This window comes from Mucilaginibacter terrigena, assembly GCF_004168255.1.
GTDB classification, from domain to species: Bacteria; Bacteroidota; Bacteroidia; order Sphingobacteriales; family Sphingobacteriaceae; genus Mucilaginibacter; species Mucilaginibacter terrigena.
Genome location: NZ_SEWG01000004.1, coordinates 402567 through 460237, shown reverse-complemented (window position 1 = coordinate 460237; position 57671 = coordinate 402567). Strand labels below are relative to the sequence as shown.

General features: G+C 44.9%; 51 protein-coding genes and 6 tRNA genes (2 of these 57 cut by a window edge). 46 read left to right on the top strand and 11 right to left on the bottom strand.

All coding sequences use genetic code 11. The annotated features are described in order from the left end of the window. The 12 genes from EWM62_RS12225 to EWM62_RS12170 all read left to right on the top strand — a co-directional run. Positions 1-729: the final stretch of a RagB/SusD family nutrient uptake outer membrane protein gene (locus EWM62_RS12225; protein ID WP_129876943.1), read on the top strand. Its footprint begins 789 nt before the window's first position; only the last 729 of its 1518 coding nucleotides appear in the window; its start codon lies beyond the left edge, outside the window; it ends in the stop codon at positions 727-729. A 31-nt stretch (positions 730-760) separates the two neighbouring features. Then, entirely contained in the window at positions 761-1627 is an 867-nt protein-coding gene (locus EWM62_RS12220) for a PKD domain-containing protein (protein ID WP_129876942.1), read from the top strand. A gap of 58 nt (positions 1628-1685) precedes the next feature. After that, positions 1686-2810, top strand: a complete 1125-nt coding sequence (locus tag EWM62_RS12215) for an acyltransferase family protein (protein WP_129876941.1) — start codon at positions 1686-1688, stop codon at positions 2808-2810. Positions 2811-2838: 28 nt separating this feature from the next. Further along, positions 2839-4389, top strand: a complete 1551-nt coding sequence (locus EWM62_RS12210; protein WP_129876940.1) for a DUF4832 domain-containing protein — start codon at positions 2839-2841, stop codon at positions 4387-4389. Between the two features lie 14 nt (positions 4390-4403). Continuing rightward, positions 4404-6014: a glycoside hydrolase family 31 protein gene (locus EWM62_RS12205; protein WP_129876939.1), complete on the top strand. Its 1611-nt coding sequence runs from the start codon at positions 4404-4406 to the stop codon at positions 6012-6014. 281 nt (positions 6015-6295) lie between these two features. Then, positions 6296-7426 (top strand): phosphotransferase enzyme family protein, encoded by a 1131-nt coding sequence (locus EWM62_RS12200; RefSeq protein ID WP_129876938.1) that lies wholly within the window; start codon positions 6296-6298, stop codon positions 7424-7426. Beyond that, positions 7419-8075, top strand: a complete 657-nt coding sequence (locus EWM62_RS12195) for a carbohydrate-binding family 9-like protein (protein WP_162499833.1) — start codon at positions 7419-7421, stop codon at positions 8073-8075. Before EWM62_RS12200 ends, EWM62_RS12195 begins: the two co-directional genes overlap by 8 nt. 24 nt (positions 8076-8099) lie before the next feature. After that, positions 8100-9398, top strand: coding sequence for a sugar MFS transporter (locus tag EWM62_RS12190; RefSeq protein WP_129876936.1), 1299 nt, complete (start codon positions 8100-8102; stop codon positions 9396-9398). 27 nt (positions 9399-9425) lie between these two features. Beyond that, positions 9426-10775, top strand: a complete 1350-nt coding sequence (locus EWM62_RS12185; protein WP_129876935.1) for a Gfo/Idh/MocA family protein — start codon at positions 9426-9428, stop codon at positions 10773-10775. Positions 10776-10880: 105 nt separating this feature from the next. Then, positions 10881-12800, top strand: a complete 1920-nt coding sequence (gene nagB, locus EWM62_RS12180) for a glucosamine-6-phosphate deaminase (protein WP_129876934.1) — start codon at positions 10881-10883, stop codon at positions 12798-12800. 127 nt (positions 12801-12927) lie between these two features. Then, the gene (locus EWM62_RS12175; RefSeq protein WP_203235037.1) at positions 12928-14424 is read left to right on the top strand and encodes a flavin monoamine oxidase family protein; all 1497 of its coding nucleotides are present in this window, start codon (positions 12928-12930) and stop codon (positions 14422-14424) included. Between the two features lie 7 nt (positions 14425-14431). Then, a complete protein-coding gene (locus tag EWM62_RS12170; protein ID WP_129876932.1) occupies positions 14432-15139 on the top strand; it encodes a c-type cytochrome in 708 nt (235 codons plus the stop codon). An 88-nt stretch (positions 15140-15227) separates the two neighbouring features. Here EWM62_RS12170 and EWM62_RS12165 read toward each other — a convergent pair whose 3' ends face one another. Further along, on the bottom strand, positions 15228-15695 hold the full coding sequence (locus tag EWM62_RS12165) for a hypothetical protein (RefSeq protein ID WP_129876931.1): 468 nt from the start codon (positions 15693-15695) through the stop codon (positions 15228-15230). 76 nt (positions 15696-15771) lie between these two features. On the opposite strand from EWM62_RS12165, the gene EWM62_RS12160 reads away from it, so the two are divergent. After that, entirely contained in the window at positions 15772-16530 is a 759-nt protein-coding gene (locus tag EWM62_RS12160) for a DUF72 domain-containing protein (protein WP_129876930.1), read from the top strand. 204 nt (positions 16531-16734) lie between these two features. Here the strand turns inward: EWM62_RS12160 and EWM62_RS12155 are convergent, their stop codons facing one another. Both EWM62_RS12155 and EWM62_RS12150 read right to left on the bottom strand, forming a co-directional pair. Beyond that, positions 16735-17475: an SDR family oxidoreductase gene (locus EWM62_RS12155; RefSeq protein ID WP_129876929.1), complete on the bottom strand. Its 741-nt coding sequence runs from the start codon at positions 17473-17475 to the stop codon at positions 16735-16737. A 68-nt stretch (positions 17476-17543) separates the two neighbouring features. Then, on the bottom strand, positions 17544-18134 hold the full coding sequence (locus EWM62_RS12150) for a TetR/AcrR family transcriptional regulator (protein WP_129876928.1): 591 nt from the start codon (positions 18132-18134) through the stop codon (positions 17544-17546). Positions 18135-18274: 140 nt separating this feature from the next. Here EWM62_RS12150 and EWM62_RS12145 point away from each other — a divergent pair, with 140 nt between their 5' ends. Both EWM62_RS12145 and EWM62_RS12140 read left to right on the top strand, forming a co-directional pair. Beyond that, positions 18275-18964 carry a hypothetical protein gene (locus EWM62_RS12145; protein WP_129876927.1) on the top strand — a complete coding sequence of 230 codons (690 nt, stop codon included), beginning with the start codon at positions 18275-18277 and terminating at the stop codon, positions 18962-18964. A gap of 144 nt (positions 18965-19108) precedes the next feature. Beyond that, on the top strand, positions 19109-19312 hold the full coding sequence (locus EWM62_RS12140) for a DNA-directed RNA polymerase subunit alpha C-terminal domain-containing protein (protein WP_203235036.1): 204 nt from the start codon (positions 19109-19111) through the stop codon (positions 19310-19312). A gap of 158 nt (positions 19313-19470) precedes the next feature. Here the strand turns inward: EWM62_RS12140 and EWM62_RS12135 are convergent, their stop codons facing one another. The 4 genes from EWM62_RS12135 to EWM62_RS12120 all read right to left on the bottom strand — a co-directional run bounded on the left by EWM62_RS12135 (position 19471) and on the right by EWM62_RS12120 (position 23272). Continuing rightward, positions 19471-20931, bottom strand: coding sequence for a glycoside hydrolase family 30 protein (locus tag EWM62_RS12135; RefSeq protein ID WP_129876925.1), 1461 nt, complete (start codon positions 20929-20931; stop codon positions 19471-19473). Between the two features lie 64 nt (positions 20932-20995). Next, positions 20996-21856, bottom strand: coding sequence for a ThuA domain-containing protein (locus EWM62_RS12130; RefSeq protein WP_129876924.1), 861 nt, complete (start codon positions 21854-21856; stop codon positions 20996-20998). A gap of 260 nt (positions 21857-22116) precedes the next feature. Then, a complete protein-coding gene (locus EWM62_RS12125; RefSeq protein ID WP_129876923.1) occupies positions 22117-22500 on the bottom strand; it encodes a DUF3037 domain-containing protein in 384 nt (127 codons plus the stop codon). Beyond that, the gene (locus tag EWM62_RS12120) at positions 22478-23272 is read right to left on the bottom strand and encodes a HipA family kinase (RefSeq protein WP_129876922.1); all 795 of its coding nucleotides are present in this window, start codon (positions 23270-23272) and stop codon (positions 22478-22480) included. The genes EWM62_RS12125 and EWM62_RS12120 overlap by 23 nt, the downstream gene beginning before the upstream one ends. 287 nt (positions 23273-23559) lie before the next feature. On the opposite strand from EWM62_RS12120, the gene EWM62_RS12115 reads away from it, so the two are divergent. Continuing rightward, positions 23560-25989 (top strand): AsmA family protein, encoded by a 2430-nt coding sequence (locus tag EWM62_RS12115; protein WP_129876921.1) that lies wholly within the window; start codon positions 23560-23562, stop codon positions 25987-25989. 51 nt (positions 25990-26040) lie between these two features. On the opposite strand, the gene EWM62_RS12110 is transcribed toward EWM62_RS12115, so the two are convergent. The 3 genes from EWM62_RS12110 to EWM62_RS12100 form a co-directional block, all read right to left on the bottom strand. Continuing rightward, positions 26041-26574 carry a hypothetical protein gene (locus EWM62_RS12110; RefSeq protein WP_129876920.1) on the bottom strand — a complete coding sequence of 178 codons (534 nt, stop codon included), beginning with the start codon at positions 26572-26574 and terminating at the stop codon, positions 26041-26043. 12 nt (positions 26575-26586) lie between these two features. Next, on the bottom strand, positions 26587-27750 hold the full coding sequence (gene yidD / locus EWM62_RS12105) for a membrane protein insertion efficiency factor YidD (RefSeq protein WP_129876919.1): 1164 nt from the start codon (positions 27748-27750) through the stop codon (positions 26587-26589). A gap of 182 nt (positions 27751-27932) precedes the next feature. Further along, positions 27933-28382 (bottom strand): hypothetical protein, encoded by a 450-nt coding sequence (locus tag EWM62_RS12100; RefSeq protein ID WP_129876918.1) that lies wholly within the window; start codon positions 28380-28382, stop codon positions 27933-27935. A 108-nt stretch (positions 28383-28490) separates the two neighbouring features. Between EWM62_RS12100 and EWM62_RS12095 the strand changes: the two genes are divergently transcribed. The 4 genes from EWM62_RS12095 to EWM62_RS12080 all read left to right on the top strand — a co-directional run bounded on the left by EWM62_RS12095 (position 28491) and on the right by EWM62_RS12080 (position 33216). Further along, positions 28491-29483 (top strand): hypothetical protein, encoded by a 993-nt coding sequence (locus EWM62_RS12095; protein WP_129876917.1) that lies wholly within the window; start codon positions 28491-28493, stop codon positions 29481-29483. A 208-nt stretch (positions 29484-29691) separates the two neighbouring features. Next, positions 29692-31443: a family 43 glycosylhydrolase gene (locus EWM62_RS12090; protein WP_129876916.1), complete on the top strand. Its 1752-nt coding sequence runs from the start codon at positions 29692-29694 to the stop codon at positions 31441-31443. Between the two features lie 266 nt (positions 31444-31709). Next, the gene (locus EWM62_RS12085; RefSeq protein ID WP_129876915.1) at positions 31710-32213 is read left to right on the top strand and encodes a hypothetical protein; all 504 of its coding nucleotides are present in this window, start codon (positions 31710-31712) and stop codon (positions 32211-32213) included. Between the two features lie 46 nt (positions 32214-32259). Beyond that, positions 32260-33216: an acetyl-CoA carboxylase carboxyltransferase subunit alpha gene (locus tag EWM62_RS12080; RefSeq protein ID WP_129876914.1), complete on the top strand. Its 957-nt coding sequence runs from the start codon at positions 32260-32262 to the stop codon at positions 33214-33216. Between the two features lie 211 nt (positions 33217-33427). Here the strand turns inward: EWM62_RS12080 and EWM62_RS12075 are convergent, their stop codons facing one another. Beyond that, positions 33428-36565 (bottom strand): glycosyltransferase family 117 protein, encoded by a 3138-nt coding sequence (locus tag EWM62_RS12075; RefSeq protein WP_129876913.1) that lies wholly within the window; start codon positions 36563-36565, stop codon positions 33428-33430. A gap of 211 nt (positions 36566-36776) precedes the next feature. Here EWM62_RS12075 and EWM62_RS12070 point away from each other — a divergent pair. From EWM62_RS12070 to rpoC, 26 genes are all read left to right on the top strand, one after another. Next, positions 36777-36847 (top strand) — tRNA-Gln (locus tag EWM62_RS12070). A gap of 149 nt (positions 36848-36996) precedes the next feature. Next, positions 36997-37941 (top strand): ribose-phosphate pyrophosphokinase, encoded by a 945-nt coding sequence (locus EWM62_RS12065; protein WP_129876912.1) that lies wholly within the window; start codon positions 36997-36999, stop codon positions 37939-37941. A 134-nt stretch (positions 37942-38075) separates the two neighbouring features. Further along, positions 38076-38660 (top strand): 50S ribosomal protein L25/general stress protein Ctc, encoded by a 585-nt coding sequence (locus EWM62_RS12060; protein WP_129876911.1) that lies wholly within the window; start codon positions 38076-38078, stop codon positions 38658-38660. Positions 38661-38844: 184 nt separating this feature from the next. Beyond that, entirely contained in the window at positions 38845-39405 is a 561-nt protein-coding gene (pth, locus tag EWM62_RS12055; RefSeq protein WP_129876910.1) for an aminoacyl-tRNA hydrolase, read from the top strand. A 77-nt stretch (positions 39406-39482) separates the two neighbouring features. Then, positions 39483-39680, top strand: a complete 198-nt coding sequence (locus EWM62_RS12050) for a DUF2683 family protein (protein ID WP_129876909.1) — start codon at positions 39483-39485, stop codon at positions 39678-39680. Beyond that, entirely contained in the window at positions 39656-39937 is a 282-nt protein-coding gene (locus EWM62_RS12045) for a Txe/YoeB family addiction module toxin (RefSeq protein WP_129876908.1), read from the top strand. The genes EWM62_RS12050 and EWM62_RS12045 overlap by 25 nt, the downstream gene beginning before the upstream one ends. 46 nt (positions 39938-39983) lie before the next feature. Beyond that, positions 39984-40328 carry a Spx/MgsR family RNA polymerase-binding regulatory protein gene (locus EWM62_RS12040; RefSeq protein ID WP_129876907.1) on the top strand — a complete coding sequence of 115 codons (345 nt, stop codon included), beginning with the start codon at positions 39984-39986 and terminating at the stop codon, positions 40326-40328. Positions 40329-40471: 143 nt separating this feature from the next. After that, a complete protein-coding gene (locus EWM62_RS12035) occupies positions 40472-42427 on the top strand; it encodes a M1 family metallopeptidase (RefSeq protein WP_129876906.1) in 1956 nt (651 codons plus the stop codon). A gap of 109 nt (positions 42428-42536) precedes the next feature. Continuing rightward, positions 42537-43220: a hypothetical protein gene (locus tag EWM62_RS12030; protein ID WP_129876905.1), complete on the top strand. Its 684-nt coding sequence runs from the start codon at positions 42537-42539 to the stop codon at positions 43218-43220. A gap of 105 nt (positions 43221-43325) precedes the next feature. Further along, positions 43326-43520: a 30S ribosomal protein S21 gene (rpsU, locus tag EWM62_RS12025; RefSeq protein WP_094570052.1), complete on the top strand. Its 195-nt coding sequence runs from the start codon at positions 43326-43328 to the stop codon at positions 43518-43520. An 88-nt stretch (positions 43521-43608) separates the two neighbouring features. Continuing rightward, entirely contained in the window at positions 43609-44523 is a 915-nt protein-coding gene (locus EWM62_RS12020) for a tyrosine-type recombinase/integrase (protein ID WP_129876904.1), read from the top strand. A 12-nt stretch (positions 44524-44535) separates the two neighbouring features. After that, on the top strand, positions 44536-44883 hold the full coding sequence (gene hpf, locus EWM62_RS12015) for a ribosome hibernation-promoting factor, HPF/YfiA family (protein ID WP_129876903.1): 348 nt from the start codon (positions 44536-44538) through the stop codon (positions 44881-44883). Between the two features lie 242 nt (positions 44884-45125). Continuing rightward, positions 45126-45198 (top strand) — tRNA-Thr (locus EWM62_RS12010). A 65-nt stretch (positions 45199-45263) separates the two neighbouring features. Further along, positions 45264-45344, top strand: a tRNA-Tyr gene (locus EWM62_RS12005). Positions 45345-45432: 88 nt separating this feature from the next. After that, a tRNA-Gly gene (locus EWM62_RS12000) sits at positions 45433-45505 on the top strand. 117 nt (positions 45506-45622) lie between these two features. After that, a tRNA-Thr gene (locus EWM62_RS11995) sits at positions 45623-45694 on the top strand. Positions 45695-45753: 59 nt separating this feature from the next. After that, entirely contained in the window at positions 45754-46941 is a 1188-nt protein-coding gene (tuf, locus tag EWM62_RS11990) for an elongation factor Tu (RefSeq protein ID WP_129876902.1), read from the top strand. Positions 46942-47065: 124 nt separating this feature from the next. Further along, positions 47066-47136: transfer RNA gene (locus EWM62_RS11985), tRNA-Trp, on the top strand. Between the two features lie 17 nt (positions 47137-47153). Further along, positions 47154-47348 carry a preprotein translocase subunit SecE gene (gene secE, locus EWM62_RS11980; RefSeq protein ID WP_129876901.1) on the top strand — a complete coding sequence of 65 codons (195 nt, stop codon included), beginning with the start codon at positions 47154-47156 and terminating at the stop codon, positions 47346-47348. Positions 47349-47361: 13 nt separating this feature from the next. Beyond that, positions 47362-47904: a transcription termination/antitermination protein NusG gene (gene nusG, locus EWM62_RS11975; protein ID WP_129876900.1), complete on the top strand. Its 543-nt coding sequence runs from the start codon at positions 47362-47364 to the stop codon at positions 47902-47904. A gap of 173 nt (positions 47905-48077) precedes the next feature. After that, positions 48078-48521, top strand: a complete 444-nt coding sequence (gene rplK, locus EWM62_RS11970) for a 50S ribosomal protein L11 (protein ID WP_129876899.1) — start codon at positions 48078-48080, stop codon at positions 48519-48521. Between the two features lie 23 nt (positions 48522-48544). Continuing rightward, positions 48545-49243 carry a 50S ribosomal protein L1 gene (gene rplA, locus EWM62_RS11965; RefSeq protein WP_129876898.1) on the top strand — a complete coding sequence of 233 codons (699 nt, stop codon included), beginning with the start codon at positions 48545-48547 and terminating at the stop codon, positions 49241-49243. A 2-nt stretch (positions 49244-49245) separates the two neighbouring features. Next, positions 49246-49764 (top strand): 50S ribosomal protein L10, encoded by a 519-nt coding sequence (gene rplJ, locus EWM62_RS11960; RefSeq protein ID WP_129876897.1) that lies wholly within the window; start codon positions 49246-49248, stop codon positions 49762-49764. 58 nt (positions 49765-49822) lie between these two features. Then, positions 49823-50206: a 50S ribosomal protein L7/L12 gene (rplL, locus tag EWM62_RS11955; protein WP_067061371.1), complete on the top strand. Its 384-nt coding sequence runs from the start codon at positions 49823-49825 to the stop codon at positions 50204-50206. Between the two features lie 203 nt (positions 50207-50409). Then, positions 50410-54213: a DNA-directed RNA polymerase subunit beta gene (gene rpoB, locus EWM62_RS11950; protein WP_129876896.1), complete on the top strand. Its 3804-nt coding sequence runs from the start codon at positions 50410-50412 to the stop codon at positions 54211-54213. 102 nt (positions 54214-54315) lie between these two features. After that, positions 54316-57671, top strand: the 5' portion of a protein-coding gene (rpoC, locus tag EWM62_RS11945) for a DNA-directed RNA polymerase subunit beta' (protein WP_129876895.1). The gene runs 931 nt beyond the window's last position; 3356 of the gene's 4287 nt are visible here — the first part of the coding sequence; the start codon lies at positions 54316-54318; the stop codon falls past the right edge of the window.

Sequence of the window (57671 nt, the reverse complement as noted above, 5' to 3'; positions counted from 1 at the left end):
ACCTTATTTGCCAATGCAACCACCAGCAGCGAAACTATCTTCTGCGTGGCATTTACCCCGGTTGACGATTACGGAAAATTTGGTTCTATCGCATCAATGATCTACTCAGACGGTAACTCGGGCTGGGGCGAGGAATATGCTTCATCATCATTACGTTCGGCCATGTCGGCCCATCCCGAGGATGTTCGCTGGTCGTACATTGTGCCTTTATCAGATGGCTCGGGTGGTGTACAGAAGAAAAATGGCATCGAAGTGTACTATATCAGTAAATTCTCGTTCCAGGGTGGTTTGCCAAATTTAAGCTCGCCAATTATGTTCAGGATAGCGGAAATGTACCTGATACGTGCCGAGGCCGAGGCTAAAACAGGAAAAACCGCAGATGCGCTTGACGATGTGGATATGATCCGCAAAAACCGCGGCTTGGAAGGTTCACTGTACAATAAAGTTGTACCGGGCGGCAAAACCGCATTAGATGTAGTGCTGGATGAAAAACGTATAGAAATGGCATTTGAAGGCCACCGTACTTACGATGTGTTCCGTAACAAACGCACATTAAACAAAGCTTACTGGGGCTACCATCTGGCCGGTTTAAAAGAGACTGATGTCGATCTGTCTAAAACACCTGCCGGTTACCCTAACCTTACGGTGCCTTACACTAACCCGCGCACTATCTATTATTTACCGATAGACGAGGTGTTAAGCAACCCGCTGGCAACCCAAAACCCATAATTAATTATCACACAGTAACATACAAATTGATATGAAAAATTTAAAAGCTTACATGTTCGTGCTAACAATAGTTGTAGCAAGTACGGTATTCAGTTCATGTAAAAAAGATAAATACACACCCCAAACCGATCTGCAGTACGATGTAGAGGTTGATGGCCCTACCGCAACCTTTAAGGTAAAAACAGAAGGTGTAACCGGCTATAAATGGGATTTTGGCGATGGCGAAACATCAACCGAGGCCAGCCCTACGCATACTTACCCCGGCAAAGGCAAATACGTACCAACCTTAACTGCATCGGTAAACGGCCAAAATGTTGAAGCATCAACCGTTTTACGTATAGCCAAAACATCACCGGTAAAGATCAACGATAACTCGCTGGACGATTGGGCAACCGTTACCAAAGATGTGATTCCGCTGGGTGCCAGCAAAGGCGTTTTCAATAACGTGAAGATGGATTACGATGGTAACTATGTTTACCTGTACGGCGAAATGGCCCGCAAAAAATCAGATGCCGATATTTTCGATATTTACCTTGATTCGGATAACGACGCGGGCACCGGCCTGTTAACAGGTACCTTCCCCGATGGCGGTTACGATATACTGCTGGAAGGCCAGCTGCTAACCGCGGGCGTAGATATTTTTTACCACAACAGCGCCGATCAAAATGCATTCTCGTTTGCCCCGCAATCAATAGCCGAGGCCTACACCGTAGGTACCGTAAAAGACGAAGGTGGCGTAGTTAAATTTGAAGTGCGTTTTGCACGCGGCAAGCTAAAGGGCTTAACAGGTTCGGGTTTGCGCATAGCTATACAGGCCATCAAAAACGATTGGTCGGTAGTGCTGGGCAACGCGCCGGATGAAGGGACCTCGAGTTTCTTCTTAGACATGAGCGAATAAGGTTTAGTTGGTTTATATCTGTTTGTTGACGCTGTAATTAAATATATATCGGGCACTTATGGTAAAGGTTACAACTGCTGATCAATTGGCTAACGGGCGCTTAGTATCGTTAGATGTTATGCGCGGCATGATCATGATACTGCTTTGCGGCGAAAGCTGCATGCTTTACGAAGCAATAAGGCATATCGATCCTACGCAGCCCATGGGCGGGTTGATCAACCAGTTCTTTCACCATCCATGGCACGGGCTGCATTTCTGGGATTTAGTTCAGCCCGCGTTTATGTTCATGGCAGGTGCCGCGATGTATATTTCTTACAGCCGCAAACTGGATAAAGGCATAAGCTGGAACAATAACCTGCGCCACGTATTGATACGCAGCCTTAAGCTTTTTATTTGCGGTGTGGCCCTGCATTGCTTTTACGCGGGTAAACCCGTTTGGGAACTTTGGAACGTGCTAACGCAGTTATCGTTTACCACCATAGTGGCTTATTTGATAATCAACCGGTCGTACACCTGGCAAATTGTATTTACCATAGGCCTGCTGGTGCTTACCGAGGTTTTATATCGCACCATACTGATGCCCGGCTTCGACCAGCCGTTTGTTGAAGGAAAAAACTTTGGAGCATATGTTGATACCCTGTTGATGGGAAAAATAAACAGCGACGGCTGGGTAACCATCAACTGCATACCAACCGCGGCACATACCATTTGGGGCGTACTGGCGGGTAAGCTGTTAATATCAAACAAAACCATCAGCTATAAAATAAAAGCCTTAATTGCAGCCGGTATCGTAGCCCTTGTAATTGGTTTTGGGCTCGATCTTTCAGGCATAACACCCATTATCAAACGAATCAGCACCAGCGCGTTCGCGTTTGCATCGGTTGGGTGGGTATTATTGATACTGGCTGCAGTTTACTGGCTTGTTGATGTAAAGCGTAACAACAAATACGCCTGGGTCTTCACCGTAGTGGGCATGAACGCCATATTCATCTACCTGTTTTTCGAAACCGTAGGCATGCAGTGGGTAAACGGCAAAGTGGCCATTTTTACCGGCGATATGCTGCACCTGTTCTTAAACGTTCCGCTCAGTGTAGCGGCAGTGGTATCGGCCATAGCAACTTTGGTTGCCGAGTGGGGCCTTTGTTACTGGCTGTATAAACGGGGCATCTTTTTTAAATTATAAACTAACCTATACTAAAAGCCATTACATCATGATAAAAAAATTTACAGGCTATGCCCTGGGCATGTCCTTAGCAACCATACTGCTTGCTTTCTCGTGTAACAATAAAAGCGACAACCTGGTTAAAGTAGAAAAGGTAAATGTTACCTACACCGAGAGCGCCGAAGATTTCCCTAATCCCGAGCGTGGTTTTTACCGCTACTCCGAAGTGCATTCAAGCAACTACCAGGTATTGACCGAGGCCGAACTGAAAAGCTACCGCTCGCCGCAAACTGTGGAGGGCGCCAACTACCAGGTAGCAAGCACATTAGTTTTTAGATATTATGTGCTGGATGATGTAGTGAACACCGCTATTTCGGCAAGCTTTTTAACCAACCTTAAAAAGGATTTCGATGCGGCCCGTGCGGCAGGCGTTAAGCTTATCCCACGCTTTGTTTACACCGCTACTGCAAAACCGGGCGCTTGCCCCGAAGGGTTTATTTGCCCGCTGTATGGCGATGCACCAAAAGCCATTATCCTTAACCACATCGCGCAGCTAAAACCTGTACTGCACGATAATGCCGATATCATTGCCTGCGTGCAGCTGGGCTTTATAGGCGTATGGGGCGAGCAATACTACAGCGACTTTTTTGGCGATGCCTCCAATAATGGCAACCAGAACAACCGCCTAACCGATAACAACTGGAAAGACAGGATAGAGGTGATAAAAGCCATGCTTGATGCCGTACCTGCCGACAGGATGATACAGCTGCGTTACCCGCAGTTAAAGCAACGCTACATTTATGGTGTTAACTCGCCGCTTACCTCGGCCCCTTTAACCGAAAGCGGCGCCTTTACCGAAACCGATATTGCCCGCTTAGGCTATCATAACGATTGCTTTATGGCCAGTACCAATGATTTTGGCACTTACGAGGATTATGGTAACAGCTCAAGCCCCCGCACATCTGATGGTGCGGTACTGAACACCTTGAAGGATTACTTTAAAGCCGATAGCAAATTTGTAGTGGTTGGCGGCGAAACCTGCTCTGACGATTTTAGCCCAACCAACGATTGCGAACCAGCCGGAAAGATCCAGGCGGAGTTTGCAGCCCTGCACTACAGCTTCATTAACGCGCATTACAATAATGATGTAAATAACGATTGGCAGGATGGTGGCTGCATGGATAACATTAAACGCAACCTGGGTTACCGTTTTGTACTGCAAAGCGCCGTACTGCCTGATAACGTGGTTAAAGGTACCGACCTTAATATTGTACTGAATATTAAAAACGCGGGATATGCGTCGCCATATAACAAACGCCCGGCAAAATTGCTGCTGCGCAATACCAAAACAAACGAGGTAAAATCATTTGACCTGGCTACCGATGTACGCAAATGGTACAGCGGCGATAACAAGGTTACAGAGTCTATCAAGATCCCGTCTGACTTCCCGGCCGGCGATTACGAGATGTTGTTAAACTTGCCGGATGCTTACGCGAGCATTGCTACCAAGCCCGAGTTTAGCATCCGTTTGGCCAACAACGATGTTTGGGAAGCGGCAACAGGTTACAACAAATTAAACCACACTATTAAAGTTAACTAAGCAATAAGCGGCAGATGACCAGAGTCTTTAAAATAGGTATGTTTTTGTTAGCGATGTTATGCACCGCCGGTGCGCAGCTTTGCGCGCAAACAACCTTAGCTATTAAAGATGGCGAAAAATGGTATGGCGGCGCAGTGAACGAGGCCCACCTGATGCCCTTTAAAGACGGTTACAGCTACGATATGTATGGCGATACCCGTGGCAACCAGGCTGTGCCGCTGCTGATATCTACCAAAGGCCGGTTCATCTGGAGCGAAGAACCGTTTAAATTTGCTTTTGAAAAAAATACGCTGATCATCAGCAATGCTAAGGGCGCGTTAACTATCGATTCGGCTGCGAAGGATTTGCGGGGAGCGTTCAGCAACGCTGCAAAGCGTTTCTTCCCTTCAAAAGGTAAGCTGCCCGATACTTTACTGTTTAGCAAACCGCAGTATAATACCTGGATAGAACTGGTTTACAACCAAAACCAAAAGGATATTTTAAGCTATGCAAGGGCGATAATTGGCACCGGTTTTCCGCCGGGAGTTATCATGATTGACGATAACTGGGCCGATTACTATGGCAGGTTCGATTTCCGTGCAGACAGGTTTAGCAATGCTGCCGCAATGGTAGATACCCTGCACAGCTTAGGTTTTAAGGTGATGCTTTGGGTTAGCCCCTTTATGTCTGCCGATACCGAAGTTGGTCGCGAGTTGCTGGATAAAAAACTGCTGTTGTTTGATAACGAAGGTGACGCCAACAAGCCCTGGGATAGGGCAACCAAACCTGCCATCATCAGTTGGTGGAACGGCTACAGCTCGGTGCTCGATTTCACCAACCCCGGTGCCATGGCATGGTTTCGCGGCCGGTTAGATCATATGGTAAGCACCTATCACCTGGATGGCTTTAAGTTTGATGCCGGCGATGCCGATTTTTACCCGGCCAATGGCTTATCCTTCAAAAAAGCGACGCCAAACGAGCATAGCAGGCTTTGGGGCGAAATAGGCCTGCATTACCCGCTAAACGAATACCGCGCCATGTGGAAAATGGGCGGCGAACCGCTGGTACAACGCCTGCGCGATAAAAAGCATAATTGGGAAGATCTGCAAAAGCTTATCCCGCATCTTACTACGGCGGGCCTGCTGGGTTACCAGTTCACCTGCCCGGATATGATTGGTGGCGGCGAGTACGGCTCGTTCATTGGCAGGGATAAACTGGATGAGCAACTGGTGGTACGCTCGGCGCAATGCTCGGCATTAATGCCTATGATGCAGTTTTCGGTAGCGCCGTGGCGGGTGCTGTCAAAACAAAACCTGGCAGCCGTTAAAAAAGCGGTTGAGATAAGGGCCCGGTACACGCCATATCTTATGCAGTTGGTAAAGCAAGCCGCCAAGACCGGCGAGCCCATAGCCCGCAGCATGGAGTACGAGTTCCCCAACCAGGGTTTTGCTACGGTACAAGGGCAGTTTATGCTGGGCGATAAATATTTGGTGGCACCAATGATTGCTGCCGGCAATACAAAAACAGTTTACCTGCCAAAAGGTACCTGGAAAAGCGATTTGGGTAAAACGGTAAAAGGCCCCGCTAAAATAGAAACAGAAGTAGCGGCAGACAGGCTGCCGGTGTTTGAATTAATTAAAAATTGAAACCCTAAATATTATACGATGCAAAATTTTAAGATTAAGGTTTTTGGTTGTTACGAAATGAATTTTAAACAACCGTTTGCGTGAAAATAGCACAACCGTTTGCGTGGTTTATGCAAACGGTTGTGTAGCGGCATTTTCAACATGTGCTTATGCAGCGCCCTTTTGCTAACAATAAATTTACATCACATTTACATGTAAGTAAAAACCAAAAGGCGGCCAAACATATAACCAACCCACCCCATGTGTGGATCAATAAATAACATTAATAATTCTAAAATATAGTGCAAAGTTCTAAAAACATAGCTGAGGTTGTATCGCACTTTAAATGTGCCGCAGACGTGGGTTCGCAAAAAGCTTATGGGTCGGGGCATATCAACGATACTTTTTTCTTGAGGAATGCATCGGCAAGCGGCCCTAATTACCTTTTGCAGCGCATTAACCATAGTATTTTCACCAACGTGGAAAAACTTACCGATAATATGCGCAAGGTAACCGAGCACCTTAAAAATAAAATAAGCGCTTTTGGCCACGGCGACCCTCTAAAAGAAGTAATGACGTTGATCCCCACCACCAACGGCCGCTTTTTTTATAAGGATAGCACCGGCGATTACTGGCGCATGTTCTATTTTTTAAGTGATACCAAAAGCTATGATGTGGTACAAACCGAAAAGCAGGCCTACGAAGGCGGCAAGGCTTTTGGGAAGTTCCAGGCTATGCTGTCGGATATCCCGGCGGGCGAAATGTTTGAGGTGATCCCCGATTTTCATAACATCCAGAAACGCCTGCAGCATTTAGACGAGGCCGTTGCAAACGATGCCAGCGGCCGCGTAGCATCTGTTGCCGCCGAACTGGCGATCGTAAAAAAATACGCGGCTTCTATGCAGTACTTTCAGCAGCCGGAACAGGTTGCAACGCTGCCAAAGCGCGTTATCCATAACGATACCAAGTTTAACAATGTGTTGCTTAACAGTAACGACGAGGCCCAGTGCGTGATAGACCTGGAGACCGTGATGGATGGTTACGTAGCATACGATTTTGGCGATGCCATCCGTACCATTGTAAACACCACTACCGAAGACGAGGCGGACCTAAGCAAGATCCAGCTGAACCTGCCGCTGTTTAACGCTTATGTGCGTGGGTACTTACAAGAAGCATCAAAATTTTTAACAGATGCCGAAGTTAAATCGCTGATGAAAGGCGCGCTATTGCTGCCCTACATGCAGGCGGTAAGGTTTTTAACCGACCATATTAACGGCGACAAATACTTTAAAATAAAGTTTGAAGGGCACAACCTGCAACGGGCAAGGGCGCAGTTCCAGCTGGTAAAAATGCTGGACGCCAATGCAGATGCCATGCAGCAAACAATACTTAACGAGATTGATAAATACAATACAGCGCCTACCAATGGATAATGGTATAACAGTAAATATTCCTTACCTTAAGGGTTTTGATGGCTTTGGCACTGTAGAGGATGTATCAAAGGCACTTGACGGTTACGAGCGCAGGCAAATACAGCACGCGCCATGGGCAGGTAACGAGGAGCAGCCGGAGGCATCATTCGTGCTGGCTTATGGTGAAAGCGATATCTATCTGAAATATTACGTAACCGAGCATACTTTAAAGGCCGAATACAGTAAATTTAACGACCCGGTTTTTGAAGACAGTTGTGTGGAGTTCTTTATAGCCTTTGATAACGATGTAAACTATTACAACCTGGAGTTTAACTGTATGGGTACCTGCAGGGCGCAATACGGGCAGCATAAAACCGGGCGAACGTTTTTACCGGTAAGCCTGCTAAAAACCATCAGGCACCAAACGCTGGTTAAAACCGGTACCAATAATATAAGCTGGGAGCTTACTTTATGCATCCCTAAAAAAATATTCAAGTTTCACCCGGGGCTATCGTTAGCGAAAAGCAGGGCGAAGGTTAACTTTTACAAATGCGGCGACGGCCTGCCCCAGCCGCACTTTTTATGCTGGAACAGGATAGAGGCCCAAAAGCCTGAGTTTCACTTAAGCAATTTTTTTAAAGAGATCGTATTTAGTCCGCAGGTGTATTAGCGTTAAATCCCAAACCCCCAATATATGTCAGATACAGCAGCACTCAGTAACAAAAAAGCAACGCTAAGCCCCATATTCATTATCGGGATGCTGTTTTTCATCTTCGGGTTTATCACCTGGCTAAACTCGGTGCTGATACCTTACTTGAAACTGGCCTGCGAGCTTACAACCGTTGAAGCCTACCTGGTAACTACCGCTTTTTACATTTCTTATTTTGTGCTGGCCATCCCCTCCGCCTGGATCCTGAAGGTGACAGGTTTTAAAAAGGGCATGTCGGTAGGCTTGGGCATTATCGCGGTTGGGGCGCTAATATTTATCCCTGCGGCGTTAACGCGTTATTACGGTTTGTTCCTGTTTGGCTTGTTCATACAAGGCTCGGGGCTGGCGCTTTTGCAAACGGCATCAAACCCATATGTTACCATATTAGGCCCGCCGGAGAGCGCCGCGAAGCGCATCAGCATTATGGGCATCTGTAATAAGGTGGCTGGTGCGCTTGCCCCGATCATCTTAGCTGCCATCGCCCTAAAAAATGCCGACGGCCTGAAAGAGCGCCTCGACAAAATGGCACCGGATGTTAAACTCGCCGAACTTAACGAACTGGCTTCGCGGGTTATTACGCCTTACATAGTTATTGTAATAGTACTGCTTGTACTGGCGGTTATTATTTACTATTCCAGCCTGCCAGAGATAGATACCGACCAGGAAGACGAAACAACCGCGGTTAACAATACCGGCAAAACCAGCATTATGCAGTTCCCGCATTTATTGCTTGGGGTACTGGCCCTGTTCTTTTACGTAGGCGCCGAGGTTATTGCCGGCGATACCATTATCAACTACGGCAGTACACAGGGCATTGCTTTAGGTACAGCAAAATATTTTACTACCGGTACGCTTATATGTATGCTGGGTGGCTATTTTGTAGGTATAGCCTGTATCCCCAAATACATGAGCCAGGAAAAAGCCATTAAGCTTTCGGCTGTATTAGGTTTGATATTATCGGCAGTGGCCATACTTACAAGGGGGTATATCTCGGTAGCGGCAGTAGCCTTATTGGGTTTGGCAAACTCGTTGGTTTGGCCGGCTATATGGCCAATGGCATTGGCCGGTTTAGGCAGGTTTACCAAAATAGGTTCATCATTATTAATTATGGGCATAGCAGGCGGCGCGATAGTGCCTTTGGCTTATGGCGCTTTAGCCCAGGCATTAAAAAACCCAAGCCAGGGTTACCTGGTGTTGATACCGGCATACCTTATTATTTTATATTATGCCATAAGCGGGCATAAAGTGGGTAAAACAAAAAGCTTATTAAACGAACAATTATAATCATCAATAAAATAAACACTAAAAGTTATGGATCGCAGACAATTTGTTTGGAATACCGCTGTAGGATTAGCAGGGCTAACAATTTTGCCTTCAGGGTTATTATTCGGAAAGAATGCAGATAAGGTAAGGTTGGGTTACATAGGTGTGGGCCTGCGTGGCCGCAACCATATTGGCGAGGGCTTGCTTCGCGATGATGTGGAGATAGTGGCCATTTGCGATATACAGGAAAGCTCGCTAAAATATTGCCGCGAGCAATTTGTAAAAGCCAAAAAGAAACTGCCTGCAGAGTACACCGGAGGCCTTGATGCCTACAAAAAACTATTAGATCGTAAAGATATTGATGGGGTTATAATTGCTACCCCGTGGCAGTTTCATAAAAGCCAGTCTATTGATGCTATGCGTGCCGGCAAATATGTTGGCTGCGAGGTTATTGCCGGTATTACCGAGCAGGACCACTGGGATATACTGGAAGTACACGAACAAACCAAAGTGCCTTACATGACACTGGAGAATGTTTGCTACCGCCGCGATGTAATGGCCGCCCTGAACATGAGCCGCCAAAACCTTTTTGGCGAAATAGTACACCTGGAGGGCGGTTACCAGCACGATCTGCGCGGTATTTTATTTAACGATGGTAAAAGCTTTAATGGTAAAGGCGGCGAGTTTGGCCCCAACACCATGGGCGAATCGCAATGGCGCACGCAGTGGAACATTGACCGCGACGGGGATATTTACCCAACCCACGGCGCTGGCCCGGTAATGAACTATATTGATATTAACCGCGGTAACCGTTTTACCAACCTGGTGTCGTTCTCCTCAAAATCGCGCGGGTTAAATGCTTACGTTGAAAAAGTATCGCCGGGAAATAAAAACGCCAAGATCAAATTTAACAACGGCGATGTTACCACAACTACGCTTAATTGCGCCAACGGCGAAACCGTGGTACTTAGCCACGATACGCACCTGCCGCGCCCATACTCGTTAGGGTTTAGGGTGCAAGGCACCGAAGGTATCTGGATGGATGTTGCGGATGCGGTTTACATCGAAGGCAAATCGGCCAGGTACGATGAGTGGGATAAGGCAAGTGTTTGGTTCGAAAAATACGACCACCCGCTTTGGAAAAAATTTGAAAAATATGCCGAAGGCGCTGGCCATGGCGGTATGGACTGGTTTGTATTTAACGGCTTTGTAGAGGCTATAAAGCAAAAGAAACAAACGCCTATTGATGTGTACGACTCTTTAACCATGAGCGTGATAACACCGTTATCAGAAAAATCATTAAAAGATGGTAACGCCCCGCAGGCATTTCCCGACTTTACAAGGGGTAAGTGGAAAGAGCGTAAAAACACCTTCGCTTTAGACGATAGCGGTTTCTAAATAATACAAACTTAAACGAATATTAAACCGGCGGGCCTGCTAAAAAGCAGGCTTCCGCATGGTTAGGGTACTGCTGTGCCTAAACCAAACCAAAAACCACACAAAATGCTACTCAATTTATTAGAAGAGACCCGGTACGAGAAAGTACCCGTAAAGATCTACCCCAATGATACCGAAGCAAGCCTTGATGTAGCTAAGCGTATTGCCATCATCATAAAACAAAAGCAGGCCAAAGGTAAAACCGCTGTGCTGGGCCTGGCTACCGGCGTATCGCCCATAAAGGTTTATACAGAACTGATCAGGCTTCATAAAGAGGAGGGCCTCAGCTTTAAAAATGTGGTCACCTTTAATTTGGATGAATATTATCCCATTCAACCCAATTCGGCACAAAGCTATGTGCGCTTTATGAAAGAGCACCTGTTTGACCATGTTGACATAGATATGGCCAACGTAAACATCCCCGATGGTACCCTGGCCGAGCAAGACATCGCGGCCTTTTGCATGGCTTACGAGCAAAAGATAAACAGCTACGGCGGTATCGACGTGCAGCTTTTGGGCATTGGGCGTACCGGCCACATCGGGTTTAACGAGCCGGGTTCGGCACCAAACTCAGGTACCCGCTTGGTTACGCTAAACAACCTTACCCGCCGCGATGCATCAAAAGATTTTGGCGGTAAAGAGAATGTGCCAACCAAGGCCATCACCATGGGTATAGGCACCATTTTTAAAGCCCGCGAAATTATCCTGCTGGCATGGAATGGTAAAAAGGCTTCCATAATAAAAAAAGCTATCGAGGGCGAGATCTCGCCGGATGTGCCCGCCACCTACCTGCAAAACTCGGACAATGTTGAATTTATTATCGACCGCGATGCATCTGTAGACCTTACCCGCTTTGACACCCCCTGGCTGGTTAAGGATTGTGTTTGGGATGATATGCTGATCAAAAAGGCGGTAATATGGCTGGCCAAAACCCTGGATAAACCCATCCTTAAGCTTACCGAAAGCGATTACAACAGTAACGGCATGGCACAGCTGGCTACGCAGCTTGGGCCGGTTTACAATATCAACATCAGCATATTTAACAATATACAGCATACCATTACCGGCTGGCCGGGCGGCAAGTTCAATGCTGATGATAGTCAGCGGCCCGAGCGCGCCAACCCTGCTGTAAAACGTTCAATCGTATTTTCGCCGCATCCGGATGATGATGTGATCTCGATGGGTGGTACCTTCATCCGCCTGGCCGATCAGGGGCACGAGGTGCATGTGGCTTACCAAACATCGGGCAATACCGCCGTTTGGGACGATGAGATGCTGCGCTACGTAGAGTTTGCCATGGATTTTGCCCGCTCGCAATCGCAGGATGCGGCATACCTGGAGGGGCTTTATAAAGGTATGGTCAGTTTCCTGAAGGCCAAAACACCAAACCAAAGCGATACAGAAGCCATCCGAACGGTAAAAGGATTGATCCGCAAGGGCGAGGCCATTGCAGGGGCAAGGCTGGCCGGGTTACAGGACCAGCGCATCCACTTTATGGACCTGCCCTTTTACGACCGCAGCAAATTTGACAAGAACGTATCCTTTGAGGACGATATACAGCAAACCATGCAGCTTTTGCAGGAGGTGAAGCCGCACCAGATCTTCGCTGCCGGTGATTTTGCCGACCCACATGGTACACACAAGATATGTTTCGAGATTATGCTGGAAGCCTTTAATCGCCTGCGGCAGATAGAAGACTGGACCAAAGACTGCTGGATCTGGCTGTACCGCGGAGCATGGCACGAGTTCGAGATCCACGAGATAGAAATGGCCGTACCGCTATCCCCGCAGGAAGTTTTACGAAAGCGCCTGGCCATATTTAAACACCAGTCGCAAAAGGATATCCCGGTATTCCCCGGTGATGATGCCCGCGAGTTTTGGGTACGCGCCGAAGACCGCACGCAGGAAACCGCCCGTTTATACAACAAGCTCGGCCTTGCCGAATATGCGGCTATCGAAGCTTTTGTAAGGTGGAAGTTTGAGTAAAAGTCCTCCTATATTATATAATTGAAAAGCGTTGCGACTAAACGGCGCCCGCTTTTTTTTAACCCCATTTTCTTTTATATTGCAGTAACCAATAGCCGCATTCTCAACGCGGGTTTGTTATAATATCATGAGTATAAAACGACGTTCGTTCCTCAAAAACACATTGATAGCCGGCGCGGGTGCCGGCTTAATGCCGCAATTTTTACAAGCTAAGGATACGGCGAAGCCTGCTTTTACACCAACTGATTTCCCGGTATCTGCTAACGGCAAAAAAGTAATTGTTGCCGGTGCGGGCATCACGGGCCTTTGCTGTGCTTACGAGTTGATGAAAGCCGGGCACGATGTTACGGTGCTGGAAGCATCGGGCAGATATGGCGGGCATGTTTTTACCGGGCGGGATAGTCTTTCGGATGGCTTGTATGCCGATTATGGTGCCGACCACATCACCAAGCCGGGCTACGAACATTTTTTTGAATATGTGCAGGAGTTTGGCCTCAAAGCCATCCCGTATCCCAACGCCGAAGGATCGGAAGCGGCTAAGGACGGCAACGTACTTAAAATGATAGACGGCAAATTTTACACCGAAGCGATGCTGAAAGACCCGGCCGTGCTTACCAGATTTGGCTTTAACGAAAAGGAAGTGAAGTTCCTGTCGCAAAACCCTTCATATGAATTAAGCGGACTTTATATTAAGCCATATCTTTCAAAATTTAAAGACCCTTACCAGCCTTTTGGCGTCGGGTATGATGAGTATGATAAGATCCCGATGTCGGATATATTTAAAAAGGAAGGCGCATCTGCGGCTGCTTTAAACTGGCTTGGCGGTAACCATACTTCGGCCCTATATTATCTATGGCGGGCTTATTTGATGCAGCAGCGCGGTATCCCCGCATCCGAAGGTGAGACCTTTCACCTGAAGGACGGCAACGAGCAGCTGCCGATGGCCTTTGCCAAACGCCTGGGCGCAAAACTAAAACTTAACCACCCGGTAACTGCAATTGAGCATAGCGCAAGCGGGGTTAAGTTAAAGTATAAGGCCTTTGGGTACGAGGATGAAAAGGAAATGGCTGCAGATGTATTTGTAAATTGTATTACCCTGCCTGTATTTAAAAATATCCCCGTTACTCCGCCATTATCGGCTGCCAAGCAATACGTAGTTGATAATATGGCGTATTCCTCGCATCCCTTTTACGTGTTTGAGTGCAGCACCCGGTTTTGGCTCGATGATGGTTTTAAAAGCATCAATATGCAGTTTGAGCACCCGGATATATCATCCATATGGGAAGAAACCAACGAGGTTGACAGCAAACGCATTGTTTTAAAAGCATACGGCCCCGGTGGCTTGTCACCGCAACGTGTGCTGGCGGCTTTCCGTGAAGTGTACCCCGGCAAGCACGATACCATTGAGCAGGCCTTAACCAAAGACTGGACAAAAGATAAATATGCCCCTGCCTGCGAAATGGAACCCTTCCCGATAGGAGAGATGCACAAATTTTGGCCGCAATTAATGCAGCCCGAAGGTCGCCTGTACTTTGCGGGCACCTATGCCGATAATATGAGCAGGGGGATGGAGTCGTGCATCCGCTCGGCGCAGCGGGTAGCAAAGGAAATAGATAAGCTTTAACCGGGTTATGAAAAGACGTTTTTTATTTATTCCGGTTATTGCCTTTGTCGTTTTGCTGCTCTCGTTTACGGCCATCGTACAGCAAAATACCGCGCCGGATGTTAAGATCACAACCCCAAAGATAAACACCTTTAGCTGGGGCAGCCCCGTGAGTTACAGTATCAGCGTTACCGACAAAGAGGACGGCGACTCTAAATTTGACGAGATCAGCGCCCTTGAGGTACTGCTGGAGGTAAAGTTTGTGCCTGGTAAATTGCCTGCAAACAACCAGGCCACAATGCCCGATGAGCCCGGCCTTGCCATGATGCGTGCATCCAACTGCTTCAACTGTCACAACTTCAACAGTAAATTAATAGGGCCGTCGTTCAACGATATCGTCGCCCGGTACCCGCTTTCGGCAGCTAATTTAGCGCTGCTTACCAAGCGGATAAAAGAGGGTTCGGCAGGGATATGGGGCAAAGCTGCCATGCCAACGCATCCCGAATTTACGGCTGCCGAAACTGAAACTGCTGTTAAATGGATGTATAAACAGGCTGCCAATCCAAACGTTACGTATTACACCGGGCTGGATGGCATGTTCCGGGCCAAAGAAGCCCCTGCAGATAAAAAGGGTACCTACGTTATTACCGCCAGCTATACCGATCACGGGTTAAAGGCCACGCCCGGCAAACAACGCATCACCGGGCGGGATGTGATGATATTGCAAAGCAGGTGATACAATGGTATCCCAGCTGCGTAAATTACTAAAGCAGCAGGGATATCCATCGGCACAGATAAAAATGCAGGGGTTTTGGTCCTGATTTTTATTTCTGTTTAACGTACGTTTCGATGATCTCGTGGTTGATATTCAGGCTGTCTATCTTTTCGATGCCTTTTTGTATCAGCGTATCGCCTTTAAACTTAACGGTAAAATCAAAATCGCGGCCTTCCCATTCGCGGGCGTTCAGGTAAGCTAAGTGCTCGGTGTATTTATCGCCTTTAAAATCGTAAGTGCCGCCGCCTGCAGTGTAGGTGGCATCTTTGCCCTTGCCTTTGCTCAGGTCATGCCGCATAAAGGCAAAGTGGGTTGCGTTTAAAACTTTCAGCATTTCCTGGTTGGGCACAGGGTAATCTTTAACGGTATCACCTTTGGTAACCGTAACGGCCGAAACCAGTTTCCAGGTGCCCACCATTGGCGACATCGGGTGGTCTTCTACCACAACACCGGTTGGTTTTGGGTTGCAGGATGCAAGTGCGATAGCCACAAGGGGCAGCAAACGTAATAGTTTCATATGAGATTGAGGTTTTGTTGATTTTACCGCTAATATAAGCGCAACAATAGTAAATGCAAGTGTGTTAAGCTATTGTATGCAAAACGAGAAGCGAAATTTCTATTCGGGTACCAGCGGACTGGTACTGCCCGTGCCCAATAAATCATTATACCCACCCGGGTTCCAGGATAAATCGCGGCTCTGTTATTATGGGTCGCTGTTCAACAGTATCGAAGTAAACAGCTCGTTTTACAGGCTCCCGCAGGCATCTACTGTAAAAAAATGGACAAATGAGGTGCCCGGTGATTTCAGGTTTACTTATAAGCTTTGGCGCGATATTACCCATAATAAGCAGTTATTGTTTAAACCCGAAGATGTAGACCGCTTTATGCAGGTGATTGATGCGGCAGGGGGGCATAAAGGAAGTTTGCTCATCCAGTTCCCGGGGAGTAACGATGTATCCAACATCAGGCAGTTGGAGAAGCTGCTGGTTAACCTACAGGATACCGGGCTTGCCGGTGGCTGGGACGTAGCGGTTGAATTTAGAAACCGCAGCTGGTACAACGATGAAGTTTATGAGCTGCTGGACAATTACACCTGCGCCATAATAATACAGGATATGCCCAAATCGCTTACGCCAATGGTTGATATGGCAACGGAGTTTGCTTATCTGCGCTTCCACGGCCCAAACGGCGGCTACCGGGGAAGCTATACCGAGGCTTTTTTATACGAGTACGCCCAGTATATCAACGAGTGGCTAAACGACGGCAAACGCGTTTACGCGTACTTTAACAACACCATGGGCGATGCAGTAAATAATTTAATTACGCTGAACAGGTTTGTGGCGGAGGGGTAATGATAGCCATGAAAAAAATGTCATTTCGATGCGCAGTGGGGAGGTATCGCATTGGGGCGAAGAGAAATCTTGTTCAACATGCAAGGCTACATACAAGTTCGTCACTTGTTAAATGAACAGGATTTCTCACTATCGTTCGAAATGACAGGTTTTTCAATAGGAGCCACACGGAAACGTGTGGTTCCTACATCTTAAACCAATCACTTACCAAGGCAACTCTTCGCCTAAGTGGATGAACCTGCCATTGGGGCCATCTTCACCGATTAACGAAAGTTCGACACTGGTTTTGGCGCCGTCAACAATTTCCATCGGGGCAACTTCTGTGCCGCCAAGTTCTGTTTTAACCCAACCGGGATGGGCGGAGTTTACTTTGATACCGGTGCCTTCCAGCTCTATGGCCAGGTGATTGGTAAACATGTTTAAAGCGGCTTTCGAGGCATTGTACGATAGTACCTTAATATCTTTGATCGGGCTATCAGCCTGCGCATGCAAAGTAAGCGAGCCTAATATGCTGGATAAATTTACAATGCGGCCTGCACCGCTTTTCTTAAGCAAAGGCAATAAGGCATTGGTTACATAAACCACGCTGAAGAAGTTGGTCTGGAAAATGTATTCAAACTCTTCCTCATCGGTTTCGGCGGTTATTTTTTCGAACAACGACCTTTTAGGGGCAACACCGGCATTGTTTACCAGTATATCCAGCCTGCCGAATTTATCGTCGATGTACTTGGCCAATGCCTTGCGATCGTCGGCGCTGGTTACTTCCAGTTTGGCGCCATGGGCATCAATACCCAGTTGTTTCAGCTTACCTGCCGACTCGTTAGCTACATCTAAACTGCGGGCGGTTAATATTACGGTTACACCCTGCTCGCCTAATTGTTTGGCAGTTTCGTACCCTATTCCACGGTTTGCTCCTGTTATAAGAGCGATCTTTTGATCTTTCATTTTATTTGTGTTGTTTGTTTTTGTTTAAATTAATAGACCGTTCGGTCTTTTTTATGTCATAATAAAAGTTATTCTATCACCTGTGCTTCAATTTCAGTTTTAAGCATTTTTATAATGGTGCGCATGTGGGTATCATTTCCCATTACCCGTGCTATCATAATAGCGCCTTCCATCATCGTAAAAAGTTTTATGGCAAATTCTTTGGCATCCCAGGCAGCATCAAATTCGCCGGTACCAATACCCTCTATCACGATACCGGCAATCCGGTTTACAGACCATTCCATCCCCTGCTTTACTTTCTTGTTGATAATGGCGTTGGTATCATCGGCCTCCATGCCAAAGTTGATCATCGGGCACCCGCCCTGTAAAGGCGGATTTTTAGGACTGCTCAAAAAATCGAGGTAGGCAAATAATTTTCCCTTAGCCGTTTTCTCCCGGTTTAGCAGGGTTGTAATTTTTTCGCTTAAGGTGCCCAAACAATAATCAACCACGGCGTGCGATAACTCCTCTTTACTTTCAAAATGGCCATACAAACCACCCTTGGCCATTTTAGTGGCTTCCATAATATCGCTCATGGCGGTACCTGCAACACCTTTGGTGTTAAACAGTGGTGCCGATTGTTCGATAATGAATTGACGGGTTCTTTCTGCTTTTGTCATAGCCTAAATAGTTTGACGGGTCAAATATAGACCGTTCGGTCTTATCCCGCAATAGTATGTATTATAAATGTTACTGTAATGACAAATACATGGTTAAACCATAGGTACTTGGGCATAGTCATATATGCAAATTAAGAAACATGAAAAAGATATTATTGATGATAACATTCCTGGCCGGTACCGTTGTATTTGCCCAGGCACAAACCAAAAGGGCGCATAAAACGCCGGAACAACGTGCGCAGTTTGCAACACAGGCGTTAACCAAAAAGTTAAGCCTGTCGGCAGATCAGTCTGCCAGGGTAAATGCCATTATGGTTAAACGTTCTGCGCAGATGGATAGCTTAAGGGCCAACAAATCTGCCGATCGTAAAGCAAACATGCAGGCGCGCAAAGCTATTGCCGTAAAAACCAAAGCCGATGTAAAAGCTGTTTTAACTGCCGATCAGTTAAAAAGCTACGCAAGTTTAAGGTCAAACTTTAAAGGCAGGATGCACGGTAAACGCGGCGGCCGCCACATAGCTCCCGAAGCTAAGGCACAGCGTATAAGCAAGGTATTGCAAAAGAAACTTACCCTTTCTGAAGACCAATACGCAAAGGTAAACGCTATATTATTGAAACGCGCTACCCAAATGGATAGCCTGAAAATAAACCGGTCGACAACCGACCGTAAAGCTAACATGGAAACCCGCAAGGCCATATTAAGTCAGACGGACGGTCAACTGAAAGCAGTTTTAAATGCCGACCAGCTAAAAAGCTATACCGACATGAAAAATAAGTTTAAAGAAAGAATGAAAAACAAGAGAGGCCCTAAAGCCCCAACTGCCGGATAATTTTTGTGAGTGAGTGATGATAAGCGGGCGGCCCAGGTGGTTGCCCGCTTTTTTTGTGACGTGTCGCAAATGGCCTGCAAATAGTCGTTTATGCACCTAACGGGGATTAACGTAAGGCTGTACATTTGTTTAAACAATAAGGCGATGAAAGAAACCAAATCAACCCATGTGTTTGATAAGCTGTCAAAACCTGCCCGGCGCGCTTTGGCTAACGCGGGCATCAATAACCTGCAGGAGCTAAGCAAACTTACCGAGAAGGAGTTTATGAAACTGCACGGCATCGGCAAAAGTACACTGGCAACGTTACGCATTGCGATGGAAGAGAAAGGGATCTTATTTGCGGGATAATATTTATGTCAGATAGATGTGGGTGGGTGTCACCCTGAGCGTGTCGAAGGGTGTGCGGCGGGGCATAGCCCGCTAATGGTTCGACAGGCTCACCATGACATCGTACCCAATAAAAAAAGCAGCCGTCACACAGGTGACGGCTGCTTTTTTTAAAAGGATTATTGCACTACCAAAGTAGCTATCGAATGTGGCTCGCTTACGGTTTTGGCAGCTTTGCCTTTTATCCATAGGCTGTATTCTATTTTCTCATCGGTGCGGTTCATTACCACCACGGCTATCGATCCGTTTGGATTTTGATAGGCGGTGGTTAGCAGTTTGTCGCGGCTTGCGGCGGCAGCAATCCGTTTAGCGCCCGGCTGTATGTATTTAGAGAAATGGCCAATATAATAGTACGAATTGGTGTACAGCAATTGCCCGCTGCGGGTATCGGCGTGTACCGGCGCAAAGCAAAAGTTGCCCACGTGGTTTGGCCCGCCTTTTTCGTCAAGCAGGATGTTCCAGTCGGTCCAGCCCACGGTGCCGGCATTAAAATCGTTTATCATGGATAGGCCGTAACGCTCGCCCAGGTTCCAGTCGTCTAAACGGGTAAAATCAAATTTTTCAACGCAGCCTTCGGTAAATATCAGGTTCTTATCCGGGAAGGCGGCATGGGTAAGGCGGGTGTTTTCAAAGTTCTGGCCTGCGCCTGTCCAGGTCTCGTACCAGTGAAAGCCGATACCCCAAACATATTTGGCCGCTGCCGGGTCTTCCAAAATGGTGCTTGCACGTTGGTAAAGCAGATCGCGGTTATGGTCCCAAACGATCAGTTTCTTAGCTTTCATGCCTTGTTTCCAAAGTGTTGGGCCTAAATAATTTTTTACAAAGTCGCGTTCCTCTTCGGCGGTGTACTTGCACGATTCCCAGGTTTGCGTAGCCATAGGCTCGTTTTGTACCGACAGGCCCCAGATTGGGATGCCCTGCGCTTCGTATGCCTTAATAAACTTTACATAAAAGTTCGCCCAGCTTTGTGCGAATTCCGGTTTCAGTTTCCCACCGTGCAGTACATCGTTGTTATCTTTCATAAAGGCAGGCGGGCTCCATGGCGATACATACATGGTAAGTTTGCCACCTGCCGCGGCGGTTGCCGCCTTTATAAACGGGATGCGGTATTTTTTATCGTGGCTGATATCAAAGGTGGACAGCGCTTTATCGCTTTTACTTACATAGCTGTAGCTGCCGCTGCTAAAATCGCAGCTTTGTATATTGGTACGGGCAAGGGTAAAGCCAATGCCTGTGGTTTTGTTGTAATAAGCTTCTAAAAGCTCGCTTTGCTTATCTTTAGGTAGTTTGTAAAATGTTTCGGCAACGGCATCGGTTAATGCACCGCCAATGCCCAGCATGGTCTGGAATTTCTTTTCGGGGTCAACAAAAACAAGTGTTTCGGTTTCGGGCGGCTGCGGGTTCGACGAAAACTTTAACTCGCCTGCCGGGGCAAGCCTTTTGTTCGAGCCTTTTTCGGTAACGTACATTTTTACCGTTTTATTGGCTGCCGAGTAGGGCAACTTTTTTGCCGCAGGTGCCTGGCTGAATACGCTTGCTGAAAAACATACAAGGCCGGCAAGTAAAAATCCTTTCTTCATGGGGTGAGACTGAAGTTTTATAGGGTTAAAAATTGGTTAATTATCAGTTAGTTTAATTGCTGTGTTATTTAGTGCCTGCCTTTTTACCGTTACCAAGCCAAAGCAAAGCGTCGATGATCAGCTTGTCCTGCACCGGGTTGTTGAGTGTTTGCGAGAGGTCCTTGTTGGTGTGGTTCTCGTAATCGATATCGTTATGGCCAACGTTAAAGTAGATCATCTTATAGTTTTTATTGGTCCACACGATGGGGTAGTAGCCGCTGTGCCAGATCTCGTGCGGCTTTGGGCCGGTACCTAAAGGGAAACTCATGGGGTCTACTGAGGCCAGTATTTTGATATCCGGGTTTTTGGTCAGATCTTTTTCCCAACGGTACCACTCGCTTGGGGATGACTTGAAGTCGGCAGGCATGTTTTTGGTAGCGGGGTGGATACGGTCTTCCACTTTTAAAACAGCGAATACCGGCCGCCAGGTATTGCTTTTATACTGGCCTGCCCCTAAAAATTCGTTATGGTACCAATCCCAGTTTTGAGGGAAATCTGACGGGGTAAGCGCGAACGCCGCGAAGTGGAAACCCATCCAGCCGCCGCCATTTTTCATATAGGCTTCAAAGGCTGCGCGCTGCGCCGGATTATCGGGGCGGGTATCTAAAAATATCACTACCTTATAATTTGCCAGGAATTTGGCGTTCAGGTTGCTCCAGTTGCTGGTAGAATCGTAGCCGAAATTGTATTTTTTGGCCATCTGCGGAAACCATTTATTGGCCTCGTGCACAAAGCTGATGTGCGCCTGGTCGTTTTTGGCGGTGTAAAAAGCAATTACTTTAAACTTAGGGCCGGCAGCATTTTTTTGCTGGGCAAATGCGCCGGTAAACAGGCACAGGCACATAACGCATAGCGCAAGCGCCTTTGTTTTAAAAGTAATGGTCATGATGTTGCTTAATATTGGTTTCGGACAGCTAATTTAACATATATAGTGTATAATTTACATACCCTATATTTTATTCTGCGAAAACGATTGAGTGCATTAAAAGAATTAACCACAAAGGTCACAGAGAAAGAATCACAAAGGACGCGAAGGTATTATCAATAAAAATTTTAGACATTTAACCTTTGTGCACTTTGTGTTTGACGCTTTGCAAATCTCAGTGCTCTTTGTGGTTAAATGTGTGGCTTTGTAATTAAAACAATTTATTTTACCAATTGATCGTACAAACGTGCAAGCGAATCTTCCCCATTCAAACAAAAGCCTGGGTGTACTTTGGATGTTTGTACCACAGTGCTACGCGTAGCCGTCAACCAGCGGAAGCGTGATGCGGCGTCCAGTTCGCCAATAGGGCCGGCATCTTTACCGCCGGTAGCTATTCGTTGAAAAGATAACAGGTTTTCTTCTAATGCGTCAATGTCCAGGTCTTTTGAAAAGGCCAGTAGCCGGTCACTATCAACGCTGTACTTCATTTTTAAAAACCTTTGTTTTTTGCACAGCAGGATAACCCCCACGTTCAGGAACTCCTCGCGTTCTACCCTGGGCACCACGCGGATAACGGCATACTCAAATAAGTGCCTGTCTTGCATCTTGTGCCTCCTTTACAAAAATATTTGAGTTTGCTAAACGGGTGTTCAGGAATTTTGCATAGATCTGCCGCTGCTCGGCTTCTGTCTCAAAAGAGCGGTCGGTGAGCCATGCATCCGGTATCAGGTCAACCACCGATTGAATAAACTCGGGGGTTAATAACGCCTTAAATTCGGTATCGACCACATCCAGTTCGGTTGCTTTGTGAAGCAGTACGTGGTCTTTTATTTGTACGAAGGGGCGTTTGGCCTGCTCTTCCCATTTTTCCATACTGTGATGAAAATACAGCGCGGCCCCGTGATCGATCAGCCAAAGCTCGCGGTTAAACATCAACATATTGGTGTTGCGTGCGGTGCGGTCAACATTCATCAGCAGGGCGTCCATCCATACTATTTTCGACGCCATTTCAGTAGTTATAAAAGTAACGGTAGGGTCAAAGGTGATGCTGCCCGAAAGGTAGTGCAGCGCCAGGTTAAGGCCCACGCTAAACTTCAGCAAGTCCTGGATCTCCTCATCCGGCTCGGTGCGGCCAAAGGCTTCGTCCAGGTTGGCAAATACCAGCTCGGGCACTTTAAAGCCCAGTTTACGGGCTATCTCGCCACCTATCAGGTCGGCGATAAGGGCTTTTGGCCCCTGCCCGGCACCACGAAATTTAAGCACGTATAGAAAACCGTCGTCGGCCTCGGCAATGGCAGGCAGCGAACCGCCCTCGCGCAATGGGGTAACATAGCGGGTAACGTTAACAGTGCGTAATTGGGGTGCGGTATTAGCCATGGTTTGTGGGGCTAATATAGGGATTTATCTTTTTGGGGATTAGCTAAAGATGAAAGGCTCGTCCTAAGCATTCTGTAAATTCTCTAATTCTATAAATTCGGGTTCAGACAAACCGTAAACGGATGTGGGCGATTAGATGCACGACGTTGGCAAACTGATCAGCATAACAAGAAAGAGAATCCTGTCAATCGCATTAATTTAATCCCGGTTTATTCCCACCCGCTCTTAACCATTCCATTACAAATCAAACAAAAAGCTATATTTAACTATTAACCTGTAAATGCGTTATGCCTAAGTGGTTAAAACTATCCCTGAAAATACTTGCAGGCTTTGTGCTGCTGGTGGTGCTGATACTTGTCGGCGCTACTTTGTACATTACCTATAACAAAGCCAAGGTGCTAAAAATGGTGAACGAACAGCTTGATAAAAGCGTTGACGGTACCCTGATCATCGGTGATATGAAGCCCAATTTTTTCAGGGGCTTCCCGGATATTTCCCTTACACTTAAAAATGTGATCATCCGCGATAAAAAATTCGCGCAGCATAAACATACCCTGCTGGATGCTAAGGATTTCAATGTTTCGGTAAACACGGCCGCCCTGCTTAGGGGCACCATAGATATTAACCATATTGATATTACCAACGCGGCTATCGACCTTTTTACCGATAGTACCGGCTACAGCAACACTGCCGTATTTAAAAAGGACAACAAAAAGGTAAAGGATAACCCGTCGGAAAGCAGTTCATCAACCCAGTTGAAGAAGTTTAGCCTGAGCAATGTAACCTTTACCGTTGACGACCGCAGTAAGCATAAGCTGTTCAATTTCGCGGTGAACGATATCAGCGGCAAAATGCAATACCCCGATAGCGGATGGCGGGCAAATTTCCATTTAGATGTGCTGGCCAAAAGCATGGCCTTTAACAGCCTGCGGGGCAGCTTTATAAAAAACCAGCAGTTAAAAGGCGATTTTAATGCCGGTTACAACGAAAAGACAGGCAAAATAAATGTATCGGTACTGCCACTCAATATCGGCGATTCTCCGTTTAAAATAAACGCCGTTTTTGCCACAGCGGATAAACCATCGCCAAACTTTACGATAAATATCGTTGCCGACCAGATACTATGGCGACGGGCATCAGCATTACTGGCGCCAAATATTACCCAGGTGCTTAACCGCTTTAACATCAGCAAGCCAATGGATGTTACCTGCCGGCTCGACGGCAGTTTTGGCGGCACCGATGGCGGCCCTAAGCTTTATGTAACCGCTAAGGTGAAGGATAGCAAAATAACAATCCCCGGCGGCGAACTGGACGATTGCAGCTTCGACGGGATATTTACCAATAACTACGTAAAGGATAAAGGTTTTGGCGATGATAACTCAGCCATTAAGCTTATTGGGCTTAAGGGAAGCTATAACCATTTACCTTTTACCATTGATACCGGCAGCATTATTAACCTTATAAAACCAATTGCCACAGGCAATTTCAAATCGAATTTCCCGGCGGCTGATTTGAACTGGTTTTTGGAGGATAATGTAGCCAAATTTAGTAACGGCACAGCGGATATGAACCTGCGGTATACGGCCGATATTATAGACTACAAGATAAACAAGCCCATCATCCGAGGATCCATCAACCTGCGTAATACCGATATTTATTACCTGCCGCGAAACCTTAAATTAAAGAACAATTCTATCTCGCTCAATTTTGTTGGCGACGACCTGGTGCTGAATAACATCCGCCTGCAAAGCGGCCGCAGCATTGTAACCATGGAGGGGCGGGTGAATAACTTTTTAAACCTGTACTACAACGCCCCCGAAAAGATATTGCTTACCTGGCAAATCCGCAGCCCGCAATTGTATCTGGGCGAGTTTATAGGCTTCCTGGGGCAGCGTAAGGGTGCGCCGGTCACAAAAAGCAGGGCCAACAGCGGCAATATAGTCGACCAATTAAGCAACGTGCTGGAACGCGGCAAGGCCGAGATGCACATGAATGTGGCCAAAGTTTACTACAAAAAGTTCCTGGCTACTGATGCCACTGCCGACCTGATCACCACCGAAGACGGTATCATCATCAAAAATATAGGCGTGAAGCATGCGGGTGGCTCGTTACGCATAAACGGTAAGGTGATGCAAGGCAAATCGCTTAACAACTTTGCCGTAAATACCACAGTTAGCCATGTGAACATGCGCGAGTTTTTTTACGCGTTTAACAATTTCGGATTACAGGATTTTACCGCCGAGAACCTGAAAGGGTTTTTATCGGCCAAAACAAATATTACCGGCGGCGTAACCGATGCGGGTAACCTGGTGCCGCATTCTATTAAAGGCACGCTCGATCTTAACCTGCAGGATGCCGCTTTAATAAACTTTAAACCGCTGATGGGTGTGGGTAAATTCGCGTTTCCGTTTCGCGATCTGAAGAATATTACCATACCCAAACTGGATGCGCACTTTGTGGTAAACGGCGATATGATAACCATTAAACCTATGCAGGTAAGCAGCAGCGTACTTAATGTAGATGTGGCCGGTGTTTACGGGCTAACCAAAGGCACCGATATCGCGCTTGATATCCCCTTACGCAACCCAGGGAAGGATAGCCTGATAACCGATAAGGCCGAACTGGCTAAAAAACGTTTTAAGGGAATTGTGCTGCACATCCGCGCCCACGAAGAGAACGGCAAAATGAAGATAGGCTGGAACAAGAACCATAAATAAACAAGAAAGGCCTGCAAATTTGCAGGCCTTTCTTGTTTTAATGTGTTCAAATTACTCGGAAACTTTTACAGTTGTATTTGTTGCTACCGATGCCATAACCTGGTAGCCGGGATCGATGGTGGCTTCCTTACCTTTTAAGAACAGGAACAATACACAAACCAACACGCCTAATACAATAGATAGCGTTTGTTTATTGTCACCTTCTTTATACAGGTTGCTGTTTGCTAAATAAACTTCCTGCCCGTCTACCGCGGTAACCGATTTTATCTGCACCTCGATATAACCTTCTTTACCTATAGCTTTGGCATGCTGTGTACGCACTATCTGGCCTTTAGCGATAGAACCGGCAGCAATAACCACTTTATTGGCAACTTTAATATCGCCTTTGATCTTAAACTCCACAATTTGGCCAACTGTAGCTTCCTTTGAGTTAATGGCGTTGATGGTTTCCATAGCTACAGATGTACCCGATGGCAGGATAACGTCAAGCGGTTTGCGGATGGTGAACGATGTGCATAAAACGCTCACGGTTAATAAATAAGCGATATGCTTTACATACCTGGACTGATAAATTTTGATAAACATGTTTAATTTGAATTAGGGGGTTATATTATAGTATAAATTATTGATTACATTTTTACGCTGCTGATCGTTGTGGCGCTTTGCACTCTGCCCCGATCCATAAATGTTGGCTATATAAAAGCTAAGGCTAAACAAGCCCGTTAACGATGCCAGGCCGTAGTTTTTCTTTTGGATGCTGCTGTAAGTTGCGTAAGCAAACACACCATTTAAAATAAAGGAAGATATAGCGGTTTGCGGGTGCCCGGTATAAGCATACCCTAAACCCGGGATAATGGATAATAAACTGGCTTTTGCCGGGCTTTTATATTTCAGCAGTTGGGCCTTTTCTATTAACCGCAGGTTAGATTCGGTGACATCGGCGCGGTAGGGCAAAGCTTTTAATTGCATGAACGATGCCTTCGCGGCCGGCCAATCGTATTTATTGGCGTAAAGCAAACCTTGTAAAGCATAAAATCGCCCTTTTTGATAATCGTTTTGCGGGGCTGCCAAACCTGTAGAAATAACCTGGTTTGCCTTGTCAATGTTATCCAGCTTGTAATAAATGGTAGCTAACTGGTACAAAATCTCCGGGTGGTTCTTATACAAGGCGGGGCATTGGGTTTCGTAAGCATATATTGCTTTTTCATATTCGTTCAATGTCTTCAGGCAAATCAGTTCGTTTACAAAAACCTCGTTATTAAAAGGCTGGTTAAATTCAACCCGTTTAATTTCCAGCAGGGCCTGCTGGTAGTAATTATTATTAATAAGGGATTTTATAAACAACAGCGACGCGTTAACATCCCTTACAGTATCTGCATAGGCAAAATATGGCTGCTGGTTTATAAAGCGCAGGTTTTTAGGAGACGGGTTATCACCCGGTACATCAAGATATTTAAAGCCGGTTGGGCGGCTGGTAAGATCATAGTCGCCAAGGTCGTGCCCGCAGCGCATAAGGCGGTCGGATGTCAGGACAAATGCTTCGGCAAAATTCTTTTCTTTGAATGCAGTAAGTGCAAAATTAGAGCAGCTGGGGTACATCGGGCATTCCTGGCCGCGTATACCACTGATAAACTTCTGGTAAAAACCAATATAGTCGGCAGAAGAAGATTCGTTTGATGTTTGTTTTGCTTGCGCAGATGCACCTAAACAAATAAAGCAAAGTAATAGCGTTTCAGTAACTGAAACCAGGCGTCGGTACATTAAATTGATAAAGTTTAGTCAATAAGTTTAAACAGTTAGGGGCTGTTTAAGCAGCTAAACTACTAAGAAATTTTTTTTCAAAACAGGATTTTTTTTTAAATAACGCCGCATGTACCGCAATCAATTGATTATAACCTGATTAAAATTTAAAGCCATTATCCGGCCTTGAAAGCAAAAAGGTACTACAAGATCTTTTTACAGGTTGCCACTAAAATGCCTTTGTCGTAAATAAGCAGGTTGCCTTGTTTATCTATTTTATAACCCTCGTCGGGCCTTTCAACGCTTACGTATCCGTCGCCTTCTTTGCGTATCTCGGATGCCGATGGCGAGATGGGCGGGGTATCGTTTAATATCAGTTCTTTACCGGTAAAAGTGATGGCCTGTATATAAACCTTATGCCCGCTGCTCACTACCTCGTAGGCTATTTCCTCGCCTTTGTCAGATTTTATGGCCTCATCGTGCCAGGCGCCAACCAGTTTGCCCGAGTCCACTTTTAAGGGCGCTGTTGTAACTGTAGCCGCACTGTCTGTTTTGGCAGCATCTGTTTTAGCAGACCTGTCGCACGCCGTAATACTAATTACAAGGAATGCCAGTACTGCTGTTTGTGTAAAAATATTTTTAAAACTGTTCATAGAGGTATTTAAAAGGCCGAAGATAACAATTACAATGTTACCCGGTTTCTGCACAATGTAAAGATTAAGGGGTTGTGTAACCTGTATTACATTTTTATATTAGTAGCGATGAAAACCCTAAACCCGTTAAAACTAATTTACTGCCTGCTAATACCTGTTTTGTTGCAAAGCTGCAGCAGCGAAATTGGTGCCTGGAAAAACGACAAGATCAAGCAAAGCAATCGCGATGAGCTGCACGATCTTAACAACCAGGTATTTAAATTTATTAAGGCAGACGACAGCAAAAGCCTGAGTGCCTACCTGTCGAAAGAGTTGCTGGAGAATAATTATACTGGGGCTACTTTTGACATGATAAGGGGCGAAATGAGGAGGGATAGCTTTATAAATTTCAGTGAATATTACACTGTAAATAAATACATCCTTGCCGATACCATTGACAACCTAAATTTGGGTATCAATAATCACAAGCTTATTTTCCCCGGCACAGCCGAGGAGATGTACATTTCGTTGTTTTTGCCCAAAACAAAAAATGCACCTAACAAAACAATGATCACAGCGATATATGCTCATTTTAACTATGGCTGGAAACTGAGCAAACTGGAAGCAGGCCCTTACACTATTAACGGCAAAACCGCGCCCGAACTGTATGAGCAGGCTAAAGCTGAATACAAGCAAGGCTACCTTTTTGCCGCGGCAAACACGATGTCGCTGGCCGCAGGTTGCTCCAGACCTAATAGTATCTGGATCTATTCAAAAGAAGAGGAACTATATGGTTTCCTTAAAAGAGCAGCCAACGAGGCTAATGTAAAGTATCATTATCCGGTTATACTGGATAAGGTAAGCACAAAGCCCCGCATTATCCGTATCTACAACACTTCATCTGCCGGGGGCACCTACCCCAATATCGTTTACATGACCAAGATTAGCATTAAAAATACCGCGGCAATTAAAACAGAGAACGATGAGGTCCGTAAGGTTATAGGCGAAGCCCTGCCGGGGATAGATAAAAACAAAAAGTATATCATTTACGCGGCCTACAACGAAATGCCAAGCAGCGAACGCCTGGTACCGCATTTTGAATACAAGGATGTGTTGCAGTAGGCAATGGTATGATATCCGCTGATCTTGAACAAACGGTATAATATTAAAACGCCGGGCATTTAGTCCGACATTTTTTGTTTATTTTTTTAACTACAGAGGTTACAAAAAATTAACTTATAAGCCTTCTCTGTGCTCTTCGTGTTTTATGTGACTAAAAAAATATCACCATAAAAACAGATATTTGAAATAACCAATCGAACTACCTATTATGAAGTTCCGCACGCTATTAGCAACACTGGTATTTTTCTGCGCCATAAATGCATCGGCACAAACCAAACGCCTTACCTATTGCAATCCGCTTAACCTTGATTATGGCTACACGCCTTTTGATAATTTTGCCGCATGGGGCAAGCACCGCGCCACTGCCGACCCAACCGTAACCCTTTTTAAAGGCAATTACTACCTGTTTAGCACCAACCAGTTTGGCTACTGGTGGAGCCCCGATATGCTGAACTGGAAGTTTGTATCGCGCAAGTTTGTACGCCCATATAACGAGGTAAAGGGAGATGAACTTTGCGCGCCCGGCACGTTGGTTTTGGGCGATACCCTGCTGGTTATCGGATCTACCTATAATAAAGATTTTACGCTGTGGATGAGCACCGACCCAACCCACGATACCTGGAAAGCCGCCAAAGATTACTTTAAAGTTGGGGCATGGGACCCGGGCCTGTTTGCCGATGACGATGGCCGGGTATATATCTATCATGGCAGCAGCAATACCTTCCCCATGTACGGGCAGGAGATAGACCGCAAAACCTTTGAACCCATCGGCCCTAAAAAGGAAATGATCAAGCTCGACTGGAAGCAGCACGGCTGGGAACGTTTTGGCGAAAATAACGACAACGTATTCCTGACCGGCTTTATGGAAGGCGGCTGGATGAACAAGCACAACGGTAAATACTACCTGCAATATGCCGCGCCGGGCACCGAAGGCCGGGGCTATGGCGATGGCGTTTATGTGGGCGATAAACCGCTTGGTCCGTTCACCTACCAAAAACACAACCCTTTTAGCTACAAACCGGGTGGCTTTGCCAAAGGCGCGGGCCACGGCGCTACCTGGGCCGATAAATATGGTAATTACTGGCACATCAGCACCATGGTGATAAATGTGAAGAACAACTTTGAACGCCGCAACGGTTTCTGGCCGGCGGGCTTTGATAAGGATGGGGTGCTTTACACCAACACTGCTTATGGCGATTATCCGCATTATTTAGCCGTGGGCAAGGAAGATCACTTGAAAAGCAATTTTACCGGCTGGATGTTGCTGAACTACAATAAGCCGGTGCAGGTATCGTCTACCATGGGGGCATATGTGCCAAATTTGGCGGTTGATGAGGATATCAAAACCTACTGGAGCGCCAAAACCGCTAACAAGGGCGAATGGCTGCAAACCGACCTGGGCGATGTAAGTACCGTAAAAGCCATCCAGGTAAACTATGCCGACCAGGATGCCACCTTCATGGGTAAATCGCTGGGGGTGTTCCACCAGTATATCATCAGCTCATCCATCGACGGTAAAACATGGAAAACACTGATAGATAAAAGCCGGAACAAAACCGACGTACCGCATGATTATATCGAGCTGAAAAACCCGGCTAAGGCACGATATCTGAAAATTACCAACCTGCATATGCCAACGGGTAAGTTTGCCTTATCGGGTTTCCGGGTGTTTGGCAAGGGGGCGGGGGTTGTGCCCGATACCGTTAAAAACTTTATCGTACTGCGTGGCAAGGCCGAAAGCCGTAACTCGTGGCTGCGCTGGCAGCAAACCGATGGGGCGGTTGGCTACACCATTTACATGGGTACCGAGCCGGATAAACTGTACAACAACATTATGGTGTATAATGTGAACGAGTATTATTTTAACGGCATGGAGAAAGATATGCCTTATTATTTCCAGATAGAAGCCTTTAACGAAAACGGCATAAGTAAGCGGACTAAGGTAATGAGGGTGGAGTAGGATTTTATATCATTGTCATGCTGAACGCTTGCACCATGCCTTATCACGAGATACGCTGCGCTAATCTCGCGGCAGCAATAGTAAAAACTCATTAACTCATGGTGGCGCTGTTTTGCCAGTACTTAAAAATGTAACAATTTGATAATGAGGTGTTCACGTTTGTTCACGCTGGTCGTGTGTCGTGAACGTGAACACTTCGTACCTTTGGAGCAGGATAGAACGCCCCTTTGGCTTAAAATTTGCGCGTTTACAAAAAACAAATTTGCATGCTTAAATTCTTATCTGCCGTTACCATCATCATTTTCACAGGCATTAATGCCAATGCCCAAACACCCGACAGCACGCTAACTCCATCTACCGTAAAAACCTTAACAGATGTGCAGTACAACGCCCTGCTTAGGGGCAACGACCTTTACAACATGGCCCTGGTTGCAGAAATTAACAAGTACCCATCGGCCGATAAGGCGTTAAAGTTTAAAAAGGAAATTGACCTCAGCCCATCGCAGGTTACGGCTTTAACAAAAATTAATACCGAACTTATCCGCAAGAAAAAGGAAATGGGCGATTTTATCATCACTAACGAAACCAAGCTGGATGCCCTTTTCCGCACAAAAAAGATCAACGAAAGCACACTGATATATTACACCAACCGTTTTGGATTATACCAGGGCGAGCTGCGAAATGCGATTTTAAACGCAGCTGTAAATACAAACAACCTGCTATCGCCGCAGCAGGTAAATAAATTGCAGGCAATGAAAAATCATAATTAAACAATATGCCGATGGATTTATTTAATTTAGCGGCCAATAAAATTGTATGAAGATTACATTTGATTTTGAAAAACCACTGGCCGAGTTACAGGGGCAGATAGAAAAGGTGAAGCAGGTTGAAGAGAAGAACAAACTCGACATGTCTGCCACCGTTGCCGAACTGGAAGCCAAGATGGAAACCACCAAGAAAGAGATCTACGCCAACCTTACCGGCTGGCAAAAAGTGCAGATCTCCCGCCATCCCGAACGCCCTTATACCCTGCAATATCTTGAGCTGATGTGCGATGATTTTATCGAAATGCATGGCGACCGTACCGTAGGTGATGATAAAGCGATAATAGGCGGTTTTGGGACGCTTAACGGGCAAACCGTAATGTTTATTGGCCACCAAAAAGGCCGTAACACCAAAGAGCGCCAGTACCGTAATTTTGGTATGGCCAACCCCGAAGGTTACCGCAAAGCGTTAAGGCTGATGAAAATGGCCGAGAAATTTGGCAAACCGGTAGTTACGCTGATAGATACCCCCGGCGCATTCCCCGGCCTTGAGGCCGAAGAACGCGGACAGGGCGAGGCAATTGCCCGTAACCTGCTGGAAATGTCGGTATTAAAGGTGCCGGTAATTTGCGTAGTTATTGGCGAAGGCGCATCTGGTGGGGCATTGGGTATTGGTATTGGCGATAAAGTGCTGATGCTGGATAACTCCTGGTACTCGGTTATATCGCCCGAAAACTGTTCAACCATCCTGTTTAAAACATGGGAACAAAAAGAACGCGCTGCCGAAATGCTGAAATTGACATCGACAGAAATGTTGAAGAATAAACTGATTGACGGCGTAATAAAAGAACCGCTGGGCGGCGCTCACCAGGATCCTGTAGCCATGGCTGCCATATTAAAGAAACAGCTGCTTAAAGACCTTAAAACCTTAAGCGAACGTAATATTGACGAACTGGTTGCCGAAAGGATAGAAAAGTTCTGTAATATGGGCGTTGTGGAAGAGAACTAAACTTTTTGAGTAACTAAAAGATAAACAAAAGCGGCTGAATAGCCGCTTTTGTTGTTTACAACCACCAGGTAAGCCATGTATCAGTCTAAGGCTTGAAAAAACGGGCAAATGGTTCGACAGGCTCACCATGACAGGCTTATTAGCAATGATTTGCTGTGAATCAGGCATAAAAAAAGCGGCTCATCGCCGCTTTCTCTTTCGCACATATGTTCTATTGCTGTGTTTGCATGCCGCCAAACTTTGTGCCGTAGTCTTTAAGCTGAGCGTTTATTTTGGCGCTTAATGTGTCTTGTTTATGCTCTTTGGTTATGGTGGCTATGCCGTTTAATAACGACAACGACAACTGTACATCGCGTGTGTTAAGGCCGGCATCGCCTTTTTGATAAAGCACATAATTGAATTTTAGCTGATCGATAATATAATCATCTATCTGGTTTGTAAGTTTTGTGGCCAGGGATGTTTCGCCCATGCGGAACAAACTTTCAACCATGTAATATTTCCGTACGGCCAGTTCTGATGATATGATCTGCGATGGCATCACCGCTTCATATTTTTGCAGCGTTTTTTTGGCCAGGTCCTGGTGCCCCTCTTTCAAAAGGTTATCGGCAAGGGTGGCATACAAGCGCGTAATTAACGGGTAAAACAAGTTCAACGATTCGTGATCGAGGTATTTGGCAGTTTTAAAGTTGCCGTATTTATACTTGTTTACCATGTTATTGTACATGATAAGCGTATTGCTGTTTTCGGTAGGTGCTACGGTAGTATCCGGTTTGTATGGCATCAGGCGCATGGTAAGGCCTTCGCTGTACAGGTATTTATCAAGGCCAAGCATGTTATCGCTTGGTACTGTGGTAGCAAAATATATCGGGCGTTTCCAGTTATTATGCGCCAGTATATCCATCATGGCCAGGAAATCCTTTGTTACATATTTGCCATTAAAGGTCCAGTCCATTTCAGGTACAATGCGCTCTTTCTGATCGGCAGGTACCGCGCCCGATCTGATAACCTCATCGGCATTTATCGTCATTTTAAAGTTTTTGGTAGGCAGGTAATTAGCGCTTTCGCCGTTTTGGTACTGCACCATGTTTTCTTTATTGTCTGATGTGATAAAATCAAACACCTCTTTCAGCTCGATAGGGCCTGCCACCTTTGCATCGTTATAATATATAACATCGCGTACACCTGCTTTAAATTTATCGTTAGGCATACTTACAGGCAATGGTGCCGAATCGTTCATTTTTTGCTTCATCTGGCGGATGTACCAATCGGTACCCAGCAAGCTAAGGTTTACAATGCGCACATCCGGGCGTACACCTTCAACCTCCTGTATATACCAAAGCGGGTAAGTATCGTTATCGGCATAAGTGAACAGGATGGCGTTTGGCGCGCACGAGTTTAAATAATCGTAAGCAATATCGTGCGGGGTAAGCTTGGTAGAGCGGTCGTGGTCGTCCCATTCCTGGCTGGCCATTAAGGCAGGCGCTGCAAGCAAACAAACTACCGTAGCTATAATAGCGCTGGTTTTTGCATTTATCTTCTTACTTAAAAACTCGGCTATAAGCAGTACGCCCAGGCCTATCCAAATGGCAAAGGCGTAAAACGATCCCGCATAGGCATAGTCACGTTCGCGTGGCTGCAATGGGTCCTGGTTTAGGTAAAGCACAATAGCCAAACCGGTAAAAAAGAACAATACGGTTACAACGCCTGCATCGCGCTGGTTGCGCCTAAAGTGGTAAATAATACCCAGTAGCCCAATTATTAACGGCAGGAAAAACAACCTGTTATACGATTTGCTTTGCGTAACGGTGCTGGGCAGCTCTTTACCAAAGTTAAAGCCACTTAGCCAGCTGCCATCAATGCCTTGTGCGGTTTGCCCGTCCATTTCGTTGGCGCGGCCGGCAAAGTTCCATAAAAAGTAACGGGTATACATTTGTGTTACCTGCCAGCTGCCAAAAAAGCCAAGGTTTGTAGCCATGGTAGGGTGCTCTTCAGGCCCAAGGTTGCTCCACATCCTGTAAAACTCGGCATGGCCTGCTTTTTGGCTAAACATACGCGGGAACAGGGTGTTGCGGTCGTAAATGGTTTTTAATTTTTTACCTGCAACTTCATATTTTGTTTCGCCACGGCGATAAATATTAGCCCCTTCTGTTTGGTCGGTAACCTGCGAGTCGAAGTACTCGCCATATAATAAAGGTGTATCGCCGTACTGGTCGCGGTTAAGGTAGCTGTTTACCGCAAACGGGTCCTGCGGGTCGCTGTTATTTAAATTGGTACCGGCTTTGGCCCGTATCACTATCATCACAAACGAGCTGTAGCCAAATAATATAAACGATGCGCAGATCAATACCCGGTTAAGGGCAACACGCTTTTCGCGTACTTTTAAAACATACTCAGATATTGCCAATATTGCAGCTGCAGCAATAAAGCCAATAATACCGGCGCTAATGGTAAGCAGTAAAACAAAACATGCTATGGCTATCCCCAAAAACACAGTTGATGGTTTTATAGTATAATATATACCCGATGCCAGGGCGCCAATTACCAGGATAAAAAACACAATAGCGCCATCGCCGAAACCCATGCCCAGGGTATTTACAAAAAACAGATCAGAAAAGGCAGCGCCTTTAACCGTAAACTGTATAACCCCCCATAATATCAAAGCAACGGTAATAATACCAAGCATAAAGTTCCAGATGGTACCGCTTGCCGTAACTGTTTTTGCCCTGCGGAAATATATAACCAAAGCAATTGCCGGTATTACCAACAAGTTTAACAGGTGGATACCGATAGATAAGCCCATTACATAGGCAATAAAGATGATCCATTTATCGGCCCGGGCCTCATCGGCGTGGGCTTCCCATTTTAATATGGCCCAAAAAACAATAGCCGTACAAAGGGATGATTGCGCGTAAACTTCACTTTCAACTGCCGAGAACCAGAAAGTATCAGACCAGGTGTAGGCCAATGCACCAACTAAACCTGCACCTATAATCTGGATGATGTTGGTTTGTGTTATTTCCTCGCCGGCCTTAACAACCAGCTTTTTGGCCAGTGCGGTTATGGTCCAGAACAGGAAGATAATGGTAGCGCCGCTGGCCAGGGCCGATGCCATATTGGTAAAGTAGGCTACCTTCATGTTATCGCCTAACGATAGCAGGGAAAACACCTTGCCTATCATGGTAAATAGCGGCGCGCCCGGTTGGTGGGCAACCTGCAGGCGGTATATACAGGCTATAAATTCGCCGCAATCCCAAAAACTGGTTGATGGTTCGAGCGTTAAAATGTAGGTGATTGATGCAATAATGCCGGCTAACCAGCCAAAAATATTGTTTATCTTATTGTAGTTCATGCTGTATTTACAAGCTAAATCAGGTTTAAGCAGACGAAATTAGCAAAAACATTATGATGTTTATGTTAAAACAGTAAACGTTAACACTTTTTAACGCATGTTTTATCTCCCCAAACAATTTGAAATAGTTTTTTAAATTTTGCTTTTGAGTTCTCAAAAATCGTCCTATATTTGCATTCCTTTTTGGGATGGCTTACAAACCAAAGGAGATTGCCTGATAGTATAATGGTAGTACGACGGTTTTTGGTACCGTTTGTCTAGGTTCGAATCCTGGTCGGGCAACATAAAATTTCGGATTTCGAATTTTCAATTTCGGATTTACTTCTGATAGAAAAATTGAGATCCGATTGTTTTTTACACGGGGTTGGTACAGAACTAACGACTCAGGATATTAAATCCGAAATCGTAAATCGTAAATCCGAAATAAGAAGATGCCTTTACAGTTTAATACAGTTAAGCTATTTGCAGGGTCAGGTTCGCAGGAGTTGTCAGAGCATATTGCTAAGTCATACGGCCAGGAGCTTGGTGATGTGGTATTGTCGCGTTTCAGCGATGGCGAATTCCAACCGCATTTTAACGAGTCTATCCGCGGTTGCGATGTGTTTTTGATCCAAAGCACGCATCAGCCTACCGATAACCTGATGGAACTGCTAATGATGATAGATGCCGCCCGCCGTGCATCTGCCCATTATATTATAGCAGTTATCCCTTACTTCGGTTTAGCCCGTCAGGACAGGAAGGATAAACCCCGTGTTGCAATAGGTTCAAAACTGGTGGCCAACCTGCTGGTAGCCGCAGGCATCAACCGTATCATGACGATGGACCTGCACGCTGCACAGATCCAGGCATTTTTTGATGTGCCGGTAGATCACCTGGATGCATCCATCATATTTGTACCTTATATAAAAAGCCTGGGTTTGGGTAACCTTACCATTGCATCGCCTGATATGGGTGGTTCGTACAGGGCACGCAGCTTTGCGAAGTTCTTTAATGCCGAGGTGGTAATTTGCGATAAACGCCGCAAGCGCGCAAACGAGATTGAAAGCATGACCATTATTGGTGATGTTACCGACCAGGACATTGTACTGATAGATGATATTTGCGATACAGCAGGTACGCTTGCAAAAGCAGCCGGCTTAATTATGGAGCGTGGCGCACGCAGCGTACGCGCGGTTTGTACACACCCTGTATTATCAGGCAAAGCTTACGAAACTATCGAAAACTCGGCCTTGGCAGAACTGATAGTAACGGATACCATACCGCTTAAACATTCGAGCCCTAAAATAAAGGTGCTTACCACTGCCGACCTGTTTGCAAAAGCGATAAGCAATGTAAACGAACATGGCTCGATAAGCCAGCTGTTTAAGGTAGATTGATACAGAGCTTATGGTTCATAGTTGATGGTTCATAGCCAGAAGCAGGACTTTAGTTGAATAAAAATATTTGTGCGGATTAGATCCTATGAACAATGATCTATGAACCATGAACTTAACAAATAAATAAATAAATAATGAAATCAATTGCTATTAGCGGTTCTCCAAGAGAGAACGTAGGGAAAAGAGACGCTAAAGGACTGCGTTACCAGGGCTTAGTGCCTGCAGTACTTTACGGTGGGCCAACCCAAACCCACTTTGCAGTGTCCGCAGCTGATTTGAGGGCCGTAGTTTATACTCCGGTTGTTCATTTCATCGAGCTTAACATAGCCGGCGCAAAGTCGAAGGCTATTATTAAAGATATGCAGTTCCACCCGTTAACGGAACAACTTATCCACATCGACTTTTTATTGTTAGATGAAAAGAAACCGATCACTATCGAGATCCCTGTAAAATTGACAGGAACTTCTCCGGGTGTTAAAGTGGGTGGTAAATTAGTTCAAAAACTAAGGAAACTGCGTGTTAAGGCTTTGCCTAAAGACCATTTGGATAATATCGAAGTAAGTATTGCAGCCCTTGAGGTTGGTAAATCGGTAAAAGTTAGCGAGATCAGCTTCCCTAACCTTACTATTACTAACGCGCAGGAAGATACAATTGTATCTGTAACTACTTCACGTGCATTACGCCAGGCTGAGCAAGAAGCAGCATCTGGTAAAAAATAATGCCCCCTAACCCCCTGAAGGGGGAACGGAAACTAAAAGCGATAGGTTTTATACCTGTCGCTTTTTTGTTTAATTTAATATATTCGTAGCTTAACAAACATCCGTAAGGATGCTATGCATGGCAATCAGACCATATTTTAGCAAGTTTTTTAAAAGAGTTCCCCCTTCAGGGGGCGGAGGGGGTATGAAATATCTAATTGTTGGTTTAGGAAATATTGGGCCGGAGTATGCAGATACAAGGCATAATATTGGTTTTATGGTGCTTGACGAATTGGCAAAGCAGGAGGGGGCTAAGTTTTACACTATGCGCCTTGCCTCTTATACCGAAGTTAACCACAAAGGCCGCAGCCTGCACCTTATTAAACCAACCACCTACATGAATCTTAGCGGCAAAGCGCTAAACCACTGGATGAAGGAGCTGAAGATCCCTGTGCAAAATGTTTTGGTGATAGTTGATGATATTGCCCTGCCATTGGGTACCCTGCGTTTAAAACCCAAAGGCAGCGCTGCCGGGCACAACGGCCTAAAGCATATCGAGGCTACCCTGGGCAATAATGAATACGCGCGCCTTAGGTTTGGTGTGGGCGATAACTATCCCAAAGGCCGGCAGGTTGATTACGTGCTGAGCGGTTTCGATAGCGACGAAAAGCCCGAGCTGCCCGCCCTGATAGACCGGTCGATAGATATGATAAAAAGCTTTGCTGCCATCGGTACCGAGCTTACCATGACAAAGTTTAACAAGTAAGATGCTCTAAAGCATTATACGATAAAATCCGCTTGCCTGCTATTTGAAGCTTTAGATATAATTGAGTAAATTTGAATATGACAACATTAATAATGCATCCTCAAAATAAAGAGCAGCTGACAGCTTTAAAGGCAGTTGCTAAAGCATTAAAGGTTAGCGTGGAAACAAGTCCTTATGACCCTGAGTTTGTAGCAATTGTGAAAAAGGCAAGTAAAAGCGGCAATTATACAGAGGTTGATCCAAAAGATGTATGGGGCAGTTTAAACTTAAAATAGAAGAGCTGGCCCAAAAGCATTTAAAGCAGCATTATAGATCTGGTGATAAGGGAACACTAAAAAAGATCGAAAAAATCCTCATCGAGCTTTCAGAAACGCCGTATACAGGTATTGGTAATCCCGAACAATTAAAATACGAACTTACAGGGTTTTGGTCAAGACGCATTAATCAAAAAGACAGGCTGATCTATAAAGTTGAAGAGGATGTTGTGACCGTTTTTGTAGTTTCTGCAATGGGTCATTACCATAGTAAGTAGTACACACTCTTCACAAACCCAATTCAATATTTCAAATAAGATACTTATGAAAGTTTACGGCATCACCAATTGCAATACGGTAAAAAAGGCGCTCGACTGGCTAAAGGCTAACAACGTGGCCTACGAGTTTCACGATTTTAAGAAACTGGGTATCAGCGCCGAAAAACTGAGTGAGTGGGATAAAAAAGCCGGCTACGAAAAGTTCATGAACAAACAGGGCCTCACCTGGAAGCAGCTTGACCCCGCCGTTAAGGAAAGCATCAAAACAAAAGATGATGCACTGCAGCTATTGCAGCAAAAAACCAGCATGATCAAACGCCCGGTTATCGAGAAGGGTGATCTGTTGTTTTTTGGGTTTGATGAAGGGGTTTACGAAAAGGAACTTAAATAAGTATCCGTCAAAATAACTCATCAAATTATAACCCGCTAATTATTAGCCCGTAACTTAATTATTACACTTTATAATTTGATAACATTGTGAAATCAATAATTTGTATTATTGTCCTTTGTTTTTACTAAAATCATTATAAAATTATGAAACTGAAACTAATTGCCGGTTGCACGCTGGCTATTATGACCGTTAGTGGCGTTGTGCAGGCGCAGCAGCAGCCACCGGTTAGCACCTATAACTATCACGATTCTTTTGCACCTTTCTTTTACACAAAAAACGGGTCGGAGTTTCGCGCGGCAGATGGGCAGCCGGGGCCAAAATACTGGCAAAACCGCGCCGATTACCAGTTAACCGCGAAGCTTAACGACCAAACCAACGAGGTTACAGGCAGCGAAGTGTTAAACTACACCAACAACAGCCCGCAAAAACTCGACTTTTTGTGGATGCAATTAGACCAGAATTTATTTAAATCAGATTCGCGCGGCTCGGCAATTATACCGCCAAGCGGCAGCCGTAACGGTGGCAAAGGCGATATGTCAAAAGGTGGTTACACCATAAAATCTGTTAAAATTGGCGATACGCCCGTTAAATATTTAATTGACGATACCCGTATGCAGATATTTTTGCCTGCTGGCGTAAACCCTAACGGCGGCCAGGTAAAACTTAATATCGAGTACTCTTTTATAGTGCCCGAATACGGATCGGACCGTACAGGTATCCAGGATACCAAAAATGGTAAAATATACACAGTAGCCCAATGGTACCCGCGCATGTACGTGTACGATGATATAATGGGCTGGAACGCTGTGCCTTACACCGGCCCCGGTGAGTTTTACCTGGAATATGGCGATTTTGACCTGAGCATTACCGCACCGGCCAACCATATTGTAGTTGCATCGGGCGAGTTGCAAAACCCGCAGGATGTTTACACCCCCGAGCAAATAAAACGCTGGGCGCAGGCCGAAAAAAGCGAGCAAACCGTTGTAATACGTTCGGCTAATGAGGTTACCAGCCCGGCATCGCGCCCGGCGGGTAAAAAAGAGCTTACCTGGCACTTTAAAATAAAGAACGCCCGCGATGCATCATGGGGTTCATCGGCATCGTTTATAGTTGATGCCGCTAAAATGGATCTGCCAAGCGGTAAAAAATCTATCGCTATATCGGCCTACCCGGTTGAAAGCGATGGCAACGATGCATGGGGCCGCTCTACAGAGTATGTAAAAAAATCTATCGAGTATAACTCTCAAAAATGGTTCGAGTATCCTTATCCTGCTGCTACTGCTGTTGCCGGCAGGGTAGGTGGCATGGAGTACCCCGGTATAGTATTTTGCAGCTGGAAAGCTAAAAAAGGTTCTCTGTGGGGGGTTAACGATCACGAATTTGGCCACACCTGGTTCCCGATGATAGTAGGCTCAAACGAGCGCCTATACGGTTGGATGGATGAAGGTTTTAACACTTTTATAAATACCTTAACCACTGCCGACTTTAACAAAGGCGAGTACGCAGGTAAAAAACAGGACATCCAAAAATTTGGTGCAGCTGTTACCCGCCCCGAATTGGAGCCGGTATTAAGTACGCCCGAAAACCTGAAGGAACAAAACACAGGCTTGTTATTATACTTTAAACCCGGCCTTGGCTTAACAATGTTACGCGAAACGGTATTAGGGCCAGAGCGTTTTGACTTTGCTTTCCGTACGTATGTTGCGCGCTGGGCGTTTAAACACCCAACGCCTGATGATTTTTTCCGTACGATGGAAAATGCCAGCGGCGAAAACCTTAACTGGTTTTGGAGAGGTTGGTTTGAAAATAACTGGCGCCTTGATGTTGGCGTGCGCGATGTTAAATACGTAGGCGGCGATGTAAGCAAAGGCGCTTTAATTACTATCGATAACCTGGATAAACTGGTTATGCCGGTGGTATTGGATATTAAAACAGTTAGCGGTAAGATTGACCGCGTAAAACTGCCTGTAGAAATATGGGAACGCAACAGTAGTTTCGTGTTTAAATATCCCTCAACCGAGGAGATACAATCAGTTACTTACGACCCTGATAAAGCATTGCCCGATTATAACCCGGCCAACAATGTTTGGCAAAAGTAATATTCATAAAAAACCCGGTTTAGGCCGGGTTTTTTATTGGATTTGAAATGTTAAAATTGAAACCTTTACAGCAATAAACGGGTTTAACAGTATAGCTAATACATCGGCCATGAAACAACTACTTTTGGTTACCATTATATTGGTGTTCGTATCACCGCTTACAAGGGCGCAAAGCGCTTTTAAGGGTACGGTTTATGAGCAAGGCACCAACACCCGTTTAACAGATGTTTTTATACGCAACATTAATAACCGGCAGGTAAGTATTACAGATAAGAACGGAAACTTTGCCATACGTGCAGCCGCGGGCCAAACACTTATATTTAATTCGCCGGGGTACACTTCAGATACCTTGTACCTGATTGATCTTTCCCCTAAAAAAATAACGTTAATTACGCAAACCATATCGTTAAGGCAGGTAAACATAACCGCTAAGCGTACGGCGTTTAACCCCCGCGAAGAGTACCCCGAGGTTTACGAGAAAAGTAAAGTATACGTGTTTTCGCCATCAACCTGGTTTAGCGGCGAAGGCAAAAAAGCCCGCAGGTTAAAGCGCTACTTTCAGCGCGAGGCCGAGCAGCGCAATATCGACGCGGCTTTTAGCCCTGCCTATGTAAGCAGCCTGGTACCTTTAAGAGGTGCCGATCTTGAAAACTTTATGACCATGTTTAGGCCAACATACGCCTTTTTGCGCAGTAACAATGCCGAATCGATGGTGGCGTATGTTAATGATAGCTATAAAAAGTTTATAGCACTGCCGCCTGATAAGCGGGCACCGCAGGCACTAAAGCCGTAAGCAGTACCGCTATGCATGCCGCCTGTAAAAATTATAAAATATTGTATTTCAGATTTAAAAGTAATTTCCTACCTTTGACGTCCCTGAAAGGAGGTATTTGGAATTATGATCATTATTAACGTAAAAGACGGCGAATCATTAGACAAAGCATTAAAACGCTTTAAAAAGAAATTTGAAAAAACGGGTGTTTTAAGAGAACTGCGCAGTCGCCAGGCTTTCGAAAAAAAATCAATTACCCGCAGGCATGAAATTAAACATGCTATCTACAAGCAGAATATGAATTTAGAACCTACTGTTTAATTCTCGTTAAAAAGAATTTTACAGATTTTCTTGTCACTATAAAAAAACTATTTGTACATTCAATTTATTGGGTGTTCAAATAGTTTTTATGTTTTTAGACAGGTTTATACAGTACATCAGGTTCGAGAAAAGATACTCACCCCATACGGTATCAGCCTACCAGAGCGACCTGGAACAATTCCTGCTTTTTTTAAACCCACCCAATACTCCGCCATCGGTTTCGCATCCATCAGATATCAGCCATCACGATATCCGTAACTGGATGGTGCAGCTAATGGATAACAAGGTAACGGCCCGCTCGGTTAACCGCAAAATAGCCACCCTGCGCAAATACTTTAAATTTTTATTGCAGGAAGGCGAAGTTACCACCAACCCAACATCGCGTATTACCGCCCCCAGGGTACCCAAGAACCTGCCAGCCGTAGTTGACGGGGAGAAAGTAACTGCCATGCTCGACGGTAAATTAGATAAGGAGCATGCCCCAACGTTTGCTGACGATTTCCACGGCCTGCGCGATAAACTGGTTATCGAAATGCTTTTTGGCACCGGCATGCGCCTTGCCGAAATTACCGGCGTAAAAGAAACCGATATTAATTTGTATGAGAACACTATTAAAGTTTTAGGTAAACGCAACAAACAGAGGATAATACCCCTGAATACCGAACTTGTGCACCTTGTAAAACGATATACAGAGGCAAAGAAAAGTGAAAATTTTAATAACAATTCGTTAACGTTACTCGTTACAGATAAAGGTGCGGATGCGTACCCTAAACTTATATATTTAATAGTGCAGAAATATCTTTCAAACATATCAACCCAGGATAAAAAAAGCCCCCACGTGCTAAGGCATACGTTTGCAACCAGCTTATTAAACAAGGGTGCCGATTTAAACGCTATTAAAGAATTGCTTGGCCATGCTAACCTTAGCGCCACGCAAATTTACACCCACAACTCAGTAGAACGACTTAAATCTATTTATAAACAAGCCCATCCAAAGGCATAAAAAGGAGGAAAAATGAAAATTACCGTGCAATCTATTCACTTTAGCGCAGATCAGAAATTGTTGGATTTCATCCAAAAGAAGGTAGACAAGCTGGAGACGTTTTTTGATCATATAATAAGCGGCGAAGTGTATTTGAAACTGGAGAACGTAGAGGATGAGGCTAACAAGATAACCGAGATAAAGCTTTTGCTGCCGGGCAATCAAATTTTTGCCAAAGAGAAGTGCAAAACGTTTGAAGAAGCCACAGACCTGGTGGTAGAGAGCCTGCGCAAACAGATAGAAAAACATAAAACTAAAAAAGCGATTGCAGCCGAAGCCGCTAAAAAAGCGGCCCTTGTAACGGAAGAAGATGATTTTTAAGCATATAACAGGGCAAAATTAAAGCCCGGATCGGCAGGCCAAAAGCCTGCCGATTTTTTTTGATAAAAAATTTTGTACAGAGTTTAAATTTTGTAGATTTGCAATCCCTTTCAGAGAGGCTTTAATTGCCGCTGATTAATTGAAAGGGTGGTTCTTTAAAACAAAAAAATAAGCGCAATATTAATTTGCAGCCAAAACCTATAAAGCCTGTAAAGGTAACGCGGTAATGGTAAACAATTTAAGCCTCCTTAGCTCAGCTGGTAGAGCGACTGACTTGTAATCAGTAGGTCATTGGTTCGATCCCGATAGGAGGCTCTGTTTATTTCGGAAAAGTGATACTTAGCTTCCAATTAGGTATTGCAGATCCGAAATTAACAATTGGGGGGATACCAGAGCGGTCAAATGGGGCGGACTGTAAATCCGCTGCTTCGGCTACGAAGGTTCGAATCCTTCTCCCCCCACTATAAATATCTAAAGTGCTAAATTCTAAATTCTAAATTCTAAAATTTGTTTTAGGATTTAGAGTTTAGTTTTTGGATTTTAGAAATTGCGGAAGTAGCTCAGTTGGTAGAGCGATAGCCTTCCAAGCTATAGGTCGCGAGTTCGAACCTCGTCTTCCGCTCAACTTAAGGTCGGATTTCGAATTTCGGATTTCGGACTTAAAGTTTAAGGTTTCAGACAGGGATGAATGGAGGATAAATCCGAAATTGAAAATCCGAAATCCGAAATCAAAAGATAAGCCGACGTAGCTCAGGGGTAGAGCACTTCCTTGGTAAGGAAGAGGTCATGGGTTCAAATCCCATTGTTGGCTCATAATTTTGAATACAAATTATAATTAATAATAAATTAACCTACAAACAAATATAAATCATGGCAAAAGAAAAATTTGACCGTAGCAAACCGCACTTAAACATCGGTACAATCGGTCACGTTGACCACGGTAAAACAACCCTTACCGCAGCTATCACTAAAGTGTTATCTGATAAAGGTTATTCAGAAGCTCGTTCATTCGATTCAATTGACTCGGCTCCTGAAGAAAAAGAGCGTGGTATTACAATTAATACAGCGCACGTTGAGTATTCAACAAATAACCGTCACTATGCACACGTTGACTGTCCGGGTCACGCGGATTATGTGAAAAACATGGTTACAGGTGCGGCTCAAATGGACGGTGCAATTATTGTTGTTGCCGCTACTGATGGTCCAATGCCTCAAACCCGCGAGCACATCTTGTTAGCCCGCCAGGTTGGTGTGCCTTCATTGGTTGTGTTTATGAACAAAGTTGACATGGTTGATGACCCTGAGTTGTTAGAACTTGTTGAAATGGAGATCCGCGAACTATTATCGTTCTACGATTACCCGGGCGATGATATCGCTGTAATTCAAGGTTCTGCATTAGGTGGCCTTAACGGCGAGCCTAAATGGGTAGATAAAATTATGGAGCTTATGGATGCTGTAGATACACAGATCCCTATCCCTCCGCGTTTAACTGATCTTCCATTCTTGATGCCTGTTGAAGACGTATTCTCGATCACTGGTCGTGGTACTGTTGCAACCGGCCGTATCGAGCGTGGTGTTATTAACTCTGGCGAGCAAGTAGACATCCTGGGTATGGGTGCCGAAAACTTAAAATCAACTGTTACAGGTGTGGAAATGTTCCGCAAGATCCTTGACAGGGGTGAAGCTGGTGATAACGTAGGTTTATTGTTACGTGGTATTGAAAAAACTGATATCCGCAGGGGTATGGTTATTTGCAAACCAGGTTCAGTAACTCCTCACACCGACTTTAAAGCAGAGGTTTACGTATTGTCGAAAGCAGAAGGTGGCCGTCACACGCCATTCTTTAACAAATACCGTCCGCAATTCTATTTCCGTACAACTGACGTAACCGGTGAAATTTCATTGGCCGAAGGTGTAGAAATGGTTATGCCTGGTGATAACGTTACTATCACTGTAAAGCTGATCAACGCTATCGCTATGGAAAAAGGCTTACGTTTCGCTATCCGTGAAGGTGGCAGAACTGTAGGTGCTGGTCAGGTAACTGAAATATTAGCATAATTACATCCGCTTTACTGCGGAGCAAAACGGTTAATTTTTGTGTAAAGTACCGGGGCTTTTGTCTCGGTACTTTATTCACAATAAGCAAACACAATACAATTTTCCTTTTTTGGAGATAGTACACACGGGAATAGTTCAACGGTAGAATAGAGGTCTCCAAAACCTTTGATCAGGGTTCGAATCCTTGTTCCCGTGCATAAGCAATTAATAAAATGGCAGGCGTAGCTGAATATATTAAAGAATCGTACATAGAGTTGACCCAGAAAGTAACCTGGCCAACATGGAGAGAATTGCAAAACAGCGCTGTTTTAGTGCTGATAGCTTCTATCATTATTTCGATGGTTATATTTGGTATGGACCAGATCATAGGCTACCTGCTTAATCAATTTTATACTTCACTAGCCTAATTATATATAATAGATGAGTGATCAATTAAAATGGTACGTAGTTAGGGCCATCAGTGGTAAAGAAAAAAAGGTAAAGCAATATATAGATGCTGAAATAAGCAGATTAGGTATAACGCATTTAGTACCGCAGGTACTTATCCCTACCGAAAAATATTACCAGATGCGCGATGGAAAAAAGATTGCTAAAGAGCGCAACTATTTTCCGGGTTATGTATTGATGGAAGCCGCCCTTGATGGCGAGCTGGAGCACATCATCAAAAATGTGAATAGTGTTATAGGTTTCCTGGGCGATAAGCAGGGAAACGCTATCCCTTTGCGCCAGGCCGAGGTTAACCGTATTTTAGGTAAGGTTGACGAAATGAGCGCCCAGGGCGAAACCATGAATGTGCCATATTACGTAGGCGAAAACGTTAAAGTAATGGACGGGCCTTTCAACGGGTTTAGCGGTGTGATTGAGGAAGTGAACGAAGAGAAAAAGAAATTAAAAGTAATGGTAAAGATCTTCGGGCGCCGTACGCCGCTTGAATTGAATTACATGCAGGTAGAGAAAGAATAGTATCAAGTAGTTAGTATCAAGTAGCAAGACAATGCCACGAGAGAAATACAACGATACATCAATAAAATATAAGGGATCCTGATACTTGATACTAAGTACTTGATACCAGAACAATCTTAAATGTTACTTAGCTTCCACTTACTAACATTGAGTTATAATTAAAACAAATCAAAATGGCAAAAGAAGTCGGTGCGATGGTAAAGCTACAAGTGAAGGGCGGCGCTGCAAATCCATCTCCTCCAATTGGCCCTGCATTGGGTGCAAAAGGTGTGAACATTATGGAGTTTTGCAAGCAGTTCAACGCACGTACCCAGGATAAACCTGGTAAAGTGTTACCTGTAGTTATTACTGTTTATGTCGACAAGTCTTTCGATTTTATCATCAAAACCCCTCCGGTAGCTATCCAACTTTTGGAAGTTACAGGTTTAAAAGGTGGTTCGGCTGAGCCCAACCGTAAAAAAGTTGCCAATGTAAATTGGGAACAGGTTGAGACCATAGCTAAAGATAAAATGACTGATTTGAATGCATTTACAGTAGAATCAGCCATGAAAATGGTGGCAGGTACTGCCCGCAGTATGGGGATAACCGTATCAGGTACGGCACCCTGGAATAATTAATTAATACAAATCAGTTAAAGACAGTGGCTAGATTAACAAAAAATCAAAAAGCGGCACTCTCCAAAATTGAGGCTAATAAATCATACACATTACAGGATGCATCAGCATTGGTAAAGAAATTAACCAATACCAAATTTGATTCATCAGTTGATATAGATGTACGTTTAGGTGTTGACCCGCGTAAAGCCAATCAAATGGTGCGCGGTATAGCAACATTGCCTCATGGAACCGGCAAAACTGTACGTGTATTGGTGCTTTGTACTCCTGATAAGGAACAAGAAGCTAAAGATGCAGGTGCGGACTTTGTAGGTTTGGATGATTATATTGCCAAGATTGAAGGCGGATGGACTGATGTTGATATTATCATTACTATGCCAAGCGTTATGGCTAAAGTAGGTAGGTTGGGTAGAATATTAGGCCCTCGTAACCTTATGCCAAACCCTAAATCAGGAACAGTAACACCAGAAGTTGGTAAAGCTGTAACTGAGGTAAAAGGTGGTAAGATCGATTTCAAGGTTGACAAAACCGGTATCATCCACACTTCAATAGGAAAAGCATCTTTCACTGCTGATAAAATTTATGAGAATGCATTAGAAGTATTGCAAACCATCTCTAAATTAAAACCATCGGCAGCAAAGGGCACATATTTTAAGAGCATACATATCTCTTCAACAATGTCGCCGGGTATTACAATTGAAACTAAATCAGTAACGGGAATTTAATCATGAATAAAGAAGAAAAACACGACCTTGTTCTTGCCCTTGCTGATCAGATTAAAGAGTACGGTAACTTTTATATTACCGATACCGCTGATCTAACGGTTGCAAAAGTGAATAATATCCGTCGTCAATGTTTCGAGGCTGATATCACCATGCAGGTTGCAAAAAACAGCTTAATTAAAAAAGCTATGGAAGCAGCGGGCGGTGATTTTGCCCCGATGTTTGATGTATTAAAAGGTTCTTCATCAATCCTTTTCTCAAAATCGGCAACTGCCCCGGCAAAGCTGATAAAAGCTTTAAGGAAAAAAGGTGATAAACCGGTTTTAAAAGCAGCATACATTGATTCAGCGATATTCATCGGCGATAATCAATTAGATACTTTGACCAAATTAAAGTCGAAAGAACAATTGATTGGCGAGATAGTAGGCTTACTGCAATCACCAGCCAAGAACGTTATTTCTGCATTACAATCAGGCGGAAATATATTAGCAGGTGTTGTAAAAACATTACAAGAAAGAGGTTAACGGACACCTTTAAAGTTCGATTTAAACAAAAAAGCATTAAGTAAAAATAAAAAATAAAATGGCGGATTTAAAAGCGTTTGCTGAACAGTTGGTAAACTTAACAGTAAAAGAAGTAAACGAATTAGCTCAGATCTTGAAAGACGAGTATGGCATTGAGCCTGCTGCTGCAGCTGTTGCTGCTGCACCGGCTGCTGGTGGTGGCGATGATGCCCCTGCTGCTGCTGCTGAGCAAACTGCATTTGACGTGATCCTGAAAGAAGCAGGCGGTTCAAAATTAGCAGTAGTTAAATTAGTGAAAGACTTAACTGGCTTAGGTTTGAAAGAAGCTAAAGATTTAGTTGACGGTGCACCTAAAGAGGTTAAAACCGGCGTTACTAAAGAAGAGGCTCAATCTTTGAAAACTCAATTAGAGGAAGCTGGAGCAGTAGTTGAGGTTAAATAATTTAACCACACACAAAATAGCATCAGACTCCGACCATTTTTGGTCGGGGTCTATTGCTGTTTATATACTTTAGATTTGAGACGTAAGATATGGGATATGAAATTCTTACGTCAAAACATGAAAAGATTTCAACGTCTGTCTCAAATCTCACGTCAAATATCTCATATCTAAACACAGGTTTAATAAACTAAAATTATAACACCTTGGCAAACAATAATAACCAAAGAGTAAACTTTGCAACCAGCAGAAAGGTACTTGATTACCCGGATTTCCTGGATGTACAGTTACAATCTTTCCAGGAATTTTTTCAATTGGAAACCACGTCAGACAACCGCTATAAAGAGGGGTTGTTTAAAGTATTTGCCGAAAACTTTCCTATTTCAGATTCAAGGAACATCTTCGTTTTAGAGTTTCTTGATTATTTTATTGATCCGCCACGTTATGATATACGCGAGTGTATCGAGCGCGGGTTAACTTACAGTGTGCCATTAAAAGCAAAACTTCGCTTATCATGTAATGATGCCGAGCACGAAGATTTTGAAACAATTGTACAGGACGTGTACCTGGGAACCATCCCTTACATGACACCTAAAGGTACATTTGTTATCAATGGCGCCGAGCGTGTAATTGTATCGCAGTTACACCGTTCACCTGGTGTGTTCTTTGGCCAAAGCCGCCACACCAACGGTACAAAATTATACTCGGCCCGTGTTATCCCTTTCAAAGGATCATGGATTGAGTTTGCTACAGACGTTAACAACGTGATGTATGCTTACATTGACCGTAAAAAGAAATTCCCGGTTACCACGCTTCTTCGTGCAATAGGCTACGATTCTGATAAGGATATATTAGAATTATTTGAGCTTGCAGACGAGGTTAAAGTAAGCAAATCTGGCCTGAAGAAATTCATTGGCCGTAAGCTTGCTGCAAGGGTGCTTAAAAAATGGGTTGAAGACTTTGTAGACGAGGATACCGGTGAAGTGGTATCTATCGACCGTAACGAGATCATCCTTGAGCGCGAAACCGTATTGGAAGATGACCATATTGATATGATCATTGATGCCGGTGTTAAAACCATCATCCTTAACAAGGAAGATGCTGCCACCAGCGGTGATTATACTATTATATATAACACTTTACAAAAAGATACTTCGAACTCTGAGAAGGAAGCGGTTGAGCATATCTACCGCCAGTTACGTAACGCCGAACCACCTGATGAAGAAACAGCACGTGGTATCATCGATCGTTTGTTCTTCTCTGATAAAAGATATGATCTGGGCGATGTGGGCAGGTACCGCATCAACCGCAAATTAAAGCTGAATACTTCTGACGAAACAAAAGTATTAACCAAGCAGGATATCATCGCGATTGTGAAATACCTGATCAAATTGATCAACTCGAAAGCCGAGGTGGATGATATTGATCACTTGTCAAACCGTCGTGTTCGTACCGTTGGCGAGCAGCTTTACGCACAATTTGGTGTTGGTTTAGCGCGTATGGCGCGTACCATCCGCGAGCGTATGAACATTCGTGATAACGAGGTGTTTACACCGACAGACCTGATCAATGCACGTACGCTTTCATCTGTGATCAACTCGTTCTTCGGAACAAACCAGTTATCGCAGTTTATGGACCAAACCAATCCACTGGCAGAGATCACGCACAAGCGTCGTCTGTCAGCCCTTGGGCCCGGTGGTCTGTCTCGTGAGCGTGCAGGTTTCGAGGTTCGTGACGTTCACTACACCCACTACGGTAGGTTGTGTACCATTGAAACCCCGGAAGGACCAAACATTGGTTTGATATCATCACTTTGCGTACACGCTAAAATTAACAACTTAGGCTTCATCGAAACACCATACAAACGTGTGGTTGACGGTGTTGTACAGGTTAACGAGCCGGTTATTTACCTATCTGCAGAAGATGAAGATGGTAAAACTATTGGCCAGGCTAACGCTTACTATGATGATAAAGGTGTTTTCGCTAATCCACGTGTTAAAGCACGTTTTGAAGGTGACTTCCCTATTATCGACCCGGATAAGCTGGATCTGATGGACATTGCTCCAAACCAGATCACGTCAATCGCGGCATCACTAATTCCGTTCCTGGAACATGATGATGCTAACCGTGCCCTGATGGGATCTAACATGCAGCGCCAGGCCGTACCATTGTTGCGCCCCGAAGCGCCAATTGTTGGTACAGGTTTGGAAGGCCGTGTAGCAAAAGACTCTCGTACCCTTATCAATGCCGAAGGCGATGGTGTGGTGGAGTATGTTGATGCTAACGAGATCAAAATAAGGTACGACCGTAACGATCTTGACCGTTTGATATCATTTGACGGCGATACAAGAAGTTACCTGTTAACTAAATTTAAAAAGACTAACCAGAGCACTACCATCAACCTAAAGCCTATTGTTAAAAAAGGCCAGCGTGTTGAAAAAGGACAGGTGCTTTGCGAAGGCTACGCAACCCAGGATGGCGAGCTTGCTTTAGGTCGTAACCTTAAAGTGGCATTCATGCCTTGGCAGGGTTACAACTTCGAGGATGCGATCGTAATATCCGAGCGTGTAGTGTCTCAGGATATATTCACATCACTTCACGTTGAAGAATTTGAACTGGAAGTGCGTGATACCAAACGCGGAGAAGAGGAATTGACACCGGATATCCCTAACGTATCAGAAGAAGCTACCAAAGACCTTGACGAAGACGGTATCATCCGTGTTGGCGCCGAGGTTAAGGAAGGCGATATCCTGATAGGTAAGATCACTCCAAAAGGCGAATCGGACCCTTCACCGGAAGAAAAACTGTTACGTGCCATATTTGGTGATAAAGCAGGCGATGTTAAGGATGCATCTTTAAAAACCCCACCGTCAATCGCTGGTGTTGTTATCGATACAAAACTTTTTAGCCGTGCCAAGAAAACCACTAAGGCCGAAGAAAAAGCACAAATTGAAAAACTTGATGCTAAACACGATAAAGCTGTAAAAGATCTTAAAAATACTTTGATTGAGAAGTTATTTGAGATCGTTAACGGTAAAACATCACAAGGTGTATTTAATGTTTACAAAGAGCTGTTTGTTGCTAAAGGAGTTAAATTCACCCAGAAGATACTGACCGAACTTAACTACGAGAACATCAACCCAACAAAATGGACAACTGATGATGATAAGAACGACCAGATCAAAACTTTGCTTCACAACTATAACATTAAAGTGAACGAAGAACTGGGCGCTTACCGCCGCGATAAGTTTGCCATCAGCGTGGGTGACGAGCTGCCATCAGGCATTGTTCAAATGGCTAAAGTTTACATCGCTAAAAAGCGTAAGCTTAAAGTAGGTGATAAAATGGCGGGCCGCCACGGTAATAAAGGTATTGTTGCGCGTATTGTACGCGACGAGGATATGCCTTTCTTAGAAGATGGTACCCCGGTTGATATTGTGTTGAACCCACTGGGTGTACCTTCACGTATGAACCTTGGCCAGATCTACGAAACCGTATTAGGCTGGGCAGGTAAAGAGCTTGGTGTTAAATTCGCTACCCCTATTTTTGACGGTGCAAGCCACGACGAGGTAGAAGAGTGGGTTAAAAAGGCAAACTTACCGGCATCAGGCCGTACCTATTTATACAACGGCTTAACAGGCGACCGTTTTGACCAGCAAACAACTGTAGGTATTATCTACATGCTTAAACTGGGCCACATGGTTGACGATAAGATGCACGCGCGTTCTATCGGGCCATACTCGCTTATTACACAACAGCCATTGGGTGGTAAAGCCCAGTTTGGTGGTCAGCGTTTTGGTGAGATGGAGGTTTGGGCGCTTGAAGCATTCGGTGCATCAAACATACTGCAGGAAATATTGACCGTTAAATCGGATGATGTTATCGGCCGTGCCAAAACCTACGAAGCTATTGTTAAAGGTGAAAACCTGCCAACACCATCAGTTCCGGAATCATTCAACGTATTGGTTCACGAGTTAAGAGGTTTAGGTTTGGATATCACGTTAGAGTAATTGTTGTATGTTGAAAAGTTGGAATGTTGAAAGGTTTTTAACATTCCAACCTTACAACGTTTCAACCTTACAACTTTTCAACAACAAAAAACAAAGGAGACTATGTCTTACAAAAAGGATAATAAAATCAAGAGTAATTTCACCACAATTACCATCAGTTTAGCTTCTCCGGAATCTATCCTGGAGCGTTCAAGCGGTGAGGTTTTAAAACCTGAGACCATTAACTACCGTACCTACAAACCCGAGCGTGACGGTTTGTTTTGCGAGCGTATTTTTGGCCCGGTTAAAGATTACGAATGCCATTGCGGTAAATACAAACGTATCCGTTACAAAGGGATTGTTTGCGACCGTTGCGGTGTTGAAGTAACTGAGAAAAAGGTTCGCCGCGAGCGTATGGGCCACATCAATTTGGTGGTGCCTGTTGCGCATATCTGGTATTTCCGCTCGTTGCCAAATAAAATTGGTTACCTGCTGGGCTTGCCAACAAAACGGTTAGACCTGATCATTTACTACGAACGTTATGTAGTTATTCAGCCGGGTATTAAAGAAGCTGACGGGATCTCGAAAATGGATTTCCTGACAGAAGAAGAGTACCTGGATATATTGGATACCTTACCAAAGGAAAACCAATACCTGGATGACAAAGACCCACAAAAATTTGTGGCTAAAATGGGTGCCGAGGCGCTTGAAGAATTATTGAAACGCATCGATTTGGATGAGCTTTCATACAACCTTCGCCACCAGGCAGCTAACGAAACTTCTCAGCAACGTAAAAATGAAGCTTTAAAACGCTTACAGGTTGTTGAAGCTTTCCGTGGTGCGGCTACAAGGATCGAGAATAACCCGTCATGGATGATCGTTAAGATCGTTCCGGTTATACCTCCTGAATTGCGCCCGTTAGTACCATTGGAAGGTGGCCGTTTCGCTACTTCCGATCTGAACGACTTATACCGCCGTGTAATTATCCGTAACAACCGTTTAAAACGACTTATCGAGATAAAAGCGCCTGAGGTAATTTTACGTAACGAAAAACGTATGCTGCAGGAAGCTGTAGACTCGTTGTTTGATAACTCACGTAAAGTTAACGCGGTTAAAACTGAAGGTAACCGTGCTTTGAAATCACTTTCGGACATCCTGAAAGGTAAACAAGGCCGTTTCCGTCAAAACTTATTGGGTAAACGTGTGGATTATTCGGCGCGTTCGGTAATTGTTGTAGGGCCAAACCTGAAACTGCACGAGTGCGGTTTACCAAAAGATATGGCGGCTGAGTTATTCAAACCATTTATCATCCGCAAGATGATTGAGCGTGGTGTGGTTAAGACAGTAAAATCTGCCAAAAAAATTGTTGACCGTAAGGACCCATTAGTTTGGGACATTTTGGAAAACGTATTAAAAGGCCACCCTGTATTATTAAACCGTGCGCCAACGCTGCACAGGTTAGGGATCCAGGCTTTCCAGCCAAAACTGGTTGAAGGTAAGGCTATACAATTGCACCCGTTAACCTGTACCGCCTTTAACGCGGATTTTGACGGTGACCAGATGGCTGTGCACGTACCGCTTGGTAACGCAGCGATTTTGGAAGCCCAGGTATTAATGCTTGCATCGCACAACATCCTTAACCCTGCTAACGGTACCCCTATTACAGTACCATCGCAGGACATGGTGCTTGGTTTGTACTACATAACCAAAGGCCGTAAAACTGACGAAGGACGCATTGTAAAAGGACAAGGTTTAACTTTCTACTCGGCCGAAGAGGTAATTATCGCTTATAACGAAAGGAAAATTGACCTGCATGCCTTTATCAAGGTTAAAGGAAAAATTAAAGAGCGCGATGGCCAGATCGTATCTAAAATAATTGAGACCACTGTAGGCCGCGTGCTGTTTAACCAGCATGTACCCGAAGAGCTTGGTTACATTAACGAGCTGTTGACCAAAAAATCACTGCGTGATATTATTGGCGAGGTTGTTAAAATGACCGGTATGGCACGTGCAGCCCAGTTCCTTGATGATATTAAGGAGTTAGGTTTCAAGATGGCGTTCCAGGGCGGTCTATCATTTAACCTGATGGATATTAACATTCCTGAAGAAAAGGTTACTTTGATAGCCCAGGCTTCTAAAGAAGTGGAAGATGTTATGGGTAACTATAACATGGGTTTCATTACCAACAACGAGCGTTACAACCAGATCATCGATATCTGGACACGTATCAACAACCGCTTAACCGCGAATGTGATGAACATCCTGAGCAACGATAACCAGGGCTTTAACTCTGTTTACATGATGCTTGACTCGGGTGCGCGTGGTTCTAAAGAGCAGATCCGTCAGCTTGCAGGTATGCGTGGTTTGATGGCTAAGCCTCAAAAATCAGGCTCGGGTGGCGAGATCATCGAAAACCCGATCTTATCAAACTTTAAAGAAGGTTTATCGGTATTAGAGTACTTCATATCTACCCACGGTGCGCGTAAAGGTTTGGCGGATACAGCGTTAAAAACTGCTGATGCCGGTTACTTAACCCGTAGGTTACATGATGTTGCCCAGGATATGATCGTTGGCGAGGTTGATTGCGGTACCTTAAGGGGTATCTTCACAACAGCGCTTAAAGATAACGAGGATATTGTTGAGCCGTTATACGATCGTATTTTAGGCCGTACTACACTGCATGATGTACACGACCCTATCACCAACGAATTATTGATCAACGCAGGTGAGGATATCACCGAAGAGATAGCTAAGAAGGTAGAAAATTCACCTTTAGAAGGTGTCGAGATTCGTTCGGTATTAACCTGCGAAAGTAAACGTGGCGTATGTGCCTTATGCTATGGCCGTAACCTTGCAAGCGGTAAACGCGTGCAAATGGGCGAGGCTGTTGGTGTGATTGCTGCACAGTCTATCGGTGAGCCGGGTACACAGTTAACATTGCGTACATTCCACGTGGGTGGTACCGCGTCAAACATCGCGGCCGAGTCTCAGATAAACGCAAGGTTTGATGGTATCATCGAATTTGAGAACGTACGTACAGTAGAATATAAAACCGAAGATGGTATTGTTGATGTAGTATTGGGCCGTTCAGGCGAGTTCCGTATTACCGAAGCAGGCACTAACAAGGTTATTGTTACCAACAACATTCCATACGGTTCATACCTGTATGTAAAGGATGGCAGCAAAATAACCAAAGGCGACCGTATCTGTTCATGGGATCCGTACAATGCGGTTATTATCTCTGAATTTGCAGGTATCTCAACTTTCGAAGCAGTATTGGAAGGTATTACCTTCCGCGAAGAAAGCGATGAACAAACCGGTCACCGCGAAAAGGTTATTATCGATACCAGGGACAAAACCAAAAACCCTGTTATACAGGTAGCTGATAATAAAGGTAACATCATAAAAGGATACAACATCCCGGTAGGCGCTCACATTTCTGTTGAAGAAGGTGAAAAACTACAAACCGGACAAGTTAT

Coding starts and splice junctions, on each gene's coding strand:
- EWM62_RS12220 (WP_129876942.1), top strand. CDS start 761: ATGAAAAATTTAAAAGCTTACATGTTCGTGCTAACAATAGTTGTAGCA.
- EWM62_RS12215 (WP_129876941.1), top strand. CDS start 1,686: ATGGTAAAGGTTACAACTGCTGATCAATTGGCTAACGGGCGCTTAGTA.
- EWM62_RS12210 (WP_129876940.1), top strand. CDS start 2,839: ATGATAAAAAAATTTACAGGCTATGCCCTGGGCATGTCCTTAGCAACC.
- EWM62_RS12205 (WP_129876939.1), top strand. CDS start 4,404: ATGACCAGAGTCTTTAAAATAGGTATGTTTTTGTTAGCGATGTTATGC.
- EWM62_RS12195 (WP_162499833.1), top strand. CDS start 7,419: ATGGATAATGGTATAACAGTAAATATTCCTTACCTTAAGGGTTTTGAT.
- EWM62_RS12190 (WP_129876936.1), top strand. CDS start 8,100: ATGTCAGATACAGCAGCACTCAGTAACAAAAAAGCAACGCTAAGCCCC.
- EWM62_RS12185 (WP_129876935.1), top strand. CDS start 9,426: ATGGATCGCAGACAATTTGTTTGGAATACCGCTGTAGGATTAGCAGGG.
- nagB (WP_129876934.1), top strand. CDS start 10,881: ATGCTACTCAATTTATTAGAAGAGACCCGGTACGAGAAAGTACCCGTA.
- EWM62_RS12175 (WP_203235037.1), top strand. CDS start 12,928: ATGAGTATAAAACGACGTTCGTTCCTCAAAAACACATTGATAGCCGGC.
- EWM62_RS12170 (WP_129876932.1), top strand. CDS start 14,432: ATGAAAAGACGTTTTTTATTTATTCCGGTTATTGCCTTTGTCGTTTTG.
- EWM62_RS12165 (WP_129876931.1), bottom strand. CDS start 15,695: ATGAAACTATTACGTTTGCTGCCCCTTGTGGCTATCGCACTTGCATCC.
- EWM62_RS12160 (WP_129876930.1), top strand. CDS start 15,772: ATGCAAAACGAGAAGCGAAATTTCTATTCGGGTACCAGCGGACTGGTA.
- EWM62_RS12155 (WP_129876929.1), bottom strand. CDS start 17,475: ATGAAAGATCAAAAGATCGCTCTTATAACAGGAGCAAACCGTGGAATA.
- EWM62_RS12150 (WP_129876928.1), bottom strand. CDS start 18,134: ATGACAAAAGCAGAAAGAACCCGTCAATTCATTATCGAACAATCGGCA.
- EWM62_RS12145 (WP_129876927.1), top strand. CDS start 18,275: ATGAAAAAGATATTATTGATGATAACATTCCTGGCCGGTACCGTTGTA.
- EWM62_RS12140 (WP_203235036.1), top strand. CDS start 19,109: ATGAAAGAAACCAAATCAACCCATGTGTTTGATAAGCTGTCAAAACCT.
- EWM62_RS12135 (WP_129876925.1), bottom strand. CDS start 20,931: ATGAAGAAAGGATTTTTACTTGCCGGCCTTGTATGTTTTTCAGCAAGC.
- EWM62_RS12130 (WP_129876924.1), bottom strand. CDS start 21,856: ATGACCATTACTTTTAAAACAAAGGCGCTTGCGCTATGCGTTATGTGC.
- EWM62_RS12125 (WP_129876923.1), bottom strand. CDS start 22,500: ATGCAAGACAGGCACTTATTTGAGTATGCCGTTATCCGCGTGGTGCCC.
- EWM62_RS12120 (WP_129876922.1), bottom strand. CDS start 23,272: ATGGCTAATACCGCACCCCAATTACGCACTGTTAACGTTACCCGCTAT.
- EWM62_RS12115 (WP_129876921.1), top strand. CDS start 23,560: ATGCCTAAGTGGTTAAAACTATCCCTGAAAATACTTGCAGGCTTTGTG.
- EWM62_RS12110 (WP_129876920.1), bottom strand. CDS start 26,574: ATGTTTATCAAAATTTATCAGTCCAGGTATGTAAAGCATATCGCTTAT.
- yidD (WP_129876919.1), bottom strand. CDS start 27,750: ATGTACCGACGCCTGGTTTCAGTTACTGAAACGCTATTACTTTGCTTT.
- EWM62_RS12100 (WP_129876918.1), bottom strand. CDS start 28,382: ATGAACAGTTTTAAAAATATTTTTACACAAACAGCAGTACTGGCATTC.
- EWM62_RS12095 (WP_129876917.1), top strand. CDS start 28,491: ATGAAAACCCTAAACCCGTTAAAACTAATTTACTGCCTGCTAATACCT.
- EWM62_RS12090 (WP_129876916.1), top strand. CDS start 29,692: ATGAAGTTCCGCACGCTATTAGCAACACTGGTATTTTTCTGCGCCATA.
- EWM62_RS12085 (WP_129876915.1), top strand. CDS start 31,710: ATGCTTAAATTCTTATCTGCCGTTACCATCATCATTTTCACAGGCATT.
- EWM62_RS12080 (WP_129876914.1), top strand. CDS start 32,260: ATGAAGATTACATTTGATTTTGAAAAACCACTGGCCGAGTTACAGGGG.
- EWM62_RS12075 (WP_129876913.1), bottom strand. CDS start 36,565: ATGAACTACAATAAGATAAACAATATTTTTGGCTGGTTAGCCGGCATT.
- EWM62_RS12065 (WP_129876912.1), top strand. CDS start 36,997: ATGCCTTTACAGTTTAATACAGTTAAGCTATTTGCAGGGTCAGGTTCG.
- EWM62_RS12060 (WP_129876911.1), top strand. CDS start 38,076: ATGAAATCAATTGCTATTAGCGGTTCTCCAAGAGAGAACGTAGGGAAA.
- pth (WP_129876910.1), top strand. CDS start 38,845: ATGAAATATCTAATTGTTGGTTTAGGAAATATTGGGCCGGAGTATGCA.
- EWM62_RS12050 (WP_129876909.1), top strand. CDS start 39,483: ATGACAACATTAATAATGCATCCTCAAAATAAAGAGCAGCTGACAGCT.
- EWM62_RS12045 (WP_129876908.1), top strand. CDS start 39,656: ATGGGGCAGTTTAAACTTAAAATAGAAGAGCTGGCCCAAAAGCATTTA.
- EWM62_RS12040 (WP_129876907.1), top strand. CDS start 39,984: ATGAAAGTTTACGGCATCACCAATTGCAATACGGTAAAAAAGGCGCTC.
- EWM62_RS12035 (WP_129876906.1), top strand. CDS start 40,472: ATGAAACTGAAACTAATTGCCGGTTGCACGCTGGCTATTATGACCGTT.
- EWM62_RS12030 (WP_129876905.1), top strand. CDS start 42,537: ATGAAACAACTACTTTTGGTTACCATTATATTGGTGTTCGTATCACCG.
- rpsU (WP_094570052.1), top strand. CDS start 43,326: ATGATCATTATTAACGTAAAAGACGGCGAATCATTAGACAAAGCATTA.
- EWM62_RS12020 (WP_129876904.1), top strand. CDS start 43,609: ATGTTTTTAGACAGGTTTATACAGTACATCAGGTTCGAGAAAAGATAC.
- hpf (WP_129876903.1), top strand. CDS start 44,536: ATGAAAATTACCGTGCAATCTATTCACTTTAGCGCAGATCAGAAATTG.
- tuf (WP_129876902.1), top strand. CDS start 45,754: ATGGCAAAAGAAAAATTTGACCGTAGCAAACCGCACTTAAACATCGGT.
- secE (WP_129876901.1), top strand. CDS start 47,154: ATGGCAGGCGTAGCTGAATATATTAAAGAATCGTACATAGAGTTGACC.
- nusG (WP_129876900.1), top strand. CDS start 47,362: ATGAGTGATCAATTAAAATGGTACGTAGTTAGGGCCATCAGTGGTAAA.
- rplK (WP_129876899.1), top strand. CDS start 48,078: ATGGCAAAAGAAGTCGGTGCGATGGTAAAGCTACAAGTGAAGGGCGGC.
- rplJ (WP_129876897.1), top strand. CDS start 49,246: ATGAATAAAGAAGAAAAACACGACCTTGTTCTTGCCCTTGCTGATCAG.
- rplL (WP_067061371.1), top strand. CDS start 49,823: ATGGCGGATTTAAAAGCGTTTGCTGAACAGTTGGTAAACTTAACAGTA.